53 protein-coding genes and 1 pseudogene (1 of these 54 running past the window's edge) are annotated in these 56588 nt (G+C 72.9%); 16 read left to right on the top strand and 38 right to left on the bottom strand.

Features of this window, described 5'->3' with window-relative positions:
- Positions 1–6065: non-ribosomal peptide synthetase (locus tag IE153_RS36630; protein ID WP_189594011.1), on the bottom strand; the 6065-nt coding region annotated here is incomplete at its 3' end.
- Positions 6066–6283: 218 nt separating this feature from the next.
- On the opposite strand from IE153_RS36630, the gene IE153_RS36635 reads away from it, so the two are divergent.
- Positions 6284–6757 carry a hypothetical protein gene (locus tag IE153_RS36635; protein ID WP_189594012.1) on the top strand — a complete coding sequence of 158 codons (474 nt, stop codon included), beginning with the start codon at positions 6284–6286 and terminating at the stop codon, positions 6755–6757.
- Here the strand turns inward: IE153_RS36635 and IE153_RS36640 are convergent.
- The 25 genes and pseudogenes from IE153_RS36640 to IE153_RS36760 form a co-directional block, all read right to left on the bottom strand.
- On the bottom strand, positions 6754–9486 hold the full coding sequence (locus IE153_RS36640) for a non-ribosomal peptide synthetase (protein ID WP_189594013.1): 2733 nt from the start codon (positions 9484–9486) through the stop codon (positions 6754–6756). The two genes, IE153_RS36635 and IE153_RS36640, sit on opposite strands and share 4 nt — an antisense overlap.
- Positions 9487–9554: 68 nt before the next feature.
- Complete coding sequence (locus IE153_RS36645) at positions 9555–10424, bottom strand: mycofactocin-coupled SDR family oxidoreductase (protein WP_189594014.1); 870 nt, start codon at positions 10422–10424, stop codon at positions 9555–9557.
- Positions 10421–11116, bottom strand: a complete 696-nt coding sequence (locus IE153_RS36650) for a thioesterase II family protein (RefSeq protein ID WP_435812007.1) — start codon at positions 11114–11116, stop codon at positions 10421–10423. The genes IE153_RS36645 and IE153_RS36650 overlap by 4 nt, the downstream gene beginning before the upstream one ends.
- Positions 11117–11245: 129 nt before the next feature.
- A complete protein-coding gene (locus IE153_RS36655) occupies positions 11246–11461 on the bottom strand; it encodes an MbtH family protein (RefSeq protein ID WP_189594016.1) in 216 nt (71 codons plus the stop codon).
- A gap of 47 nt (positions 11462–11508) precedes the next feature.
- Positions 11509–12129 (bottom strand): 2-hydroxychromene-2-carboxylate isomerase, encoded by a 621-nt coding sequence (locus tag IE153_RS36660; RefSeq protein WP_189594017.1) that lies wholly within the window; start codon positions 12127–12129, stop codon positions 11509–11511.
- Between the two features lie 39 nt (positions 12130–12168).
- Positions 12169–12915 (bottom strand): 3-oxoacyl-[acyl-carrier-protein] reductase, encoded by a 747-nt coding sequence (gene fabG, locus IE153_RS36665; RefSeq protein ID WP_189594018.1) that lies wholly within the window; start codon positions 12913–12915, stop codon positions 12169–12171.
- Between the two features lie 22 nt (positions 12916–12937).
- The gene (locus IE153_RS36670) at positions 12938–13417 is read right to left on the bottom strand and encodes a 3-hydroxyacyl-ACP dehydratase FabZ family protein (protein WP_189594019.1); all 480 of its coding nucleotides are present in this window, start codon (positions 13415–13417) and stop codon (positions 12938–12940) included.
- On the bottom strand, positions 13414–13815 hold the full coding sequence (locus IE153_RS36675; protein ID WP_189594020.1) for a 3-hydroxyacyl-ACP dehydratase FabZ family protein: 402 nt from the start codon (positions 13813–13815) through the stop codon (positions 13414–13416). Before IE153_RS36675 ends, IE153_RS36670 begins: the two co-directional genes overlap by 4 nt.
- On the bottom strand, positions 13815–14063 hold the full coding sequence (locus IE153_RS36680) for an acyl carrier protein (protein ID WP_189594021.1): 249 nt from the start codon (positions 14061–14063) through the stop codon (positions 13815–13817). The genes IE153_RS36675 and IE153_RS36680 overlap by 1 nt, the downstream gene beginning before the upstream one ends.
- A gap of 40 nt (positions 14064–14103) precedes the next feature.
- The gene (locus tag IE153_RS36685) at positions 14104–15213 is read right to left on the bottom strand and encodes a beta-ketoacyl synthase N-terminal-like domain-containing protein (protein WP_189594022.1); all 1110 of its coding nucleotides are present in this window, start codon (positions 15211–15213) and stop codon (positions 14104–14106) included.
- 65 nt (positions 15214–15278) lie between these two features.
- Positions 15279–15677 carry a hypothetical protein gene (locus IE153_RS36690; RefSeq protein WP_189594023.1) on the bottom strand — a complete coding sequence of 133 codons (399 nt, stop codon included), beginning with the start codon at positions 15675–15677 and terminating at the stop codon, positions 15279–15281.
- Positions 15677–16084 carry a hypothetical protein gene (locus tag IE153_RS36695; RefSeq protein ID WP_189594024.1) on the bottom strand — a complete coding sequence of 136 codons (408 nt, stop codon included), beginning with the start codon at positions 16082–16084 and terminating at the stop codon, positions 15677–15679. The genes IE153_RS36690 and IE153_RS36695 overlap by 1 nt, the downstream gene beginning before the upstream one ends.
- Positions 16085–16465 (bottom strand): hypothetical protein, encoded by a 381-nt coding sequence (locus tag IE153_RS36700; protein WP_229829346.1) that lies wholly within the window; start codon positions 16463–16465, stop codon positions 16085–16087.
- Positions 16462–17433 carry an acyl-CoA thioesterase family protein gene (locus IE153_RS36705; RefSeq protein WP_189594025.1) on the bottom strand — a complete coding sequence of 324 codons (972 nt, stop codon included), beginning with the start codon at positions 17431–17433 and terminating at the stop codon, positions 16462–16464. The genes IE153_RS36700 and IE153_RS36705 overlap by 4 nt, the downstream gene beginning before the upstream one ends.
- Complete coding sequence (locus tag IE153_RS36710) at positions 17430–18275, bottom strand: alpha/beta fold hydrolase (protein WP_189594026.1); 846 nt, start codon at positions 18273–18275, stop codon at positions 17430–17432. The genes IE153_RS36705 and IE153_RS36710 overlap by 4 nt, the downstream gene beginning before the upstream one ends.
- A gap of 22 nt (positions 18276–18297) precedes the next feature.
- Positions 18298–19170, bottom strand: coding sequence for a beta-ketoacyl synthase N-terminal-like domain-containing protein (locus IE153_RS36715; protein ID WP_189594027.1), 873 nt, complete (start codon positions 19168–19170; stop codon positions 18298–18300).
- Complete coding sequence (locus IE153_RS36720) at positions 19167–20318, bottom strand: beta-ketoacyl-[acyl-carrier-protein] synthase family protein (RefSeq protein ID WP_189594028.1); 1152 nt, start codon at positions 20316–20318, stop codon at positions 19167–19169. The genes IE153_RS36715 and IE153_RS36720 overlap by 4 nt, the downstream gene beginning before the upstream one ends.
- Positions 20315–21619: a beta-ketoacyl-[acyl-carrier-protein] synthase family protein gene (locus IE153_RS36725; protein WP_189594029.1), complete on the bottom strand. Its 1305-nt coding sequence runs from the start codon at positions 21617–21619 to the stop codon at positions 20315–20317. Before IE153_RS36725 ends, IE153_RS36720 begins: the two co-directional genes overlap by 4 nt.
- A 31-nt stretch (positions 21620–21650) precedes the next feature.
- A complete protein-coding gene (locus IE153_RS36730; protein ID WP_189594091.1) occupies positions 21651–21878 on the bottom strand; it encodes an acyl carrier protein in 228 nt (75 codons plus the stop codon).
- 158 nt (positions 21879–22036) lie between these two features.
- Positions 22037–22594, bottom strand: coding sequence for an IclR family transcriptional regulator domain-containing protein (locus IE153_RS36735; protein WP_189594030.1), 558 nt, complete (start codon positions 22592–22594; stop codon positions 22037–22039).
- A 55-nt stretch (positions 22595–22649) separates the two neighbouring features.
- Positions 22650–22778 (bottom strand): annotated as a pseudogene (locus IE153_RS36740) (IclR family transcriptional regulator); the annotation flags it as partial.
- Complete coding sequence (locus tag IE153_RS36745) at positions 22775–23527, bottom strand: thioesterase II family protein (RefSeq protein ID WP_189594031.1); 753 nt, start codon at positions 23525–23527, stop codon at positions 22775–22777. The gene IE153_RS36745 and the pseudogene IE153_RS36740, both read right to left, overlap by 4 nt.
- 392 nt (positions 23528–23919) lie before the next feature.
- The gene (locus tag IE153_RS36750; RefSeq protein ID WP_438817979.1) at positions 23920–24786 is read right to left on the bottom strand and encodes an ACP S-malonyltransferase; all 867 of its coding nucleotides are present in this window, start codon (positions 24784–24786) and stop codon (positions 23920–23922) included.
- A gap of 285 nt (positions 24787–25071) precedes the next feature.
- Positions 25072–25863 carry a LuxR family transcriptional regulator gene (locus IE153_RS36755; protein WP_189594033.1) on the bottom strand — a complete coding sequence of 264 codons (792 nt, stop codon included), beginning with the start codon at positions 25861–25863 and terminating at the stop codon, positions 25072–25074.
- Between the two features lie 212 nt (positions 25864–26075).
- Complete coding sequence (locus IE153_RS36760) at positions 26076–26864, bottom strand: helix-turn-helix transcriptional regulator (protein ID WP_189594034.1); 789 nt, start codon at positions 26862–26864, stop codon at positions 26076–26078.
- Positions 26865–27632: 768 nt separating this feature from the next.
- Here IE153_RS36760 and IE153_RS36765 point away from each other — a divergent pair.
- The 3 genes from IE153_RS36765 to IE153_RS36775 are packed head-to-tail and all read left to right on the top strand — an operon-like array spanning position 27633 to position 31889.
- A complete protein-coding gene (locus IE153_RS36765; protein WP_229829347.1) occupies positions 27633–30458 on the top strand; it encodes a non-ribosomal peptide synthetase in 2826 nt (941 codons plus the stop codon).
- Entirely contained in the window at positions 30455–31426 is a 972-nt protein-coding gene (locus tag IE153_RS36770) for an NAD-dependent epimerase/dehydratase family protein (protein WP_189594035.1), read from the top strand. Before IE153_RS36765 ends, IE153_RS36770 begins: the two co-directional genes overlap by 4 nt.
- Positions 31427–31445: 19 nt before the next feature.
- Positions 31446–31889 carry a nuclear transport factor 2 family protein gene (locus IE153_RS36775; protein ID WP_189594036.1) on the top strand — a complete coding sequence of 148 codons (444 nt, stop codon included), beginning with the start codon at positions 31446–31448 and terminating at the stop codon, positions 31887–31889.
- 64 nt (positions 31890–31953) lie between these two features.
- Here the strand turns inward: IE153_RS36775 and IE153_RS36780 are convergent, their stop codons facing one another.
- On the bottom strand, positions 31954–32112 hold the full coding sequence (locus tag IE153_RS36780; RefSeq protein ID WP_189594037.1) for a hypothetical protein: 159 nt from the start codon (positions 32110–32112) through the stop codon (positions 31954–31956).
- Positions 32113–32343: 231 nt separating this feature from the next.
- Between IE153_RS36780 and IE153_RS36785 the strand changes: the two genes are divergently transcribed.
- The 5 genes from IE153_RS36785 (at position 32344) to IE153_RS36805 (ending at position 37668) form a co-directional block, all read left to right on the top strand.
- On the top strand, positions 32344–33810 hold the full coding sequence (locus tag IE153_RS36785) for a Y4yA family PLP-dependent enzyme (protein WP_189594038.1): 1467 nt from the start codon (positions 32344–32346) through the stop codon (positions 33808–33810).
- Complete coding sequence (locus IE153_RS36790; RefSeq protein ID WP_189594039.1) at positions 33807–35126, top strand: pyridoxal-phosphate dependent enzyme; 1320 nt, start codon at positions 33807–33809, stop codon at positions 35124–35126. The genes IE153_RS36785 and IE153_RS36790 overlap by 4 nt, the downstream gene beginning before the upstream one ends.
- Before the next feature lie 5 nt (positions 35127–35131).
- Positions 35132–36328, top strand: coding sequence for an aminotransferase class V-fold PLP-dependent enzyme (locus tag IE153_RS36795; protein ID WP_189594040.1), 1197 nt, complete (start codon positions 35132–35134; stop codon positions 36326–36328).
- Between the two features lie 114 nt (positions 36329–36442).
- Positions 36443–37207 carry a class I SAM-dependent methyltransferase gene (locus IE153_RS36800; protein ID WP_189594041.1) on the top strand — a complete coding sequence of 255 codons (765 nt, stop codon included), beginning with the start codon at positions 36443–36445 and terminating at the stop codon, positions 37205–37207.
- Between the two features lie 161 nt (positions 37208–37368).
- A complete protein-coding gene (locus IE153_RS36805) occupies positions 37369–37668 on the top strand; it encodes a hypothetical protein (RefSeq protein ID WP_031110250.1) in 300 nt (99 codons plus the stop codon).
- 31 nt (positions 37669–37699) lie between these two features.
- On the opposite strand, the gene IE153_RS36810 is transcribed toward IE153_RS36805, so the two are convergent.
- The 6 genes from IE153_RS36810 to IE153_RS36835 form a co-directional block, all read right to left on the bottom strand.
- On the bottom strand, positions 37700–38353 hold the full coding sequence (locus IE153_RS36810) for an ABC transporter ATP-binding protein (RefSeq protein ID WP_189594042.1): 654 nt from the start codon (positions 38351–38353) through the stop codon (positions 37700–37702).
- The gene (locus tag IE153_RS36815; RefSeq protein ID WP_189594093.1) at positions 38346–39269 is read right to left on the bottom strand and encodes an ABC transporter ATP-binding protein; all 924 of its coding nucleotides are present in this window, start codon (positions 39267–39269) and stop codon (positions 38346–38348) included. Before IE153_RS36815 ends, IE153_RS36810 begins: the two co-directional genes overlap by 8 nt.
- 62 nt (positions 39270–39331) lie before the next feature.
- On the bottom strand, positions 39332–40231 hold the full coding sequence (locus IE153_RS36820) for an ABC transporter permease (RefSeq protein WP_189594043.1): 900 nt from the start codon (positions 40229–40231) through the stop codon (positions 39332–39334).
- The gene (locus IE153_RS36825; RefSeq protein WP_189594044.1) at positions 40221–41189 is read right to left on the bottom strand and encodes an ABC transporter permease; all 969 of its coding nucleotides are present in this window, start codon (positions 41187–41189) and stop codon (positions 40221–40223) included. The genes IE153_RS36820 and IE153_RS36825 overlap by 11 nt, the downstream gene beginning before the upstream one ends.
- Before the next feature lie 20 nt (positions 41190–41209).
- Positions 41210–42796 (bottom strand): ABC transporter substrate-binding protein, encoded by a 1587-nt coding sequence (locus IE153_RS36830; RefSeq protein ID WP_189594045.1) that lies wholly within the window; start codon positions 42794–42796, stop codon positions 41210–41212.
- Positions 42797–42920: 124 nt separating this feature from the next.
- Positions 42921–43361, bottom strand: coding sequence for a DUF6299 family protein (locus IE153_RS36835; RefSeq protein WP_189594046.1), 441 nt, complete (start codon positions 43359–43361; stop codon positions 42921–42923).
- A gap of 245 nt (positions 43362–43606) precedes the next feature.
- On the opposite strand from IE153_RS36835, the gene IE153_RS36840 reads away from it, so the two are divergent.
- Positions 43607–43801 (top strand): DUF5999 family protein, encoded by a 195-nt coding sequence (locus tag IE153_RS36840; protein WP_031112146.1) that lies wholly within the window; start codon positions 43607–43609, stop codon positions 43799–43801.
- A gap of 37 nt (positions 43802–43838) precedes the next feature.
- Here the strand turns inward: IE153_RS36840 and IE153_RS36845 are convergent, their stop codons facing one another.
- Together IE153_RS36845 and IE153_RS36850 are read right to left on the bottom strand one after the other, a co-directional pair.
- Positions 43839–44237, bottom strand: a complete 399-nt coding sequence (locus IE153_RS36845) for a RidA family protein (RefSeq protein ID WP_189594047.1) — start codon at positions 44235–44237, stop codon at positions 43839–43841.
- Positions 44234–45517, bottom strand: coding sequence for an acyl-CoA dehydrogenase family protein (locus IE153_RS36850; RefSeq protein ID WP_189594048.1), 1284 nt, complete (start codon positions 45515–45517; stop codon positions 44234–44236). The genes IE153_RS36845 and IE153_RS36850 overlap by 4 nt, the downstream gene beginning before the upstream one ends.
- Before the next feature lie 127 nt (positions 45518–45644).
- Here IE153_RS36850 and IE153_RS36855 point away from each other — a divergent pair, with 127 nt between their 5' ends.
- The 6 genes from IE153_RS36855 to IE153_RS36880 all read left to right on the top strand — a co-directional run bounded on the left by IE153_RS36855 (position 45645) and on the right by IE153_RS36880 (position 51905).
- Positions 45645–47255 (top strand): AMP-binding protein, encoded by a 1611-nt coding sequence (locus tag IE153_RS36855; RefSeq protein WP_189594049.1) that lies wholly within the window; start codon positions 45645–45647, stop codon positions 47253–47255.
- A gap of 15 nt (positions 47256–47270) precedes the next feature.
- Complete coding sequence (locus IE153_RS36860) at positions 47271–48083, top strand: PaaX family transcriptional regulator (RefSeq protein ID WP_189594050.1); 813 nt, start codon at positions 47271–47273, stop codon at positions 48081–48083.
- Between the two features lie 174 nt (positions 48084–48257).
- Positions 48258–49028 carry a ribonuclease BN gene (locus tag IE153_RS36865; RefSeq protein WP_189594051.1) on the top strand — a complete coding sequence of 257 codons (771 nt, stop codon included), beginning with the start codon at positions 48258–48260 and terminating at the stop codon, positions 49026–49028.
- 146 nt (positions 49029–49174) lie between these two features.
- On the top strand, positions 49175–49987 hold the full coding sequence (gene modA / locus IE153_RS36870) for a molybdate ABC transporter substrate-binding protein (RefSeq protein ID WP_189594052.1): 813 nt from the start codon (positions 49175–49177) through the stop codon (positions 49985–49987).
- The gene (locus IE153_RS36875) at positions 49984–50835 is read left to right on the top strand and encodes an ABC transporter permease (RefSeq protein WP_189594053.1); all 852 of its coding nucleotides are present in this window, start codon (positions 49984–49986) and stop codon (positions 50833–50835) included. Before modA ends, IE153_RS36875 begins: the two co-directional genes overlap by 4 nt.
- The gene (locus IE153_RS36880; RefSeq protein WP_189594054.1) at positions 50832–51905 is read left to right on the top strand and encodes an ABC transporter ATP-binding protein; all 1074 of its coding nucleotides are present in this window, start codon (positions 50832–50834) and stop codon (positions 51903–51905) included. Before IE153_RS36875 ends, IE153_RS36880 begins: the two co-directional genes overlap by 4 nt.
- Before the next feature lie 20 nt (positions 51906–51925).
- On the opposite strand, the gene IE153_RS36885 is transcribed toward IE153_RS36880, so the two are convergent.
- The 3 genes from IE153_RS36885 to IE153_RS36895 form a co-directional block, all read right to left on the bottom strand.
- A complete protein-coding gene (locus IE153_RS36885) occupies positions 51926–53140 on the bottom strand; it encodes an NAD(P)/FAD-dependent oxidoreductase (RefSeq protein ID WP_189594055.1) in 1215 nt (404 codons plus the stop codon).
- Between the two features lie 114 nt (positions 53141–53254).
- Positions 53255–54205: an RNA polymerase sigma factor SigJ gene (gene sigJ, locus IE153_RS36890; protein ID WP_189594056.1), complete on the bottom strand. Its 951-nt coding sequence runs from the start codon at positions 54203–54205 to the stop codon at positions 53255–53257.
- A gap of 10 nt (positions 54206–54215) precedes the next feature.
- Positions 54216–56588 carry the 3' portion of a bifunctional salicylyl-CoA 5-hydroxylase/oxidoreductase gene (locus IE153_RS36895; RefSeq protein ID WP_494402951.1) on the bottom strand. Its footprint extends 24 nt past the window's final position, so the window shows 2373 of its 2397 coding nt (coding positions 25–2397); its start codon lies off the right edge, out of view — the gene reads right to left on this strand; it ends in the stop codon at positions 54216–54218.

The following is a 56588-nucleotide window of genomic DNA, read 5'->3' on the forward strand; positions in this document are numbered from 1 at the left end:
GCCGCCAGACCCACCACCGACACCCGGTCGAACAGATCCACCGCGAACTCCACACTGCCTGCCAAGCCGTCCTCGGACTCGGCCAGCTGGAAGGAGAGGTCGAACTTCGCGGTGTCCAGGCGGACCGGCTGGTCGCTCACCTCGACGCCGGGGAGGGTGAGGTCGGCCGCGGGGAGGTTCTGGAGCTGGAAGCTGACCTGGAACAGGGGGTGGCGGGCCATGGAGCGCTCGGGGCTCAGGGCCTCCACCAGGCGCTCGAACGGCACGTCCTGGTGGGCGTAGGCCGCCAGGTCCGTCTCGCGCACCCGCTCCAGCAGCTCACGGAACGTCGGATCGCCCGACAGATCCGTCCGCAGCACCAGGGTGTTGATGAAGAAGCCGACCAGGTCGTCCAGTGCCTCGTCGGTGCGGCCGGCGACGGGGGATCCGAGGGGGATGTCATCACCGGCGCCCAGGCGGTGCAACAGGGTGGCCAGGGCGGCCTGCATCACCATGAACAGGCTCGTGCCGGTCGAGCGGGCCAAGTCGTCCAGTCGTGCGTGGAGTTCGACCGGTATGTGGAAGGGGACGGTGTCGCCGCGGTAGCTCATCCGCGCCGGACGCGGCCGGTCCGCCGGCAGCACCAGCTCCTCCGGAAGCCCCGCCAGCGCACCTCGCCAATAGTCCACCTGCCGCGAGAGCTCACTGGTGGGATCGTCCTCCTCACCCAGCACCTCACGCTGCCACAGCGTGTAATCCGCGTACTGCACCGGCAACGGCTCCCACACCGGAGCCGAGCCATCCAGCCGCGCCGCATACGCCTCCCCCAGATCACGCGCCAGCGGGCCCATCGACCACCCGTCACCCGCGATGTGATGCACCACCACCAGCAGCACGTGGTCGTCGGGTGCGAGGGTCAGCAGGTGGGCGCGGAGAGGGAGTTCGCGGGTGACGTCGAAGCCTTGGGCGGCTGAGCGGGCGAGGGTCTCGTCGAGTGCGTCGGCGGGGACGTCGATGCGGTGCAGGGGCGGGCGTGCCGCGGGGGCGTCGGCCGGCAGGACGAGCTGGCGCGGGTGGCCGTCGGTGTCGGGGAAGAGGGTGCGCAGGGATTCGTGGCGGGCCACGACGTCGGCGAGGGCGGCCTGGAGGGCGGTCCGGTCGACGGTGCCGCCCAGGCGCAGGGACAGGCCCAGGTTGTAGGTGCCGGTGGGGCCGTCGAAGTGGCTGAGGAACCACAGGCGGCGCTGGGCGTGGGAGAGGGGGATCTCCTCCGGGCGGGGGCGCGGGCGTACGGCCTGGCGTGCGCCGGTGGTGGTGTCGAGGCCGGCTGCGAGGGTGGCGACGGTGGGCGCCTCGAAGAGGGAACGCACGGTCAGTTCGGCGCCGAGTTCGGTGCGGATGCGGCTGATGAGCCGGGTGGCGAGCAGGGAGTGGCCGCCCAGGTCGAAGAACGAGTCGTCGAGCGAGACCCGCTCCAGGTCGAGGACTTCGGCGAACAGGGCGCACAGGGTGCTTTCCTGGGGGGTGCGCGGGGCGCGGCCGGTGCCGGGGGCGGCGTAGTCGGGGGCGGGGAGGGCCCTGCGGTCGAGTTTGCCGTTGGGGGTGACGGGCAGCGCGTCGAGCAGGACGACAGCGGCGGGCACCATGTAGTCGGGCAGTTCAGCGGCCGCGTGGGCGCGCAGCGCCGCCGGGCCGGCGGTGTCGCCGGCCGGGACGGCGTAGGCGACCAGTCGCTTGTCGCCGGGGCGGTCCTCGCGGGCCACGACGGCGACCTGGGCGACCGTGGTGTGACGGGCGAGCACGGACTCGATCTCGCCGAGTTCGATGCGGAAGCCGCGGATCTTCACCTGGTCGTCGACGCGGCCGAGGTAGTCGAGTTCGCCATCGGTGGTCCAGCGCACCAGGTCGCCGGTGCGGTACATGCGGGCGCCGGGCGGGCCGTAGGGGGAGGCGACGAATCGCCCGGCCGTGAGGCCGGGGCGGCCGAGGTAGCCGTGGGCGAGGCCGGAGGCGGTGAGGTAGAGCTCTCCGGGGACGCCGGGCGGGACGGGGCGCAGGGCGTCGTCGAGGACGTGCACGCGGGTGTTGGTGATGGGCCGGCCGATGGTGGGCTGGCCGGTGCCCGGGCGTAGGGGGCTGCTCATGGTGGCGCAGACGGTGGACTCGGTGGGGCCGTAGGCGTTGACCATGCGGCGGCCGTGGGACCAGCGGTCGACGAGTTCTGTGGAGAGGGCCTCGCCGGCGGTGACCAGCGTCATGTCGGCGGGGAGCGTGGCGTCGCCCATGGCGGCGAGGACGACGGGCGGCAGGGTGGCGTGGGTGACGCGCTGCTCGGCGAGGAGCGCGGCGAGCGGGGCGCCGGCGGCGAGTCGCTCGGTGGGGGCGAGGACGAGGGCCGAGCCGGTGAGCAGGGTGGTGAGGATCTCCCAGATGGACGCGTCGAAGCTGGGTGAGGAGAACTGCAGCACCCGGTGGCCGGGTCCGCCGCCGAACCATTCCTGGTGGGCGGCGGCCATGCTGGCGACGCCGGTGTGGCTGACGACGACGCCCTTGGGGCGGCCGGTGGAGCCCGAGGTGTAGATGACGTACGCGCAGTCCTGCGGGGTGAGCGCGGCGTGCGGGAGCGGTTCGTCGGGGAGGGGCACCGCGTCCAGGAGCAGCCGCTCGGGGCCGTCGTCGGGCAGGGCGTGCTGCAGGGCGGTGGTGGTGACGACGAGGGCGGGGCCGGCGTCGTCGAGCATGTAGGCGATGCGGTCGGCGGGGTAGGCCGGGTCGACGGGGACGTAGGCGGCGCCGGTCTTCATGGTGGCCAGGAGGGCGACGACGGTGTCGGTGCTGCGGCCGAGGGCGACGACGACCAGGCGTCCGCGGGCGGCGCCGCGCTCGCTCAGCAGGCGGGCGAGCCGGCCGGCCCGCTCGTCGAGTTCGCGGTAGGTGAGGGCGGTGTCCTCGTGGACGAGCGCGGTCGCGTCGGGGGTGCGGGCGGCCTGCCGGGCGAACAGCTCGGGGGTGGTCGCGTACGGGACGTCGGCGGCGGTGTCGTTCCAGTCGGTGCCGATGCGGGTGCGTTCGGCCGCGGTGAGCACGTCGACGGAGTCGACGCGGGTGCCGGGGTCGGCGGTGAGCGTGGCGACCAGGGTCCGGAAGCGGTCGGTGAGGGTGCGCACGGTGGCGTCGTCGAACAGGTCGCGGGCGAACTCGACGGTGCCCTCGATGCCGGCCGGGGCGCCGTCGTCGGTGAACCGCTCGCCGAGCCGGAAGGACAGGTCGAACTTGGCGGTGTCGGTGTGCAGGTCGCGCGCCGTGGCGGTCAGGCCGGGCAGGTCGAGGACGGGTGCGGCGTTGTCCTCGAGGGCGAGGGTGACCTGGGCGAGCGGGTGGCGGGCGAGCGAGCGCACCGGGTTGAGGATCTCCACCAGCCGTTCGAACGGCACGTCCTGGTGCGCGTAGGCCGCCAGGTCGGTCTCGCGGACCCGGTCGACGAGTTCGCGGAAGGTGGGATCACCGGAGACATCGGTGCGCAGCACCAGGGTGTTCACGAAGAAGCCGACCAGGTCGCCGAGGGCCTCGTCGGTGCGGCCCGCGACGACGGTGCCGACGGGGATGTCGTCGCCGGCGCCGAGGCGGTGCAGCAGGGCGGCGACGGCGGCCTGGACGACCATGAAGACGGTGGCGCCGCTGTCGTGGGCGACGGCGAGCAGCCGCTGGTGGACGTCGGGGGCGAGGCGGAAGCCGACCCGGCCGCCGCGGTGCCCGGCGACCGCGGGGCGCGGGCGGTCGGTGGGCAGGGCCAGTTCCTCGGGCAGGCCGGCGAGGGTGTGCTTCCAGTGGTCGATCTGCCGGGCGAGCACACTGCTGGGGTCGTTCTCGTCGCCGAGGAGGTCTCGCTGCCACAGGGTGTAGTCGGCGTACTGCACGGGCAGCGGCGTGAACTCGGGTGTCCGGCCGGCCAGCCGGGCGGTGTAGGCGTGGCTGAGGTCCCGGGTGAAGGGGGCCACGGACCAGCCGTCGCCGGCGATGTGGTGGATGACGAGGAGCAGCACGTGCCGGTCGGGAGCGAGGGTGAACAGGTGGGCACGTACGGGGATCTCGGTGGCGAGGTCGAAGCCGCGGGCTGCGGCGCCGGCCAGCAGTCCGTCGAGGGCACCGGGGTCGTCGACCTGGGTGACGGTGAGCTCGGGGCGGGCCGCCGCGGCGTCCAGGACGTGCTGCAGGGGGGTGCCGTCCTGGACGGGGAGGACGGTGCGCAGGCTCTCGTGGCGGGCGACGACGTCGGTGAGGGCGGCGTGCAGCGCGCGGGTGTCGACCGGGCCGGCGAGGTCGACGGTGAGGCCGTCGTTGTAGGCGGCGCTGCCGGTGTCCATCTGGTTGAGGAACCACAGCCGGTTCTGTGCCGCGGACAGCGGCAGCCGCTCGGGGCGTGGCCGGGCGGTGAGCGCGGGCCGGGCGCCGGCGGAGGGGTCGAGGGCGGCGGCGAGGGTGGCGGCGGTGGCGTTCTCGAAGACCGTGCGCAGGCTGATCTCGGCCTTCAGTTCCCTGCGGATGCGGCCGACGAGTCGGGTGACCTGGAGTGAACTGCCCCCGAGCAGGAAGAAGTTGTCGTCCACGGAGACGACGTCCTCGCCCAGCACCTCGGCGAAAAGCCGGCACAGGGTCTCCTCCTCGGCGGTGCGCGGGGGGCGGGAGGAGGGGATCGCGGCCGGAAGTTGCGCACCTTCGGCGCTCGGGGGGAGCGTGGCGGTCGTGGGGGCGGCGGACAGGCCGGCGGTGTCGAGTTCGAGGGCCTGGACGGGCTCGTCGAGTCCGGCGGAGCCCAGGCGGTGCAGGAAGTCGAGGAAGGACAGCTGGTAGGCGCGCAGGGCCTCGTCCTCGTACAGGTCGGGGTTGGCGTCGAAGTCGACCTGGAGTCCTGAGCCGGTGCCGCGGTCGTAGACGATGAAGGAGATGTCGTCGGCGGGGCCGATGGAGAGGTTGTGCGGGCGGGCCGGGTGACCGTCGAAGGTCATGTCGTAGTCGAACATCATGATGTTGACGTGGGGTCCGACCAGGCGGCGGTCGTCGGCCAGCATGCCGAGGTCGCGGCGCAGGTCCTCGAACTGGTAGCGCTGGTGCTTCATCGCCGCGCGCATCTCGCCGGAGACCTGGTGGAGCAGTTCGCCGACCGTGGTGCCGGGGCGGATCGCCACGCGCAGCGGCAGCACGTTGGAGACCATGCCGGGCACGCCGCGCGCCTTCTTGCCGAGCCGGGTGGAGACGGGCAGGCCGAGGACGACCTCGGGCACGCCGGTGAGCCGTTGCAGCCACAGGGCGACAGCGGCGATCAGGGCGGGCGGCCAGGTGACGCCGGCGTCGCTCGCGAGGGTGCGCAGCCGCTGTGCGTCGTTGGTGCCGAGGTGGGCGGTGCGGCGGGCCAGCGAGCGGGCCAGCGCCGGCTGTTCGCCGGAGAGGCTGACCGGCTCGGGACAGTCCTTGAGCCGGTCGATCCAGTAGGCCCGGTCGGTGCCGAACCGCTCGGAGTCGCGGTAGGCGGTCTTCTCGTCGAGGAGCTGGGCGAGCGGCGCGAAGGGGGTGGCGGGCACGGGTTCGCCGGCCACCAGCGCCGAGTACACCTCGGCGGTGCGCCGGGCCACCATGTTGACGGTGAAGCCGTCGACCAGCAGGTGGTGGTAGCGGTGCAGCCACAGGTGCCGGTCGTCCGAGAGCCTGAACAGGGCGAACAGGAACAGTGGGGCGTGTTCGGTGTCCAGGGGCCGCGCGAAGCCCTCGGCCGTCCAGGCGCGGGCGGCCGCCCAGGGGTTGGGTTCGGCGCTGACGTCCACCACATGGAGGGACCAGTCGAGGTCGCCGGCGGGCACGATCCGGGCGGCGGGCCCGTCCTCGGCGGCGACGAACCGCAGCCGCAGCGTCTCGGCCTCGGCGACCACGCGCCCGAGCGCCGCCTCGAAGAGGTCCGCGTCCACCGGGCCGCTGATCTCCAGGAACTCACCCGTGTTGAAGATCGTGTTCTGCGGATTCAGCTGCTGCGCGTACCAGACACCCGACTGGGCGGCGGTCAGCGGCAATAGGACGCCCTGGAGGTCAGACACAGCCACTCACCCTCAATACGTTTATGAAAATCGATGCGAAACGCGGAGGTACCTTTCTAACAGCGCACTTTCGGCCGGAACAACGACCGTTGCAGAAAGCTGCCAACCCGCCGCCGGGATACGCGTGCTAGCGTCGCCGCATGAGCGATGACACGGAATCCGCAGGTACTTTGATAGACCGTCACATGCCTCGATGGCATTTTCGTGAGCGTCATTGGGTGGCGGTGTCGGCACCGCGCGAGGAGGTGCTGCGGGCAGCCCGGGAGATCACCTGGCGCGAGGCGCCGGTGGCCCGTTTCCTCCTCGCGTTCACCCGTAACAAGCTGCGGCCCGAGGGCCGGGTGCTGGACGACTTCGCGATGGGCGGGGACACCGTACTGGCCTTGTCGGACGACGAGTTGCTGTACGGCGGCATCGGTTCGCAGGCCGGTCCGGTACGGCCCGAGCAGCCGATGCACGAGGCGCTGCGCGACTACGCGGAGCCCGGCTGCACGAAGGTCGTGTTCAATATGCGGTACGCCGGAGGAATTCTGTCGACGGAGACCAGGATTCTGGCCACCGACGAGCGGACCCGGCGCAGTTTCGGGCGGTACTGGAGGCTGATCCGGTTCCCGAGCGGAATCATCAGGATCGCCTTGCTGTCCGCCGTCAAGCGGCGGGTCGACATCCGGCCTGAAGGTGCGAGGAATTAACTCCGGGCATTTCTTACGAGTTCGATGAACCGGCCTGCCGTCGAATTGCGGTACAAGTCCTGGGTGGTCACCTTCGGCAGGCCCTGTTCCCGCATCTCGCGGAGCACCCGGATGACCAGCAGGGAATTGCCGCCGAGTTCGAAGAAGTTGTCCTGGGAGGTGACGTCCGCGTTCAGGGCGTGGCTCCAGAGTTTCAGGATCTGCGCGGCCAGCGGGTCGTCGTCCTCGTTGGCGGACCCGGCGGTCACCGGGGCCCCGGCGGCGGGCGCGGACCGTGCGGGGGCGCCAGGGGCGGGCAGGGCGGCGGTGTCCACCTTGCCGTTGATGGTGAGCGGCAGGGCGTCCAGCTCGGTGACGGTCGCGGGGACCATGTAGGAGGGCAGCATGCCGCGGGCGTGGGCGAGCAGTTCGGCGGTGCCGGCCGGGCCCCGCAGCGTCACATACGCGTCGATGCGGGCGGTGGCGGGGTCGCCGGGCACATCGTGGCCGAGGACCGTGGCGGCGCCGGTGACCTCGGGGTGGCTGAGCAGGACGTTGCGGATCTCGTCCAGTTCGATGCGGTGCCCGCGCACCTTGACCTGGCTGTCCAGCCGGCCCAGGTGGTCAAGGCTCCCGTCGGGGCGCAGCCGGCCCCGGTCGCCGCTGCGGTAGATGCGGCCGCCGCCGTGGGGGTCGGTGACGAAGCGTTCGGCGGTGAGTTCCGGCTGCCCCAGGTAGCGGTCGGCTACACCGGCGCCGCCGACGCAGATCTCCCCGGCGGCCCCGATCGGCAGCACCCGGCCGCGCGGGTCGCGCACCGACAGGGTCCAGCCGGGCAGCGCCGGACCGACCTGCCGTCCGGCGGCGAGCACGTCGTGCGGGGTCACCGTGTGGGCGGTGACGTGGACGGTGGTCTCGGTGATGCCGAACATGTTCACCAGCCGGCAGGCGGTGTGGGAGTGCCGGGCGAACCAGGGGACGAGCATCCGTACGTCGAGCGGCTCACCGCCGAAGATCACCAGCCGGAGGGTGAGCTCCGTGTCCGCGCGCCGGTCCGTCTCCACGAGCTGGGCGAAGGCCGACGGGGTCTGGTTGAGCACGGTGACCCGCTCGCGGGAGAGCAGGTCGTGGAACTGCTCGGTGTCCCGGGCGGTCCAGTAGTCCACGACGACCAGCCGGCCGCCGGTGAGCAGGCAGCCCCAGATCTCCCATACCGAGAAGTCGAAGGCGCTGGAGTGAAACAGCGTCCACACGTCGTCGCCGGTGAGCCGGAAGTCCTCGCGGGTGGCGTCGACGAGGGCCGCGACACTGCGGTGCGGCACCACCACTCCCTTGGGGCGGCCGGTGGAGCCGGAGGTGTAGATGACGTAGGCGGGCGCCGAGGGGTCCTCGGGGCGCGGCGGGGCGGGCGGCTCGGCGGCGCCGAGGGCGCGCAGGGCGGCGGGGGTGACCGTGCGGACGGCGGACGATCCCGGAAGGATTCCGTCGGAGGCGACGACCACCTCGGCGCCCGCGTCGTCCACGGTGTAGCGCAGCCGCTCCGGCGGGTGGCCCAGGTCCATCGGCACATACGCGCAGCCCGCCTTGAGCACGCCGAGGAGGGTGACCACGAGGTCGGCGTCCCGCTCCAGGGCGACGCCGACCATGGACCCGGGGGCTACGTCGAGGGACCTGAGCCCGGCGGCGGTCTGCTCGGCACGGGCGTCGAGTTCGGCGTAGGTGAGGCGGGTGTCCCCGGCGGTGAGCGCGATCGCGTCGGGCCGTTCGCGGGCCACGTCGGCGAACAGTCCGTCCACGGTGCGGGCGGTGGCCTCGGGCGGCCCGGCGGGCGGGGTGACGCCGAGCCGCAGCACGTGCTCGCGTTCCTCGGGCGTCAGCAGGTCAACCGTGTCGAGCGGGGCCTCGGGCCGGTCGGCCAACTGGACGGCGACGTGGGCGACATGGGCGGCGAACCGCTCGGCGACGCAGGGGTTCAGGTCTCCGTGGCCGTAGTGCAGGACGGCGGAGACCGTGCCGTCGGGGTGCCGGGTGGCGTGCAGCAGTCCGGGCAGTGCGGGGGCGAGGTACGGCAGATGCCGCTGCCCGGGGATACCGTCCTCGACGAGGACGCCGATGCCGGACGGCAGGCGGGGAGTGTCACTGCCCGGGGTGGTGCGCTGCCGCCACTCGCCGGTGAACTCCGCGGCCGTCCGCGTCTCGTCGACCTGCTCACCCTCGCCGTAGCGGGCGAGCACCAGGGCGACGGAGGCGTGCAGCAGCGCCGTGCCGGCGGTCACCGCCGGCCCGCTCAGCGGAACGGCCACCTCGCCGGCGCGGCCCGCGGCGGACGGATCGCCGAGGCCCCACTCCAGCGCGGGCCGGTCGGCATCCGCAGGACGGGGTGTGCCCGCGCCGTCGGGCCAGTGGGCGAGCACCAGGGGGTCCGGGCCGCCGAGGGCGAGGTGGCGGCGGGCCACCAGGACCAGAGTGGCGTCGGCGTCGGGGTCACCGTCGGCGGGGCGCAGCAGCACGGCCCGCAGCGGCGGCCCGCCCCGCCGCAGCGGCCGCAGGGCCTCCCGGTGAACCCGGGCTCGGACGGCGTCGTCGTCGGCTCCCCGCGGCAGGGTCTCCTCCCACAGCCGCAGCCCGTCCGGCTCCGGCAGGATTCCCGCCGCCCCGTCGCGCAGGCGCCGCCGCAGTGCGGCGGGATCGACGGGGCCCGGCATCCGGACCACCAGGCTGTGGCAGGACGCGGCCTGACTTCGGGACATGGTCGGACTCCTGGGGTACGAGGCGGAATACGGGAGGAGGGGTAGAGGGTGTGGGCCGGGCGAGGGCTTCAGCGGGCGCTGAAGCCGCCGTCGACGGTGAGGGTGGTCCCGGTGACCTGGCGGGAGTCGTCGCCGGCCAGCCAGAGGGCCGCCCCGGCGATGTCCTGCGGCTCGATGAGGGCGTTCATCGGCTGCGACTGCACGAAGATCTCCTCGTGTTCCTCGACGTCGACGTCCAGCGAGCGGGCGATCTCGGCGAGCATGCGGCCCTCGTGCAGCGGGTCGTCGCGCACGGAACCGGGGCACAGGGCGTTGACCCGCACCCGGAACGGCGCGTAGTCCAGGGCGGCGGCCTTGGTCAGCCCGATCAGGCCGTGCTTGGCGGCGACGTAGCCGGCGAAGTGCCGGTAGCCGACGAGCCCGGCGGTGGACGCCACGTTGACGACGCTGCCGGAGCGCTGCTCGATCATGGCGGGGACGACGGCCTTCGTCATCCGCCAGGCGCCGGTGAGGTCGATGCCGACCATCAGGTCCCACTCGTCCTCGGCGATCTCGTGCACGGCCTTGCCGGACGGGGCGGCGATGCCCGCGTTGTTGAGCAGCACGTCCACCGTGCCGAAGCGGTCCAGCGCCAGCCCGGCGACGCGGTCCACGGCCGCGGGGTCGCGTACGTCGGCGGTAGCGGTGACGACGGCAGCGCCGTGCGCCCGGCACAGCTCGGCGGTGTGGTCCAGCTGGCTGCCGCTGCCGAGCGGGTAGGGAACGCCGGGCAGGTCCTCGGCGACGTCGACGAGCACCAGGTCGGCACCCTCCGCGGCGAACCGTACGGCGCAGGAGCGGCCGAGGCCGCGGGCGGCGCCGGTCACCACGGCGGTCCGGCCGTGCAGTCTGCCGTCGGCCGGGGCGAGGGCGGCGGCCGGTCGGAGCGTCGTGGTCATGAGCGCGCCCCCGCGCCGATCGCGTCGATCAGGGACAGCGGGGACTCGGTGAGGTACATGTGCCCGCCGGGCAGTTCGGTGAGCCGGAAGGCGGCGGTGGTGGCCTGCCGCCACTCCTCCGCCCGGGCGCGGCTGACCAGCGCGTCGTCCGTGCCGCGCAGCGAGGTGATCGGGGTGCGCAGCGGCTCGTCGCCGGCGGGCTTGTAGTTCTCGTGCATCTCGACGTCGGCGCGCAGCACCGGCAACAACAGTTCCCGCAGGTCGGGGTCGGCGAGCGCGTCGTGCTCGTACCCGGCGAACTCGCGGACCCGGGCGAGGAACTCGTCGTCGGCGAGGCCGGTGGCGCGGTGGGTACGGCCGGTCCAGGGACCGGGTGAGCCGCTGACGTAGAGGTGGGTCAGCGTCACGGCCGGGTCGCGTTCCAGGCGCCGGGCGAGTTCGAAGGCGAGGACGGCGCCGAGGCTGTGGCCGAACAACGCGACCGGGCCGGGCCCCGCCTGCTCGGCGGCGGTGCGGGCCAGATGGTCGGCGGCGTCGGCGACGTCGCGCAGCGGCTCCTCGACGAACAGTTCTTCGCGGCCCGGGAGCTGGAGCGGGACGATGCGCGGCGCGTGGCCGGGGAGGTCTTTCCAGGCGCGGTAGAAACCGGCGCCGCCCCCCGCGAAGGGGAGGCACAACAGGGAGTGGGTCATCAGCGGCATCGCTTTCTGGGAAGCGGTTTTTCCGTGAGCAGCCGGATGTCACGCTGTCAACGGTGCGGGGCAGGGGCAATGGGCGTTGCAGATAGCTGCCACCCCACCGCCCCTGCGCGCCGGGCGTCGTCAGGCGGCGTCCATGGCGTCGGCGAGGGACTTGGGACGCATGTCGCTCCAGTGGTCGTTGATGTAGTCGAGGGCGTCCTGCCTCCCGGTCTCGCCGTGCACCACGGTCCAGCCGGCAGGGACCTCGGCGAAGGCGGGCCACAGGGAGTGCTGGTTCTCGTCGTTGACCAGCACGAGGTAGCGGGCGTCGTCGTTCTCGAAGGGGTTGGTGGCCATCGTTCGTTCCGTCCTTTGCGGTGGATGCGGTGAGCGGGCCGCGCGGGTCACGCGGTCCGGATCTTCAGGTGCTCGGCGAAGGCGGGGAGCCGGTCGACGCCCCAGAACTTGTCGAAGCCGGCGATGAAGAACGGCACGCCGAACACCCCGTCACGATGCAGAAGGTTCAGCGCCTCGAGGCCCTTCTCGCGCACGCCCGGGTCCTCGTGGGCGCGTTCCAGGACGACGGGGTCGACGCCGATGTCGCGGCCGATACGGGCCATGGTCAGCGGGTCGGAGATGTCCTCGCCCAACTCCCAGCGCGCCCGGTAGGCGGCGGCGATGAACTCGCGTCCGGCGCCGAGCGCCTCGGCGGCGAGGTAGGCGAGGTGGGAGACCTCCCAGCGCGGTGCGGGGTCCACCGGCCAGACCATCTCCAGGCCGCGGGCCCGGGCCAGCCGTCGCACGTCCTGGAGGATGTAGAGGTGCTTCTCCCTGGACATCGGGACGTACGGAAGTCTGACGTTGCCGCGCTCGAGTTCGTCCAGGGCCGGCTGGTCGGGCTCCCAGAACGGCAGCCACTCGATGCCGTCCGCCACGTCCGGGTAGCGCTCCAGCAGGTCCCGGTAGGCCATCCAGGAGTACGGGCTGCGGAAGGAGAAGTACCAGCGCGGTCCGCGTCGTGCCATCACCGCCTCCAACGGTCGTCGAATACAGGAAAAGGGGGGTCAGATGGTGATGCCGCCGTCGATCTGCAGCACGGCTCCGGTGATGTACGCGGCCCGGTCCGAGACCAGGTAGGCGACCAGGTCGGCGACCTCCTCGGCGGTGCCCATGCGGCGCAGCGGGATGGCGGCGACGGCCTCCTTGCGGGCCTTGTCGTTCATCTCGGCGACCATGTCGGTGTCGATGAAGCCGGGCGCGACCGCGTTGACGCGGATGCCGGCGCGGCCGGTCTCCTTGGCCAGGGCGCGGGAGAAGCCGATGATCCCGGCCTTGGACGCCGAGTAGTTGGCCTGGGTGGCGTGGCCGTAGACCCCGGCGACGGAGGAGATGTTGACCACGGCTCCGCTGCGACGCTTCATCATGCCGAACACCGCGGCGCGGCACACGTGGTAGACGCCGTCGAGGTTGGTGTCGATGACCTGCCGCCACTGGTCGTCGTCCATGAGGACGAGCGGGTTGTCGCGGGTGATGCCGGCGGCGGTGACGACCGCGTCGAGGGCGCCGAGCCGCTGCTCGGTCGTCTCGATCCAGGCGCGCACCGCTGCGGCGTCCGCGACGTCCACGCGGGTGCCGGTGATCGTCACGCCGAAGTCGTCGCCCTCCTTCTCCAGGGTGCGGGCGGCGGTGTCGTCCGAGCGGTAGCAGAAGGCGACGTGGAAGCCGTCGCGGGCGAGCGCCCGGACGGTGGCCCGGCCGATGCCGCGCGACCCGCCGGTGACGAGCGCCACCCGTGGGGTGCTGTCAGTCATGGGTATCTCTCCTGATGGTTTGTCAGGTTTTGTCGGGGCGCAGGGCGGAGGCGGGGCGGAAGGCCATGACGATGCGCTCCACGGTCATCACCGGTTCGCCGGCCGAGCGGCACTCGCCCTCGAACAGCACGGTGTCGTCGACCCGCCGGTCGAGCCGGACCCGGTGTTCCAGGACCTCCCCCGGCAGCACGGGCCGGTGGAAGGCGACGCCGGTCATCCCGCCGAACAGCATCACCTGCCCCTGAAGCACGTCCGGGTTGGGGTCGTCCCAGGTGGCGAGGACCCCGGCGGCCTGGCACCAGGACTCCACCAGCAGCGTGGGCGGGTAGGCGAAGTCCTCCTCGGGGGTGTCCGGGCCGAGCTTCTCGTACCAGGGCTCGTTGCACGTCACCGCCTTCAGCGCGGTCAGCCGCTCGCCGGGTACGACGTCGACGAGCCGGTCCACCAGCAGCATCGGGAAGCGGTGCGGCAGCCTGGCCCGGATCTCGCGCTGGCCCGTCATGCCGCCGCCTCCCCGGCCGTCCGGCGGGTGTAGCGCAGCCGGACAGTGGCGGCCGGTCCGCGCCCGGTGCTGAGCCGGGCGCGGCACTGCCAGTCGCCGGCCGGGGTCTGCTTCCAGGTCATGTCGATGTCCACCACGTCGCCGGGGAAGACGGGCCCGGTGAACCGGGTCGACTCCACGGCGGCCAGCGCGGCCCCCTTGGCCTCGTCGGGCGCGGTCGCCAGGACGCCCTGGTGGGTGCACTCCACGAGACAGACGCCGGGGAAGATCGGGAAGCCCGGGTAGTGGCCGGGGAGCACGGTCTCCGCGGCGTCCACCGTGAAGCGGGCCGCGGTGCCGGACTCCCCCGACGGGGGCAGGACCTCGACCTGCCCGGCGAGCGGACTGGCGGCGTTCATCAGGCGACCCGTGCCGTGTCGAGTTTGCCGAGGAGCAGGTCGTAGGCGCTCCGCAGGGTGACGATCTGCTTGAGGTCGGACTCCGGCAGCTTGATGCCGTACGTCTTCTCCAGGATGACGACGACCTCCAGGGCCATCAGGGAGTCGACCTCGAGGTCGTCGACCAAGCGGGCGTCGTCGGTCACCTCGGCGACGTCGACGTCGAGCACCTGGGCCACGAGGGCGCGCAGTTCTTCCTTGTCCAGCATGGTGGGTCCTTGGGGTCGAGGGCGGGTCGCGGTGGGGTGATCAGCGCAGGCCGAGCAGGGCGCAGCCGACGGTGCCGGTGCGGTCCACGGAGGTGATCAGGCCGATCCGGCCGGCGCTCTCGCCGGGCCGGTCCGCGGCGTACGACAGGAGGGCGGCGGCCTGGAAGGCGGCCGCGGCGGCCCCGGTGTCGCCGATCAGTCCGGTGGGCGTGAGGTCGGCGGGCCCCGCGCCGCGGAGCACCTCGCGCACGGCGTCGGCCTCGGCGGCGCCGTGCGGGCCGGGGGCGCCCGAGCGGGCGACGGCGGCCACCCGGTCCGGCTCGACGCCGGTGCGGCGCAGCGCCGAGCGCAGGCAGGTGACGAGGGCGGGGCGGGGGTCGCCGTCGAGGACCACGCCGAGTTCCACGGCGAGGATCTCGGCGAGCACGGGCTGGGCGGGGTCGTCGGGCGTGTGTGGTTCCACCAGGAGCATGGCGCAGCCCTCGCCGAGCGGCGGGGTGGTCCCCCGTGTGCCGTCGCCGCTGTGGTGCTCCAGCCAGGCGCGGGCCGGGGAGAACTCCTCCGCGGCGCCGCACAGGACGGTGCGGGCCCGGCCGGAGGCGAGCAGCCGGCGGGCGTAGTTGAGGGCGTGCAGTCCGGCGGTGCGGCCGCCGGCGATGGTGGCGTTGGGGCCCTTGAGCTGGTACCAGATGGCGCTCTGCCCGGCGGCGCAGTTCATCACGGTGTTGGGGAAGCGTGCCGGATCCACGAAGAAGGGCTGCTCGCCGGTGAGCGAGTCGCGGGTGAAGTCCATCATCGACTGGGCGCTGCCGGTGGTGGTGCCGAGCGCGAACGCGGCGCCCTCGCCGGTGCCGACGGCCCGGTTGCGTTCGGCGTCGTCCAGCAGCGCCCCGGCCGCGGTGACGGCCAGGCCGGTGACCCGGTCCATGGAGCGGGTGCCCTTCTTGCCGAGCACCGCGCGCACGTCGAAGGCGGGCACGAGGCAGCCGACGCCGTCGGGGGTGGTGCCGTGCTCGGCGCCGAGTCCGGTGACGGTGCCGCGCCGCTCCCGCAGGCCCGCGGCGTACGCGTCCCTGCCGATGCCGTACGGCGACACGGCCGACCATGCGGTGATCACCGGGTGGCCGGTGCCCGTGGTGAGGGTGGTCATGACCGTCACGTGGTCCTTCCGTTCAGGGGATGGGGCTTGGGAGGTGGGGAGGGGCGCCGGGTGGCTCAGAGGAAGAAGACCATCCGGTAGTCCTTCCAGCGCGCGGCCACTTCGCCCTCCCGGGCCAACCGGACGCCGGGCAGGGGCGGGCGGGGCGAGCCGAGCACCGCGAGTGCGGGCTCCTCGACCCAGACGCCGACGTCCGCGTCCAGCAGGGTGCGCAGGCCCGCGCGCGGATCGGTGACCGTGTCGACGACCCGGTCGCCGATGCGCAGGGCAGGGGGCGGGGGCGCGTCGAGGGCGTAGGTGACGGCCGTGCCGCGCAGCAGGACGTCCAGTCCGCCGAGCTGGCGGTGCAGTTCGGTGGCGAGGTACAGCTCGTCGAAGAACTGCTTGTCCAGGGCGCCCCGGTAGCCGCGCTCCACGACGGCCAGGACCCGCCGCCCGGGCATGCGACCGTCCATCAGATCACCCCGATCAGCAGGGTCTTGTCGGCGGCGGCGACGTTGGCGGCGTATCCGGCGGGCGGCCGGAGCATCACCTGCGGCAGGTGCTCCGTGACCCCGCGGTCGTCGCTGCAGAAGCGGCAGCCGTACCAGTGCAACCGGTCCGGGAAGGCCCCGAGCAGTTCCTCGGCCAGGCCCGGCAGGGACGGGTGGCTCCGGTTCCAGTCCGCGAGGTTGCGCGGCTTGTCCGGGCCCTGTCCGCGCCGGGTCAGCAGGGTGGCGTAGCCGCACGTCCACACCTGGACGGCGGCGCCGCGCTCCAGCAGGGCCTGGGTGAGCCGCAGCGCGCTGGTGACCTGGTCGCCGGCGTGCGGCGCGCCCATGAGGGTGAGGAGGACGTCGGTGTGCGGAATCTGCCTGGCCACCTAATGCCACACCACCCGGACCGCCGGGTCGAGGATCCAGCCCGCCACCACGTCCATGCCGACGACGCGCAGTTCGGGCCGCAGTCCGGCGGTGTCCAGTCCGTGCTGGGCGAGCGAGAAGCTGTCCGCCGCGAGGACGCCGCCCTCCTTCTGGAACCGGTCCAGGTCGGCGTCGCTGCCCGGCACCGCGAGCACGACCCCGTCCTGGACCAGGAACAGCAGGGCCGACTCCCCGGTGATCACCTGGGTCACCGCGTCGCGCCGGAAGCCGGTGTCCGCGGCGCGCCCCTGGCTCTCGATGAGCAGCAGGCGCGGGGCGGTGCTCTCCCAGTCGGCCGCGTTCACCGCCTGTCCGGCCGCGTTCACCGCCTGTTCGGTCACGCCTGCGCAGCCTTGCCGTGCAGGGCGTCCAGGACGCGCTGGTCGAAGGTGACCAGCTTCCAGTCGCGGCGGTTCTCGATGAGCGCGTAGCCGTGGACGATGCGCCCGGTGGCGGTCTTCACCAGCTTGCCCTCGCGCAGCACGTACCAGTCCATGCGGGAGGTGTAGGTGAAGTCCTTGAAGACCTCCTCCACCGTGTAGACGGTGTACAGGTCCTCCTCCATCAGCGCCTCGTCGAGGATGCGGATGTCGGAGCGGGGGACGACGGGGATCCATCGGCGGTCGTCGAGCAGGGTCCTGATGGAGATGCCGCGGTCGGCGACGAAGCGGTCCTTGCCCTCCTCCATCAGGCGGAGGTAGCCGGACATCTGGATGCGCTCGGTGAAGTGGCAGTAGGGGTAGGGGATGTTCCACTTCCAGGCGTAGGCGTTCTGCCCGGCGGTCAGGGAGGCGAGGATCTCCTCCTCGGACGGGGCGGCGGTGCCCGGCTCGCGCTCCAGGTCGTCGCCGAGCCGTGCGACGGCGAACCGGGCGAGCCGGCCGGGCACCTCGCCGGCCGCCTCCAGGTAGGTGTCGCTGCGCAGCGAGACGCGGACCTTGGAGGTGACGGCCTTGTGGATCTCGCCGTCGCGTTCGAACCGGATGGTGACCTTGAACCCGATCGTGTTGTCGTCGTCCTTGGTCCAAGGGGTGACCTCGGCCTCGGCGACGTCGTCCATGTGGAAGGCGTGCAGGATGCGGGTGTCGATCGACACCAGGTCAAGGCCCAGCCCGTGCTCCTCGTACAGGGCGCGGGCGGGCAGCCGGACCTGCCGGAAGTGGTCCAGGACGGCTTCCTCGACCAGGTAGTTGACGTGTTTGAAGCCGATCCAGGTGCAGATGTTGGAGCCCTCGTAGCGTGGGCGCACCTGCGTGGTGGTGGCGGTGGTGAGCAGGGCCTTGACTGCGGTGTCGGTGACGAGGGTCATCGTTGGGGCTCCAGGGCGTCGTGAGGGGCGGCTCCCCGCTGGAGGGGGAGGCCCAGGGTGGCGTGGACGAAGCTGCTCACCTCGGCGGCGAACTCGTCGGCCGCCTCGAGCATCGGGAAGTGGCCGCAGGGCAGGACGCGGACCGTGGCGTCGGACAGGGCTCCGGCGAGGGCCCGGCTCTCCTCGGCGCGGGCGGCGAAGTCGGTCTCGCCGCCAATGACGAGGGTGGGCACGGTGATCCGGCCGGTGTCCAGGGCGGGGGTGCGCAGATACAGCTCGAAGAACCGCAGCCAGCCGTGGGGGCCGACCCGGTCGCGCACCCGGGTGCCCATGGCCCGCTGGACGTCGGCGGGGAGCCTGCCGCCCGAGTGGACGCGGATCCCCTCCTCCATGATCAGGTGGAAGTCGTTGAGGTAGTAGCTGATGGTGTTCCAGTCGAACTCGTCGGCGCCGGCCCGGTAGAAGGGCGAGACGAGGACGAGAGCCCGGATGCCGAGGCGGCGCGGCGCGTCGACGCCGCCCCGCTGCTTCTGGTCGAGCAGGTCCAGCAGGACGTTGGCCGCCATGGAGTGGGCGACCACCACCTCGGGGCCGCCGGGGACCGCCGACAGGGCCTGGGCGAGCCGGCCGCGCAGGTTGGGTTCGTGGCCCCAGTCGGCGATGGTCTCGGTGCGCCAGGGCAGCCGGGCGGTCCACACCTGGCAGGCGTCCGGCAGCAGCTGCAGGGCGCGCTCCCAGACGCTGTCGTTGGCCGCGAGTCCGTGCAGCAGCAGGACGCGGGGTCCGGGGCCGTCGGTGCGTTGTTCTACGGCGACGGGCCGCAGGTCGATATGGGTGTTCACCGGGATCGTCTCCTCGTCGCCGTCAGGCAGCTTCGGGCGCGAGCAGCAGCAGGTCCGCACCGGCGTCGTGGTCGGCGCCGCCCGCCACGGCCCGCACCGGCTCGCGCCGGCCGGCGTCGAACCAGCCGACGGCGGCGGCCACCTGCAGCACCCCGAAGGCTCCGGAGGCGCTGCCGAGGTGTGCGGGCAGCTCCCAGTGGCCGGGCTCGCGCGGCGCGTCGGCCGCCCTGCGGTAGGGGCCGAGCACGGCGCGGACGGTGGCGTCGCGCGCGGTGGCGGCGACGCGGGCCTCCAGGACGAGCGCGGCTCCCCCGTCGACGGCCCGGCCGCCGCCGAGGAGTCGGCGTACGACCTCGTTGTCGGGTTCGACGCCGAGCACCAGGAACCGCTCGGCGCGGCCGGCCGCGATCATGGTGGCCGCCCAGTGCACGGCGTCCAGGCCGGACGTCTCGCCGTTGCAGACCATCAGGTTGGGGCCGCGCAGCCCGTAGCGGATGGCCGCGGAGGAGGCGATGACGTTGCTGGAGGCGTTGGGCAGGTCCATGGGGCTGGTGCCGGTGACGGTCTCCTCGCGGAGGGTGTCCAGCGCCCGGGCCACCGTGTCGAGATTGCCGAAGTTGGAGCTGGCGACGATGCCGGTGGTCGCGGCCGGCACGGTCAGGCCGTCCTCACCGAGCAGTCCGGCGTCACGCAGGGCGGCGGCGGTCAGCGCGTAGCCGAGCTGGGTGGCCCGGTCCTTGTAGCGCAGTCCCTTGCGGCCCACGTGGTCGGCCGGTTCGACGGGGGTGCCGCCGGGCAGCGGGCCGCCGGCCAGGGCCGCCACGGTGTCGGCGCCTGGCAGCAGGACGGCGGCGCCGGAGACCACCACAGTGGTCTCGGTGGTCGCTTCGTTCATCGGGTCCCCTCCACAAGGGCCACGGCGTTGATGCCGCCGAAGCCGAAGGCGTTGAGCTGTGCCACGCCCAGGTCGCGGCCGGTGGCGGCCTCGCCGGTGACGAAGCGGAACGGCGCGGCCTCCTCGACCGGGTCGTCGAGGCCCACCGTCGGGGGCACCCGGCCCTCCTGCAGGGCGCGGACGCCGATGATCAGGTTGATCAGCCCGGAGGCGCCGGAGGTGTGGCCCGTCATGGACTTGACGGCGGTCATCAGCGGGGCGGAGGCGTCCTCGCCGAGGACGTCGCGCAGGGCGGTGGCCTCGGCCTCGTCGTTGAGCAGGGTGCCGGTGCCGTGCAGCATCACCAGGTCGATGTCGGACGGCTTGACGCCGGCGATCCGGTGGGCGGTGCGCATCGCCTCGGCGATGCCCCCCGGGGAGGGCGCGGTGACGTGGTAGGCGTCGCAGTTGACGGCGACGCCGCGCAGCCGTCCGTGGACCCGGCGGGTGCCGTCGTCGGTGCGGCGCAGCACGATCGCGGCGGCGCCGTCGCCCATCAGCACGCCGGTGCGGTTGCGGTCGAAGGGCCGTACCCGGTCCGGGGGCTGGGGGTGGACGCGCTCCAGCAGCCCGTACATGGACTCGGTCAGCACGTCGACACCGGCGACGATCACGGTGTCGGGGGCGCCGTCGCCCTCCTGGTCGAGCAGGTCGGAGGCGAGCGCCAGCGCGTACAGCGAGGCCGAGCAGGCGTTGGAGAAGGTGTGGGTGACGTCGGCGTTGAAGCGTTCGCGCAGCCCGGTGCCGAAGTGCAGCCCGGAGTCGGCGAACGGGGAACCGTCGCGCCACCACAGCTCCAGCGAGCGGAGCTCCCGCAGGCCGGTGCCGACGAGGACGGGGATGCCGCTGAGGTCCTCGCCGAGCCCGGCGTCGGCGACGGCCTGGCCGACCGCGTCGAGCAGCAGCCGCGTCGCCCGGCCGGGGACGTCCTGGCCGGCCGCCGGCCGGTCGTCGACCTCGTAGGCGTGCTGGGCGCGGAATCTGCTGCGGTCGAAGCCGCGCAGTTCGGCCCGGCCGCTGACGCCCCGGCACAGGGCGTCGAACAGCTCGTCGACGCCGGAGCCGGTGGCGGCGACTGCGCCCATGCCGACGATGGGACGGTACGTCATGACGCCTCCCTGATCGCGTCGCTCACGTCGTGGGGGCCCGTGCGGTGATCGCCGCTGTCGTAACGGCCGAGCAGGACCGCCGCGTTGTTCCCGCCGAACGCCAGGCCGTTGTTCTGCACGATCCGCAGGTCGGCGTCGACGGCCTGGTTGGGCACGCAGTCGACGTCGCACTCGGGGTCGGTGGTGACGTGGTTGATGGTGGGCGGGATGAAACGGTTCTGGATGGCCAGGGCGCAACCGATGGCGCCCAGCGCGCTGGCCGCGCCCATGGTGTGCCCGAGCATCGACTTCATGGAGACGGTGCGCGGCGGGGTGTCCCCGAAGACCTGCCGGATGGCGCCCGCCTCGGTGATGTCGTTCGCCTTGGTGCCCGTGCCGTGCGCCGAGATGAGGTCCACCTCGTGCGGGGCGACACCGGCGTTGTCGAGGGCGAGGCGCATCAAGCCGGCGACGCTGTCCTGGTCGGGGGCCACCTGGTGGTGGGCGTCGCAGTTCAGGCCGTAGCCGAGCACCTCGGCGTAGATGGTGGCGCCGCGCTCCAGGGCGGTCTCGAGCGGCTCCAGGACGAGGATCCCGGCGCCCTCGCCGGTGAGGATGCCCTTGCGGTCGACGTCGAAGGGCTGGCACCGGTCCGGGGCGATGGTGCCGAGCCGGTAGAAGCCGGTGAACGTCTTGCGGCACATGGCGTCGGCGCCGCCGCAGAAGGCGAAGTCCGCTTCGCCGGAGCTGACGGCGTCGAAGCCGTAGCCGATGGCGTAGTTCCCCGCCGAGCAGGCGGTGGGGACGGTGAGCGCCTCCACGTCGCTCAGACCCAGTTCCTGGGCGATGGCCACCGACAGCCGCCCGGCCGGCACCCGCCGGGCGGCCGCGGGGTCGAAGGCGCCTGTTCCGTGGGCGAGTTCGCTCCCGACCAGTTGGTCGAGGTCGTAGCTCTCGCCGTCGGTGGTGCCGATGGAGATCAGCCCGCGCCGGGCGCGCAGCCAGGCCGGGTCGAGTCCGGAGTCCTCCAGGGCCATCCGGGCAGCCGCCGTCGAGAACTGCGCGGCCCGGCCGAGCTGTTCCACCTCCAGCGTGCTGATCCAGTCCCGCGGGTCGAAGTCCGTGATCTCGCACCCGTTCGCGTGGGCGAAGCCCTCGGTGCCGAACACGGTGATGGGCCGGGCACCGCTGCGGCCCTCGCGGAGTCCCTGGAGGAACTCCTTCGCGCCCAGTCCGATGCTGGAGACCACTCCGAGTCCGGTGAGGACCACCCGACGCCGCTCCGGTCGTCTCCGGCCGGTGCCGCTCACTGCCGTCGTCATGCCAACCTCCCAGTCCGCGCGAGCGGTTCGACTACCAGCCGGCCGGCTCCGCGACGACCTCGTAGACGCCCTTGAGGTTCACCATGCGCGGCAGTTCGCTCTGGTTGATGACGACGCCGAACTCCTTCTCCAGGGCGGCGAGAATCTCGATGGCGCGGAGCGAGTCGGCGTTGTGGTCCTCCTTGAAAAGGGCGACCTCGGTGACCTCGTCCTCCTCTATCTCGAGAATGTCGCAGACGATTTCCTTGATGGTTTCCATACGCTCGTCGCGCGTGGCAGTGGTCACACCATTACCTCTTTCCGAAGTGGCCGCGATCGGGTTTTTCACGGCACGTTTCCATCGCTTCTGAATGGTGCGAGGGGACCCGCTTCCCTCACAACAGCGGCTGCAACAAGCTGCCACCGCCGCAAGGGAATTCAGGGGAGAGAATGACCGGGCAGGCGCAGCAGGGAGTCGGCGAGGCCGGTCACCGCGTCGAACAGGACACGGCCGAGCCTGCGGTCGGGGGTCTGGGGCATGCGGGAGGCCGGCCCGGTCACGGCCAGGGCGGAGGCCACCCCGTCGTCGGGGGCGCGCACGGGCACGGCGTACGTGACGCCGCCCGGGCGCAGCGGGTCGGGTCCGTAGGCCCAGCCCCTGCGGCGTACGGCGGCGAGCTGTGTGGCGGTGAACCGGGCGCAGCTCAGCGCCTCGTACAGCTCGTCGGGCGGCTGCCAGGCGAGCAGGACGCCGGCGACGGGGCCGGCGGAGGCGGGGCGGGTGGCGCCGATGGGCGGGGAGCCGGTGGTGACGGAGGCGGCGACACAGATCTGCAGGCCGTTGCGGCGCCGGTGCAGCAGGGCGTCGAGGCCGGTCTGCGCACGCAGTTCGGTGAGAACCGGTCCGGCGGCGCCGGCCAGCCAGCCGGTCGTGGCGTACGCCGAGGGCCGCGGCGTCGAGCCGGGGTCCGTGGACGAACCGGCCGTGCAGGTCACGGGTGAGCAGCCCGAGACGTTCCAGGGCGACGGCGATGCGGTGGACGGTCGGCCTGGGGAGTCCGCTGTACATCACGAGGTCGCCGAGGGTGGCGGGGCCGCCCTCCACGGTCTCCAGCAGCACGGCCGCCTTGTCGAGTACGCCGACACCGGTCGCGGTCCGGGGTGGGGTCGCGGTGCTCATCGCTTCGGCGCCAGCCGCGCACGGATGTCCCGGACGAGGTCGTCGCGGCGGTCCCTCAGGTAGAAGTGGCCGCCGGGCAGCACCGTCAGGCCGAATCCCTTGGGTGCGACGCCGGCCCAGGCGGCGACCTCGTCGGCGCGGATGTCGGGGTCGTCGGCGCCGACGAAGCCGGCCACCGGGCAGCCCAGAGGGACGCCGGGCCGTGCGGGGTAGCGGGCGACGGCGGCGAAGTCGGCCCGGATGGCGGGCAGGACGAGCTCGCGCAGGTCCTCGTCGTCGAGCAGCGCGGCGTCGGTGCCGCCCAGCCGCCTGACCTCGTCCAGCAGGGCCGTGTCGCCGCCGAGGGCGGCGGTGCGCGGGGTGAGCAGGTGCGGGGCCTTGCGGCAGGAGACCATCAGCAGGTCCAGCGTGGTGTGGTGGTGTGCCTCCAGGCGCAGGGCGAGCTCGTATCCGACGGAGGCGCCCATGCTGTGGCCGAACACGGCCAGCGGGGTGCCGAGGTAGGGCACCAGTTCGTCGGCGAGGGCGTCGGTGAGTTCCTCGATGCTGGTGAGCGGTTCTTCCGCGATGCGCTCCTGCCGGCCGGGGTAGCGGGCGGCGAGGACCTCCACGTCGTCGCCGAAGGCGTGCCCCCAGTCGTGGAAGAAGCCGGCCGAGCCGCCCGCGTGCGGCAGGCACAGCAGCCGCAGCCGGGGCGGGGCGGCGGTGGCGTAGCGCCGCAGCCAGATGCTTGTCGTGCCGAGTGCCATGGCAGATGGCCTCCTTGTGGCGTGGGGTGATCGGTCCAGGCGCCCGGGGCCTCCGGGGTGGCGTGCGGGGGTGCGGTCCGGCGCACCGGGGCTTCCGACCGGGTGGGATCTTCGGTCCGGCGGGGCGTGGGGTGGTCGTCCAGCGCGCTCGGCGCATCCTGCGGGGCGCGGGCTCGTCGGTCCGGCGGGCCCGGGCGTCCGACGGGGCGTGGGGTGGTCGTCCGGCGGGGCGTGGGGTGGTCGTCCGGCGGGGCGTGGGGTGGTCGTCCAGCGGGGTGTGGGGTGGTCGCCCAGGGGGGCATGAGGTGGTCGTCCAGCGCGCTCGGCGCATCCTGCGGGTGTGGGCTCGTCGGTCCGGCGGGCCCGGGCGGCCGGCGGGGTGTGGGGGTCCCTCAGTCCAGGGCGTTCGGGGTGTCCAGTGACACGGCCTCGGTGTCCGGGGTGATCCGGCGGGCCAGGCCGGCGAGGGTGCGGCCCGGGCCGATCTCGACGAGACGTCGGCAGCCGAGCGGGCCGGTGAGGATGTCCACGCTCTGCTCCCACAGCACCGGTGAGGTGAGCTGGCGGGTGCCGAGGGCGGGCCAGTCGCAGTCGCCGGAGTGGGCCTCGGCGTCCACGTTGGCCACGACGGGCAGATGGGAGGGGGCGAAGGCGGTGTTCTTCAGCGCCGCACGCAGGGTGTCGGCGGCGGGTTCCATGTACGGGCTGTGGAAGGCGCCGCCGACCTGGAGCCGGATCAGTTTGGCGCCGATGGAGGGCGCCTCGCCGGCGAGGCGGTCGATGCCCTCGGCGGAGCCGGAGACAACGGTCTGGCCGGGGGCGTTGACGTTGGCGACCCAGACGTCCAGGCCCTCCTCGCGCATCCGCGCGGTGAGCGCGGACACCTCGGTGAGGGGCGCGGCGACGAGGACGCCCATGGTGCCCTCGACGGCCTCGGCGGCCTTCCGCATGGCCCGGCCCCGGGCGGCGACCAGTCCGGCCGCGGCGGGCAGGGCGAGCGCGCCGGCGGCGACGAGGGCGGCGTACTCGCCGAGGCTGTGGCCCGCGCAGGCGACGACGGTGCCGCCGAGGGCGTCCCGGCGCGTGGCCTCGGCGTGGGCGATCACCGAGACGCTGAACACGGCGAGCTGGGCGAGATCGGTGCGGCGCAACCGCTCGCCGGGCGTGCGCAGCAGGAGCTCGGGGATGTCCTCCCCGGTGACCTCGGAGATCTGGCGGGTGAGTTCCCAGGACGGAGTTTCTTTCCAGGGTTCTCCCATGGCCTCTTTCTGTGTTCCCTGTCCTGGAAACAGCAGGGCGACCGGCATACGACTCATGGACCCGCCTTCCGCGTGAATGCACCGGGGAGGGCGGGGACCCGTCCGGGGAATGGGAGCCGACGGGTCCCCGCAGGCCGGCGGACGGGAGCGGGGGATTCTCGACGCCGCCGGGCGAAGGAATTCACGCACACTCCCGCGAGGGGTGAATTCCTTTCTCACGCTCCATAAGACTGCCGGTGCGCGGCGGACGGCAACACCGCTTTCAGGAAGCTGCCAGCCGGGAGGTCACGGCCGGTCGCCGGGGCGTGTCCGGTGCGGTGCTGCCGGGGGCAGCAGACCGAGCTCGGCCGCCCGTACGCCGGCCTGGAAACGGGAGTTTGCCCCGAGCAGCGCCATGATCTCGGCGACGTGGCGCCGGTAGGTGCGCACCGAGACGGCGAGGTCGCGGGCGGCCACCTCGTCGGTGACGCCGGCCCACAGGGCGGCGAGGATCTGCCGGGCGAGGGCGCCGCGGTCGCGGTTGCCGAAGACGACGCGCTCCCCGGCGGGCACGGCGTCGCGCCAGACGTTCTCGAAGAGAGTGGCGAGGGTGTGCAGCAGTTCCGGTGCCCGGATCATCGACGCCCGGCGGCCGACGGCGGACTCGGCGACGACGAGCGCGACGGTGCCGTCGATCATGAGCGCCTGGAGCGGGGGCACTCGGGCGATGCGGATGGCCACCGGTCTCTCCTTGCCGAGCTGTTCGCGGACGAAGTCCTCGTCGACCAGGGCGGGGCTGCTGAGCAGCCGGACCACGACGGCGTCGGAGGCCTCGTAGATCAGCTGCCGCTCGACTCCCTCACCCCGACCGGGCTCCTCCCGGTCGCCGGGCATGCGGGCGTGCACGATGTCGATGGTGCGCGTCGCGCCCGCTATGAGATCCCGCGCCTGTCCGAGCACCGCGGGGTAGCCGCCTTCGACGACGGTGATCCGTTGTTCCTGGAGGCTGCGGTCGCGATGGATGGCGACCGTCGACTCGATCAGGGTCTGCACCTTGAGGAGCGCCTGCTCAAGGTCGTCCTCAGCGCTGTCCGACACGTCCTGTTCCCCGTTCCCCGTTTGTTCCCCGCCGAGCGAAACGGTTGTGCTCCTGGCGCGCCTCGCCCTTGGCGGCCCGTGGTCGGGCCGGGGGCGGGCGGCTTGCGGGCGCTCCGGTCGGCGGGGTGGTGCCGGGTGCGCCACGGGAACCCGGTTGTGCGAGGGGCGCCGTGCACCCGGAGTGCGGACGGTGTGGACGGCGCGGCTCACGGCTACTCCTGCTGCATCAGCCCCAGTTCGACGGCACGTGCTCCGGCCTGGAAGCGGGAGCTGGCGCCCAGTTCCCGCATGATCTCGGCGACATTGCGGCGGTAGGTGCGCAGGGAGACGTTGAGTTCGCGGGCGGCGACGTCGTCGGTCTGGCCGGACCGCAGCCGTTCCAGGATCCTGCGGCTGAGGTCGCTGCGCAGCCGCGGGCCGAGGGCGAGGTGGTCGTCGAGCCGCCGGCAGCGGGACCAGGTTCCGGCGAAGAGCAGTTCCAGTGCGCGCACGGCGGCGGTGTCGGTCACCAGGGTGGCCTGGGCGCCGCTGTCGACGCCGGGCACCGCGCGGATCAGGGCACGGGCGCCGTCGACCACGACGGTGTCCCGTAACTGGCCCTCGGAGCACCGCACTTCGAAGCGGCTGCCCCCGGCCGCGCTGAGCCGGGCGAGGGAGCCGTCCGCGACCGCGGTGGCGCACAGGACCCGCACATGCGGTCCGGGCGGGACCTCGGTGAGCAGTTCCTTCACGGTGGCGCTGAACTCGTCGGCTGAGGTCAGGGCGACGCACACGGTGTGACGCGCCTCCCCCAGCAGCTCGTTCAGCGTCCCGCGCAACACCGCGACGCTGGTGTGTGTCCCCTCGGGGCCGCCGGCGGGGCGCTTGCGGTAGAGGGAGACGGTGGACTCGATGAGTGCTCGGGCCTGCAGCAGGGTCTGTTCGACATGGGCCGCATGGTCCCCGCGGGCGGTGTCCTGCGCCCGGTCCGTTCCTGGTGAGTCGATGACAGCACCGGTCACTGGTGTCCCCCTTGGTCACCCAGCCCTGCTCGTGGCTCGTGCGTGCCTCTTGCCGAGGTTCAACGGCTCACCGCTTCACCGCCGAGATCCGTGAACGCCGAACTATTCAATCCCGAATCTTTTTGGCGGATGCGTGGCCTGCCTCGACTCAGACAATAGTTCGCTGACTCAGAACCAGTCAACAAGATCCAGCCTGCCGACGCCCGCCGGCCAGAAGCCCATATCCGCTTTCCACCTTTCCGGCCGGCCGGGGATTACTTCCAGGAGCCCTGACAGCAAGCTGCACCTCAACCCCCGAACCTGATTCTCCACTTCCGGTTGCGCCACCGAATGCACCGCTCCCCTCACCCGGCGTCGTACATCTGTCCACTTCCGGCCAACTGCCCCCTGTTGCAGCTCCGATCGAGCCTTCGCCAAGCCTACGGTGACCGGGTCACGCCAAGCCACACCGGCCCCTCATTACCAACCGGACGGTACGGCCGGCGTGATCGAGAATTCCCACGGGAGAAAAGGCACCGGCACGGAGGCGGCAAAAGGCATTCCGTCCGCTCTCCCGGCGCGAGTGCGCCGCCCGCCGTGACACACAGGCGAGCCAAGGTTTCACGGTATTCCACATGCTGCCCGGGGGAATTGCGGACGACCAAAGAGCACAAGGCGCGGTGATGTCCGGGCCGTCACATCGAGTCCCGTCAGTTCCTTCACGTCCTTCACGTTCCGGCGCAGAGCGGCCCGTGCCGCCCGCCATCGCAGACAGGGAGAGACACGATCGTGAACCGCCCACCCTCCACCCCGCGTTCCCTCACCGACCTGCTGCTGTCCGCCGCCGACCGGCACCCCGGCACCGGAGTCCGCTACTGCCTCGGCCCCGCCGACGCGGACTACCAGGACCTGCCCCATCCCGAGCTGCTGGCCGAATCCGCCCGCCTGCTGGCCTCGTTGCGCGCCCGGGGCCTGCGGCCGGGCGACCGGGTCGTGCCCGTCCTGGAGCGACCACAGGACTTCCTGCCCGTGTTCTGGGCCGCGGTGCTCGGCGGCTTCGTCCCTTGCCCCATGGCACCGCTGCGCGGCGACCGGGAGCGCTGGGCCGCCCAGCTGGAGCACGTCAACACCCTGCTCGACGGCCCCCTGGTGGTGACCGGCGAGGCCCTGGCCGCCGAACTGCCCGGCGTGGACGGACTGTCGGTGGCGTCCCTGGAGGAACTGCGCGCCGCCGGCCCGATGCCCGCCGGGGACTTCCACCGCGCGGCGCCCGGGGACACCGCGGTCCTCGTGCTGACCTCCGGCTCCACCGGCCACTCCAAGGCGGTCGTGCTCACCCACGCCAACCTGCTGGCCTCCATGACGGCCAAGAACGGCCACCACCGACTCTCCGCCGACGACACCACCCTCAACTGGGTGTCCTTCGACCATGTGGCCGCCCTGCTGGAGTGCCATCTGCTGCCGCTGTCCACGGGCAGTCGGCAACTGCACGTCGAGGCGCGGGTCGTCCTCGACGAGCCGCTGGAGTTCCTCCGGCTGGTCTCGCGGCACGGCGTCACGATGACCTTCACCCCGAACTTCCTGCTCGGTCTGATCAACGCGGCCGGCGACCGGCTGCGCGAGAGCGCAGAGCGGCTGGACCTGTCCCGGGTGCGGCACGTCGTCAGCGGCGGTGAGGCCGTGGTCGTCGCCACCGGGGAGAGGTTCCTCGACCTGCTCGCGCCCTATGGACTGGCCCGCGACGCGCTGTGGCCGGCCTTCGGCATGACCGAGACCTGCGCGGGAAGCGTGTACTCCCGCAAGGCGTTCCCCGACGCCGACCGCGGCGCCGAGTTCGCCAACCTCGGCACCCCGGTACGGGACCTGCACATCCGCATCGCCGACCCGGAGGACCGCCCGCTGCCCGAGGGCCAGGTGGGTGAGCTGCAGCTGCGCGGCCCGATGATCACGCCGGGGTACTACAACAACGAGACGGCCACACGCGAGGCGTTCACCTCGGACGGCTGGTTCCGCAGCGGTGACCTGGGCCGGCTCGACGGGGAGCGGCTGACCCTGGCCGGACGCAGCAAGGACAGCATCATCGTCAACGGCGTCAACTACTTCGCTCACGACATCGAGTCCGTCCTCGAACAACTCGACGGCGTCGCCCGTTCCTACGTCGCGGCCTTCCCCGTCCGCCCGGCCGGCAGCGACACCGAGCAGCTGGTGATCGCCTTCACCCCTGAGGCCGCCACGGCCGGCGGGGCCGAGGGCACCGAGGAGGCCGCCCTGCACCGGGTGCTCATGACCGTCCGCAGCACCGTGGTGATGCACTGGGGCTTCCGTCCGGCGCTGATCCTGCCGCTGCCGGCCGAGGCCTTCCCCAAGACCAGCCTCGGCAAGATCCAGCGCTCGCTGATGCGCCGGCGACTGGAGCATGGGGCGTATGACACCGCGCGCCGGGCCGTCGACGAGCTGACGCTGCGCATGCTGGGCGGCTACACCGCCCCCGAGGGCGCGACCGAGCGGGTGCTCGCGGAGATCTACGCCGAACTGTTCGACACCGACCCCGCCGCGATCAGCGCCACCGCCAACTTCTTCGACCTGGGCGGCACGTCGATGGACATCCTCCGGCTGCGCGGGAGGGTCGCCGAGCGGCTGGGGGTGAGCGGTCTGGAGGTGATCACGGTCCTCAGGGCACCGACGGTCCGCGCCCTGGCCGCCCGGCTCCAAGAGGGTGCCGCGACCGGCACGCGCGCATACGACCCCCTGGTGCCGATGCAGACCGGCGGGGACAAGACGCCCCTGTTCTGCGTCCACCCCGGCGTGGGCGAGGTGCTGGTGTTCGTCAACCTCGCCAAGTACTTCGCGGGCGACCGGCCGTTCCACGCCCTGCGGGCCCGCGGCTTCGACGAGGGCGAGAAGCCGTTCGCGACGTTCGAGCAGATGGTGGACTGCTACGCCGACGCCATCCAGCGCAAGCAGCCGCACGGCCCGTACGCGGTGGCCGGGTACTCCTTCGGCGGCGTGGTCGCCTTCGAGATCGCCAAGGTGCTGCGCGACCGCGGGGAACGCGTCGACTTCGTCGGCAGCCTCAACCTCCCGCCGCACATCAAGTACCGCATGGAGGAACTGGACTTCGCCGAGACCGCGACGAACCTGGCCTTCTTCCTGGCGCTGATCGACAAGAAGCGGAGCACCGAACTGCCGGCCCGGCTGCGCCCGCTCCCCCGCGAGGGGCAGATCGCCCGGCTCATGGACCAGGCACCGCCCGGCCGGCTGGCCGAACTCGACCTGGACGCCGACCGGTTCGCCACCTGGGCGGAGCTCGCCGACGCACTCACCGACCTCGGCCGCGACTACCGGCCCAGCGGCTCGGTGCCGTCGGTCAGCGTCTTCCACGCCACCCCGCTGCGCGGCACCCGCCGGGACTGGCTGGAGAACGAGCTGCGCCGCTGGGACGACTTCACCGACGGGCCCAACCGCTACATCGAGGTGCCCGGCGAGCACTACACCATGCTGTCGCCGCAGCACGTGGCCGAGTTCCAGGCGATCCTGCGCCAGGAACTGGACGCGCGGCTCGCGGAGGCCGACGAGATCGCGATCCGACGGGGAAACAGGGGAGACGACCGATGACGCCCGGCACCGAAACCGGCACCGGCTCTGCTGCGGCGACCGCGCCGCGCGGCGCGAAGATCCTGATCACCGGCGGCACCGGGCAGGTCGCCCGCCCGGTCGCCGAGGCGCTGGCCGAGCACAACGACGTGTGGTGCCTGGGCCGCTTTGCCGACGCAGGCGTCGAGCGCTCGCTGAACGGGCACGGCATCACCACCTGGCGGTGGGACATGGACGACCCGTCCGCGCACGCCCTCAAGCGGCTCCCGCAGGACTTCACGCACGTGCTCCACTCGGCGGTGCGCCGCGGCGAGGACGGCGACTTCAACGCCACCGCGGAGATCAACGCGGTCGCCACCGGCCGCCTGATGCAGCACTGCCGCACCGCCTCGTCGTTCCTGTACGTCTCCACCGGCGCCCTGTACAAGCGGCAGACCCTGGACCACCGGTACACCGAGGACGACCCGGTCGACGGCGCCGCGGACTGGCTGCCCGCCTACCCGATGGGCAAGCTCGCCACCGAGGGCGCGGTGCGCGCCTTCGCGCAGGTCCTGGAGCTGCCCACGACCATCGCACGGCTCAACATCGCCTACGGGCCCGGCACGTACGGCGGGGTCCCGATGCTCTACTTCACGCAGATGCTCGCCGGCGCCCCGATCGCCGTACCGCTGGAGGGCCAGAACTGGTGCTCGCTGCTGTACACCGACGACCTCGTCGCCCAGGTCCCGCACCTGTGGCGGGCCGCGTCGGTGCCGGCGACGCTGGTGAACTGGGGCGGTGACGAGCCGGTCGGCGTCACGGACTGCATCCGTCACATCGAGGCCCTGACCGGAGTAGCGGCCCGGCTGGTGCCGAGCGAAGTGACGCGTGAGACCTATCAGTTCGATCCGACGCTGCGCCGCCGGCTGACCGGCCCCTGCCGGGTCGGCTGGCGGGACGGCATCGAGCGCACCCTGCGCGCCCTGCACCCCGACCGTTTCGGCGTCTGACCGAGGGAGAGACGGCACGATGACGACGGCACTGGCGACCGCGACGGAAGCGGCGACCGCGACGGACACGAGCGAGAACCTGCGGCTGATCCGGCAGGCCTACGAGGCGTTCCACGCCCGGGACGTGGGCGCGCTGCTGGCGACGCTGGACCCCGAGGTGGAGTGGGTGCACCCCGACGGGATGGCCGGGTACGACCTCGGCGGCACCAAGCGCGGTCACGCGGGCGTCCGGGCGTTCCTGGCCCATGTCCCCACCGTGCTCGGCGGAATGCGCCTGGAGCCACGGGAGTTCCTGGCGGACGGGGACCGGGTTGTGGTGTTCGGGGAGCGCGAGGTGACCTCGGCGCGCGGCCGCACCGCGCGGCTGTCCTTCGTCCACTCCTGGACGCTGCGCGGCGGCAGGGCGGTCCGCATGGAGGACATCTTCGACACGGTCGAGTTCCACCGGCTGATCGAGAGCTGAGAGCCGCCCGCAGCACGGCGCCGCGCCCTGTCTCCCCCCGCACGGGGAGACAGGGCGCGGCCGTTCACGGCGGAATCCCGACGGCTGCCTGGAGCCGCCCGCACGCCCACGACGGCCGTGAGAACTCCGTCCAGTACTCCCGGTGCGAGGTGATGATGGACGGCAGCGCGGCCACGGCGGTACGGATGCCTCGGGTGCGGACGGCTCGGGTGCGGTTCTGCATGGTCTCCCCCATTGGTCCTCTGGTCTTCCTCGATCGGGTTCCCCGGTCGCTGTGCGCCCGGCGCGCGCCGCACCTCGGGGCCGTGATCCGCTTCACGCCGACAACCGGACAGGTCGGGGCCTTACAGGGCGTAAAGCGACCGAAGAATGGATATGGGCTATACGGCGAAACGCGGGGAGTGTCCGACGTGCCCGGATGCCGGGCGCAGCGGCTTCAGGAGGGGGAGCGCGCATGGACGGCCGGCCCTTATATCTCGAACCGCGGCTGGAGCCACGGCTGAGATCGCTCGTGGCGGCGCACGGCACGCTGCACTCGATCGTCGACGCACTCGGCTCACCCCTGCACGTCGTGGTGCCGGACCAGATCGCCGAGAACCTGGAGCGCTTCCGGTCGGTGTACCGGGCGCACCACCTGTCGGGGCAGGTCTTCTACGCCCACAAGGCCAACCGCTCCAGTGCGCTGCTGCGGCGGCTCGCGGCGACCGACGCGGGCGTGGACGTCGCGTCGCTGGGCGAGTTGCAGCACGCCCTGGGTGCCGGTTTCAGCGCCGACCGGATCACGGCCACCGGGCCGAAGAACCCCGAGTTCCTGTGGCTGGCGGCGCGCACGGGTGTCACGGTCAACGTCGACGGCGTCGCCGAGCTGGACCGGCTCGCCGCCCTGGTGCGCAAGCACGGGCTCGCCCCGGCGCGGGTGCTGCTGCGACTGTCGGGCTTCGAGACGTCGGGCGTGAAGGTGCTGAGCCGGCGCAGCCGTTTCGGTACGCCGGTACGGGAGTTGGAGCCGCTGCTGGAGGCGGTCGAGCGGCACGGTGACGCGGTCGATCCGACGGGGGTGGCCTTCCATCTGGACACGACGAGCGTCGCGGAAAAGGCGACGGCCCTCGAAGGGTGCCTGGCCGCCCTGGAGTTGTGCCGGAGCCGGGGTCTGCGGCCCCGGGCCGTGGACGTCGGCGGCGGGTTCGGCATCAGCTACCTCGCCGAGCGGGAGCAGTGGGAGGCGTACACGAGCGGGCTCACCGCGGCCGTCCTCGGCCGGCGTCCGCCCCTGACGTGGGGCGGGCACGGCTACGGGCTGCGCAACGAGTCCGGCACCCTGCGCGGCACGCTGGGCCTCTACCCCGCTCACCGCTCCGTCGCCGGCGCCGCCTACCTGGACGAGCTGCTGGCCCAGCCCGCCGGCTCGCTGGGCGGACGCCCGCTGGCCGCGCTGCTGCTGGAGCACCTGTACGACCTGCACACCGAGCCCGGCCGGGCCCTGCTGGACCAGTGCGGACTCACCCTGGCGCGGGTCCTGGAGGTCCGCGGCCCGGAACCCGGTGGGGAACTGCTCGTACGGCTGGCCGCGAAGGCGGACGACATCGCCCTGGAGGACCACGGAGTGCTGATGGACCCGGTCGTCGTTCCCAGAAGCGGAGCCGGGGCGGGTGAGGGGCCCGTCGCCGTGCACCTCTTCGGCAGCCTCTGCCTGGAGACCGACCTCATCACCCGGCGCACGGTGTTCCTGCCGCGCCGCCCGGAAGCCGGTGACCTGCTCGCCTTCGCCAACACCGCGGGCTACGCCATGGACTTCCACGCCACGCGCGCCCAGCACCAGCCCGCCGCCCGCAAGGTCGCCGCCTGGCAGGACGGCGACGCGTGGCGCTGGTGCCTCGACGACCAGTTCTGGCCGATCACGCCCTCGGGGGGAGTCCAGTGAGGTACGACAGCATCACCGAGGCGATAGGCAACACCCCGCTGGTGCGGATCGACCCGGCCGTGCACGGCCTGCGGAACATCGACCTGTACGCCAAGCTGGAGATGCTCAACCCGTTCGGCTCGGTCAAGGACCGGGCCTCCTGGAGCATGGCGCGGCCCCTGCTGGACGAGGCGGTCGAGCACGGCAGCCAGGTGGTGGAGTTGTCCAGCGGCAACACGGCCAAGGCCCTCGCGGTCATCGCGGGCATGCACGGCCTGGGCTTCAAGAGCGTCACCAACCGGATGCGAGTCCCGGAGATCAAGGATCTCCTGCTGCTGCTCGGCGCGGAGATCGAGGAGTTGCCGGGGCAGAGCGAGTGTCTGGACCCGACCGCCACGGACGATCCGCTGACCCTGTTCCACCGGACGCTGTCGGCCTCCGGCAGTGCCTATCTGCACACCGACCAGTACTTCAACCCGCGCAACACCGAGGCCCATCTCACCGGCACCGGGCCGGAGATCGTCAAGGACCTGGACGGCCGGGTCCCGGACTGGTTCGTCGCCTGCGTGGGCACCGCCGGTTCCTCCACGGGTGTCGCCCGCGCCCTGCGCGAGGAGGACCCGTCCGTGCGGGTGCTCGGGCTGGTCGGGGCCAAGTCCGACTTCATCCCGGGGATCCGCACCATCGACGAGGTGCAGGAGGTCGGCCTGTTCGATCCGGAGACGTACGACTCGGTGGAGTCGGTGAGCGCCGACGAGGCGATCGAGGGCATGCTCACCCTGAACCGCCGCTGCGGCATCCTCGGCGGCCCCACCGGAGGGGCGGCCTACTTCGGAGCGATCCGCCATCTGCGCTCTGCGGACGAGGAGTTGACCGAGCGCCGGACTGCGGTGTTCATCGTCTGCGACCGCGTGGAGAGCTATCTGAGCTACGTCCGGCAGCGGCGCCCCGATCTGCTGGGCCGGCCGGCCCGGAAGAACTCGCCGGCCGACCTGTCGGACGCCGAGGTCGGCGCGGCGCCGTCGATCGGCGTGGCCGACGCCCGGCGCTGGATCGACTCCGACCGGCCGCTCGTGGTCGACCTGCGCAGCCCGTTCGCGTACGCGGCGCTGCACATCGACGGGTCGGTCAACATCGTCGACGAGCTGTTCGCCGAACTCCTGCGGGGCGGGCTGCCGTTCAGCCGGCGTCAACCGGTGCTGCTGGCCTGCCCGGTCGGTGAGCAGTCCGCGCGGTACGCGGCGCTGCTGACCCGGATGGGCCACCCGGACGTGCGCAGCCTGGCGGGCGGCATCATCGCCTGGCGGGACGCGGGCGCCCCCCTGGTGCGGGACTGACCGGCATGACCGCGCCGATCACCCGCGAGGATCTGCGCCCGTGGCAGCGGGCGCTGCGCGAAGAGTTCCCCATCGTCACCGGGCACCCCGAGCTGGCCTATCTGGACAGTGCGGCCACGGCGCAGAAGCCGCGGGCCGTGCTGGACACGGTGCAGAGGTATCTGACCACGTCCAACGCCAACGCCGCGCGCGGCACCTACACCTGGGCCAACCGGACGACGGAGCTGGTGGAGCGCACCCGCGAGCGCGTCGCCCGGTTCCTCGGGGACTCCCGGCCGGAGCGCTCCGCCGTCCACTTCACGAGCGGCACCACCGAGGGGCTGCGGACCGTCGCCCGCGACTGGCTGCCGGGATTCCTGCGCGACGGCGACGAGATCGTCGTGCCGGACGCCGACCACCAGGCCAACATCGTGCCCTGGCTGGAGGCCAGGGAGTCGCTCGCGCGCGAGGGCGTGCACGTCCGGGTGGTGCCGATGCCGTACCAGAGCGGCTCCGGGGACTACGACCACCGGGCGCTGGCCGAACGGGCGGGCCCGCGCACGCGGTTCGTGGCCACCACCCATGTGCACCACGTGTACGGCGGCGACATGAACGTGCGGCGCATCCGCGAGGCCGTCGGCCCCGACGCGGTCATCTGCCTGGACGCCGCGCAGAGCGTGGGGCATCTGCCGCTGTCCGTGGCCGAGTTGGACGTGGACTTCGTTGTGTTCTCCGGGCACAAGGCGCTGGCCCTGCCCGGTTCCGGGGCGGTGTGGGCCCGGCAGGCACGCGGGCCCGTCTTCATGCCCGGCGGCTGGAGCGGCACCCCGAACACCGTGGGCATCGCCTCGCTCGAAGCGGCCCTGGACTGGCTGGACGCGGCCGGTGTCGACCGGATCGAGCGCTGGACGGCCGATCTGGCGGCCCGGCTCACCGAGGGGCTGCGCCGGCTGGACGCCTACGAGGTCCTCGGCTGCCCGCTCAGTCTGGCCGCCGACTCGGACGTACAGCGGCGGCAGGGCATCGTGACCCTGCGGCACCGTGCCATCGACTCGGGCGACCTGGGATTCATCCTGTTCAGCCACGGTTTCATGGTCCGTTCCGACCATCACTGCCAGGGCGACGCGGGCGAGAAGACCGGTTCGGTGCGGGTGAGTCTGCATGTGTACAACACGGGTGAGGAGATCGACCGGCTGTTGTCCGTTCTCGCCTCACTCCAGTGACATCACCCGGCCAGGTGCCGAGCGATGGGCCCGTTAGGCGTAATGGGAACCGTTTCCACCTGTAGGCTCGGGCCGGCAGGAGTCAGGTGCGAGACGGCGAGGTGGCGCGACCGGATGGGGCTGAGTCTGGCGACGGCGGAGCGATGGGTGGAGCGCTGGGAGCTCCAGCAACAGCGGTACGCCGTCGACCGCGAGGAGCGGTTCACGGTGATCGCCGACGTCGTCGAGCACGTCACGGCGGGGCGCGCGGCCCCGCCCCTCGTCGTGGACCTGGGCTGCGGTCCCGGCTCCCTCGCGGCCCGGCTGGTCCGGCGGCTGCCGGAGGCCGAGGTCGTGGCCGTGGACCGGGACCCCGTCCTGCTGGAACTGGGCCGCACCCACCACCCGGACGCGGCCCGCTACGTCGACGCCGAGATCGGCGCGCCCGGCTGGACGTGGGCGCTGGACCTGGACCGGCCCCTGGACGCGGCGGTCTCCACGACGGCCCTGCACTACCTCGACCGCGACACCCTGCTCGCCACCTACCGGCAGCTCGCCACGCTGATGCGCCCCGGGGGCGTCCTCGTCAACGGCGACCACCTCCCCCAGGGCGAGACGGGCCCGGCCGGGATCGCGGCCCACGTCGGGCGGTGCCGGGCCGACCGGCAGCGCGTGTTCGCCCACGAGGACTGGGGCTCCTGGTGGGCCGCCGTCGGCGAGGACCCGGAGCTGGCCGACCTCCTCGCGGAGCGCCGACGGCGTGAGGCCCTCCTCGGCACCGGCCGCCCCGCCGAACTCCCCCTCTGCGCCCATCTGGAGCTGCTCCGGCAGGCGGGCTTCGACACGGCCGGACCGGTGTGGCAGTACGGCGACAGCTGCGTGGTCGTGGCGGTGCGCTGAGCCGCGTCCGCACCGTCCCGCGCGTCACCCGGGCGGCCTGCGCCGGATGGCGGGCAGGGGCTGACATTCCGACCATGCATGCAGATGTCGCCTTATGGTGATGTCGACGGCCGCCCCCGGCGGAAGCGCCCCGAGCGGCACCCCCCACGCGAGGAGCACCCATGACCACCGCCGAGCACACCACCCACGAGAACCACGCGCACGCCCACGGCGACGACTGCGGCCACCTCGCCTTCACCCACGGCGACCACACCGACTACGCCCACGACGGCCACATCCACCGGATGCACGACGGCCACGCCGACGAGTGCGCGGACGGCCGCCACACGGTGCACCGGAACCACGACCACGAGCACGGCGACGACTGCGGCCACCTGGCCGTACGGCACGGTGACCACACGGACTACGTGCACGACGGCCACCGCCACGCCGCCCACGAGGGTCACTGGGACGACCACTGACGCAGCTCGTGCCGGACGCCGTCCGGCCTGCTCAGGCCAGGACGTCCCAGTGGACGGTGCGGTCGCACCAGCGCTCCAGCAGGGTGCGGTCGTGGCCGACGGCCAGCAGGGCGGCTCCGGTCGAGGCCCGGTAGCTCTCGACGGCCGCGACCAGGGCGGCCGCGGTGGAGGCGTCGAGCATCGCGGTCATCTCGTCGCACACCAGCAGGCGTGGGCGCAGCACCAGAGCCCGGGCGAGGCAGGCGCGTTGCAGCTGGCCGTCGCTGACCTCGTGCGGCCGCCTGGTGAGCAGGTCGGGGGTGAGGCCGACGATGGGGGCCAACTCGGCTGTCCGGTCGTCGGCTTCCCTGCCGCGGCCGGTGGCCCGCAGGGGCTCGGCGATCAGGTCGGTGAGCGGCAGCCGGGGGTCCGCGGAGAGCCTGGCCTGCTGGAAGACGACCCCGAAGGCGGTGCGCAGGGCGCGTGGGGCGCGGTGCCGCCAGTGCCGTACGGGCTCGCCGTCGAGGAGCAGGGTGCCGGAGTCGGGGCGGTGCAGCAGGGCCGCGACCCGCGCGAGGGTGGACTTGCCGCAGCCGCTCGGACCGAGCAGGCCGACGGACTCGCCCGCGGCGACGGTGAGGGAGACGTCCCGGACCACCGGCGCGTTCCTGGTGTATCCGGCGGTGATGGAGCGCAGTTCAAGCACGGACGTCCTCCGGCACGTGCGGGTGGTGGCAGGCGACCTGGCCGGCGGGCGGCGGGGCGGCGCAGGTGCCGGTGGCCCGGTCGCAGCGGGCGGCGAAGGCGCAGCCGGCCGGGAGGTCGCCCAGTTCGGGCGGCATGCCCGGGACGGGTGTGAAGGCGCGGTCGGGCAGGGCTTGGAGCAGGGCGCGGCTGTAGGGGTGGCGGGGGCCGGGCGCACCGAAGAAGGCTTTGGCATCGGCGAGTTCGACGATCCGCCCCGCGTACATGACCGCGACCCGGTCGGCGATGCGCTCGGCGGCCGCCAGGTCGTGGGTGATCATCAGCAGGGCCCGTCCGCCGCCGTGGTCGCCCGGGTCGTCGACGTGCCGCCGCAGTTCGTCGACCGTGCGGTCGACGAGGTCGCGGTCGAGCCCGGTGGTCGGTTCGTCGGCGAGCAGCAGGGGCGCGTCGCCGACCAGGGCGAGGGCGGTGGCGGCTCGCTGGGCGAGGCCGCCGGACAGCTGGTGGGGGTGGCGGTCGAGGTGGTCGGCGGGGAACGCGGTCCGTTCGGCGGCGGCCTCGGCGGCGGCACGCAGGGCGGCGCGGCCCCGGGTCGCGGTCAACGCGGCGACCGTCTCCTCCAGTTGGGAGCGGACGGTGCGGACCGGGGTGAGGTGGGCGGCCGGGCTCTGCGGTACGAGGCCGATGAGCCGTCCTCGTACGGTGCGGGCGAGGGTCCGCTCGCCGGCCGTGAGCAGATCCAGGTCGCCGAGCAGGGCCGAGCCGGCGGTCCGGGCGTTGCCGGGGAGCAGTCCGAGCAGGGCGGAGGCCAGCACGGACTTGCCGCAGCCGCTCTCCCCGATCAGGGTCAGGCACTCGCCGGGCGCCACGTCGAAGCGTGCGTCGGTGACGGCGGCGACGCGGCGCCCGCCGGGCATCAGGAACCGCACGGACAGGCCGCGCACGGACAGCACGGGGGTCGTGGACCGCGTACCGGCGCTCACAGCATCAGCTCCGATCGGTGACGTGGGTTGATCCGCTCCCGCCAGGCGCCGGCGAGTCCGGCGATGGCGAGGGTGGGGACGATGAGGAAGAGGCCGGGAAAGAGGGTGGGCCACCACTGGCCGGCGAGGAGGGAGCCGCGGGCGCCCTGGATCAGGGTGCCGAGGCTCGCCGTGTGGGTGGGCAGCCCGAGGCCGAGGAAGGACAGGGCCGACTCGTGCCACATGGCGTGCGGCACCATCAGCACGGCGGCGAGCGCGGCCTGGGGCAGGACGGCGGGCAGCAGGTGCCGTACGGCCACTCGCCACCGGGACGCCCCGCCGGAGACGGCCGCGTCGATGTACGGCCGCGACCGCAGCGACAGCACCTCGGCGCGCACGATCCGGGCCGTCGACAGCCAGTGGGTCAGCGCGACCGAGATCACCACCGGCCACACCCCGGGGCGGAACATGGCGACGATGAAGATGCCGAGCAGCAGGTGCGGCACGGACGAGAACGTGTCGACCACCCGCATCAGGGCCCGGTCGGCCCAGCCGCCCAGCGCACCGGCCGCGGCGCCCACGGCCGTGCCGACCACGGTCGCGGTCAGCGCCGCCGCCACTCCGACGAGCAGCGAGACGCGCAGGCCGTAGACGCAGCGCAGCAGCAGGTCGCGGCCGACGTCGTCGGTGCCGAACGGGTGCGCCCAGGAGGGTGGTTGCAGCTTGGCGGCGAGGTCGACGGCCTGCTGGTCGAGCTGGACCAGCGGCGGCACGAGCAGCACGGCGAGGACGGTCGCGGCCACGAGCGCGGCGGAGGTGCGCACGCGCAGGGCGCGGGTGGAGCGGCGCTTCGGGCCGTGCGCGCGCCACTCGGGCTCGGCCGGGGCGCCGGCGGGCACCGGTGCGTCACATGTCACTGAGCTTCACCCTCGGGTCGAACAGTCCGTAGAGCAGGTCGGCGAGCAGGTTCCCGGCGAGCACCGCGGCGGTGGCCAGCGTCGTCAGGGCGGCGAGCAGCGGGAAGTCGACGGCGGTGGCCGCCTCGACGGTGGCGGCGGCGATGCCCGGCCAGCTGAAGACGCTCTCCACCAGCAGGGCCCCGGTGATGAGTTCGGGGACGCGGGAGCCGATGAGCGTGAGCACCGGCAGCAGCCCGGAGCGCAGGGCGTGGCCGAGCAGGACGGTGCGTTCGCTCAGCCCCCGGGCCCGCGCGCCGCGCACGGGGTCCTCCGCCAGCGCGTCGCCGACGCCCTGGCGGACGTACAGGGTGAACCACGGCAGTTGGGACACGGCGAGGACACCGGCGGGCAGGACGAGGTGGCTCGTGACCTGGCCGGGCGTGACCTGGGCGCTGCCGGTGTCGGTCAGGCCGCCCGCCGGCAGGACGTCCCACTGGAGGGCGAACAGCCAGATGGCGAGCAGCGCGATCCAGAAGACCGGTGCCGCCTCCAGGGTGTAGGCGAGGGAGGTGACGGTCCGGTCGACGAGCGAGCCGGGGCGGCGGGCGGCGAGCACGCCGAGCAGGGTGCCCGCCAGGACGGCGGCGGCGAAGGCGACGGCGCACAGGAGCGCGGACCACACGAGCCGTTCGCCGATGACCTGGGCGACCGGCTGCCGCATGACGCCGGAGTGGCCGAGGTCGCCGGTGAGCGCGGAGGTCAGCCAGTGCCACCAGCGGGCGGCGAAGGGCTGGTCCACGCCGAGGTTCTCGCGCAGCCGGTCCAGGGTCTGCTGGTCGGCGCCGAGCGCGGCGGTGCCGGCGTAGGCCTTGACGGGGTCGAACGGGGAGGCGGCGGCGATGGCGAACACGCCGAAGGTGACGACGAGCAGCACGGGGACGGCGAACAGGGCCCGCCGTCCCGCCAGTCGTGCCATCGCTCCCCAGGGGAGTCGGGTCACTTCTTCGGCTGCCAGTCCTCGATGTTCCACCAGGGGCCGCTGGCGAAGCCGTGTTCGTGCGGCTCGAGTTGGGTGTTCAGGCCGTCCCAGCGGTCGGCCAGCACGTAGAGGTGGTCGATGTGGGTGAGGAAGGTGTAGCCGGGGTCCTGCACCAGAGCGCGCTGCAGTGTGTCGTAGGCGGATGTGCGCTCGGCCGGGTCCTGGCTGCGGCGGCCCTTGTCCAGGGCCCGGTCCACGGCCGGGTTGTCGTAGCGGGCCATGTTGTTGAAGCCGTCGCCGGCGAGGGAGGAGTGCAGCAGGGTGTAGAGGCCGAAGTCGGGGTCGCCGGTGCTGCCGAAGCCCGCGAGGACGGCGGTGTCCTTCATGCGCGGCTCGATGACCTCCCAGGTGGCGCTCTCCGCCTTCACGTCGATGCCGGCCTTCTTGGCGTCGGAGGCGTACGCGAGGGCGTGGTCCTGGCGGACCTTGTCACCGGAGGGGTAGAGCAGGCCGAAGGACGCCCGCTGTCCGTCCCGGCTGCGGATGCCGTCCTTGCCGGGCTTCCAGCCGGCCTCGTCCAGGATCTTCCCGGCCTTGCCGAGGTCCCGGGCGCGCTCGATGTCCTTGCTGAAGGCGGGGTCGTCGACGGGCAGCGGCCCGTAGGCGGGGCGGCCCGCGCCGTCGAGGATCTTGGCGGTCATGGCCTCGCGGTCCACGGCCGCGTCGAGGGCCCGCCGGATCGCGCGGTCGCCGGTGACCTTGTTCGCGGTGGGGAGCGTGACGGCCCGGAAGTCGTAGGAGCGGGCCTCGTAGGTGCGTGTGGCGTCGTCGCCCTTGAACGTGGCGGCGAGGTTGGGCGGGAGGACCGCGCCGTCGAGGTCGCCGGAGCGCAGGCGGGTGGCGCGTACGTCGTCGTCGGCGATGACCGCCATGGTGAAGGTCTTCACCGCGGGCTTGCCGCCCCAGTAGCGGGGGTTGGCCTCGAAGGAGAGCTTCTCTCCCTTGCTCCAGCCGATGAGGACGTACGGACCGGTGCCGACCGGCTCGGTGTTGAAGGAGCCGGTGTTGGGGTCCTGCTTCCCCGCGATGTGCTCGGGGACGATGGGCAGGACCGTGCGGGCGGCGAAGGGCGCGTAGGGGTACTTCAGGGTGAAGACGACCTTGTCGTCGCCGCTCGCCTTGACCTCCTTCACCGCGTCCAGCTCGCTCTTGAAGGTGTTGTTGGTCTTCGGGTCGAGGGCGGTCCGGTACGTGTAGACGACGTCGGCTGATGTCAGCGGTTCGCCGTCGCTGAACTCGACCCCGTCGCGCAGGGTGTAGGTGTAGGTGCGGCCGCCGTCGGTGATCTTCGGCAGTCCGGATGCCAGCGCGGGCTTCAGCTTCAGGTCGGCGTCGCGGGCGAGGAGCCCGTCGAAGATCTTGGAGTTGCCGTCCTTGCCGTAGCCGAGGAGGGGGCTGAGGGTGTCCGGCTCGGAGGCCACCCCGAGGACGACGGAGTCTCCGGCCTTGCCGTCGCCCGAGCCGCCGCTGGGGGCCGAGCAGGCGGTGACCGCCGCGGCCAGCGCCGCCATGACGGCGGCCCCTCGTATCCGACGGGTCGACATGTGACCTCACACTCTTGTTGCTCTAGTCAGGTTGTTGCAAAGTAATCGCAATAGACAGGGCAATTAAACAGGATCGGCGGACGGCCCGAACCCGGGTCGCCCGCCGTTTCCTTCAGCCTGGTGCTCAGGCCCGGGTCAGGGTGACGTCCTGTCCCTGGACCGCGTGGAAGCTGGGCAGCGGCAAGCCGCTGAAGGTGCGCAGCTCCATCACGGTGGCCTCGACGTGAGCCGTCCCGGCAACCAGCGCGCCGGGGGTGACCTGGCCGGTGTTCACCCAGCGGTGCTTCGCGCCGTCGCACACGGCCCGGGTGCCACCGATGCCGTGACGGGTCGCGGAGACGCCCTGGCTGATGGAGGAGCTGACGAAGACCGGGCCGCTGGAGCTGGCGCAGCGGTAGGTGCCGGACAGGGTGATGGTGCCGTCGGTGGTGATCCGGCCGACGGCGTCGACCGTCACGGAGCCGGTCGGGGCGAGGGCGGACGCGGTGGCGGGCGCCGCGCCGGCGCCGGTGAGCAGGAGCAGCGCGGCACCGGCCGCCGCGCCGAGAAGGGGGCGTACACGCATGGGGGAAACCTCCCGAAAGGAGTGGAATTGCGACTTCCACTCGTACCGGCCCTCCGGGCCGGCTCCCGTGATCCTCACCCCTTCGGTGGCGAGTCCGCGTCGGCCGTCGTGGAACCGTCCTGGGAATGTCCTGGGCGTGTCACGCTTCCCGCCGGGCCGTTCCGATGAGTTCGGTACGGGAGGATGGTCTGTCTGTACGAGTCGTCCGAACCCTTCGGGCGGCCCTACCGACGTGGAGGTGCGCCATGTGTGCCCACCAGCCCCAGTGCCCCGCGACCGACTCCCCCGCCGCGCACGTCGTGGCGGCCCGCCCCGAGCAGGGCTGGAGCCTGCTGTGCGACGGGACGGTGGTCTTCGACGACACCGGCGAACTGCTGCCGGACGGGCGCGTGGTGCAGCCGCGCCGGGTGACCGCCGGAGGGCTGGCCGTCGCGGCGTGACCCGAGGACTCCGCTTCACAGCGGCACGACAACGCCGCTACGGCAGGACCGCGAAGCCGTCCAGTTCCACCATCGCCTCCGCGTCCCACAGCCGGACGACCTCGACGACCGCCATGGCGGGATAGTCGCGACCGGCCAACTCGCGCCAGATGCGGCCCAGTTCGGGTGCGTGCGTACGGTACGCCTCGACATCCGTGGCATAGACGGTGACGCGGGCCAGGTCAAAGGGCGTGCCACCGGCCGCCGCGAGGGCGGTCAGCAGATTGGTGAGGGCCCGCTCGAACTGCTCGGGCAGGGTACGGCCGACCACCTTGCCGTCGGCGTCCAGGGCGGTCTGCCCCGCGAGGAACACCACCCGCGACCCGGACGCCACGACGGCGTGGGAGAAGCCGGTCGGCGGGGACAGCTCGGACGGGTTGACGCGCTCGGTGCTCACCGGGCCTCCTGACGGGCGTACAACTCCTTGGCGATGATGCCGCGCTGCACCTCGCTGGCCCCCTCGTAGATGCGCGGGGCGCGCACCTCGCGATAGAGGTGTTCGAGCAGATGGCCGCGTTGCAGCGCCCGGGCGCCGTGCAGCTGGACGGCCGTGTCGACGACGTACTGCGCGGTCTCGGTGGCGAGCAGTTTCGCCATGGCGGAGCGCCGGGGCACGTCCGGGTCGTCCGCGTCGTACGCCGCCGCGTGCACCATCAGCCGGGCCGCCTCGGTGCGCAGGGCCATCTCGGCGACTTGGTGCGAGACGGCTTGCAGGTCCCGCAGCTTGCCCCCGAAGGCGTCGCGCCCGGCGGTGTAGGCGAGGGTGGCGTCGAGGGCCGCCTGCGCCATGCCGACGGCGAACGCGCCGACGCTGGGCCGGAACAGGTTGAGCGTCCCCATGGCGACCCGGAAGCCTCGGTCCGCCTCGCCGAGCACGTCGTCGGCCGTCACCGGCACGGCGTCGAAGTCGAGGGCGCCGATGGGGTGCGGCGAGAGCATGTCGAGTCCGCGGCCGGTCAGGCCCGGCCGGTCGGCGGGCACGAGGAAGGCGGTGACGCCACGCGCCCCGGCACCCGGGGTGGTGCGGGCGAAGACGGTGTAGAAGTCGGCCTCGGGGGCGTTGGAGATCCAGCACTTCTCCCCGGTGAGCCGCCAGCGGGCGGGCCCGTCGGGGGCGGCGGCGAGCACCGGCGCGTCCGAGGACCGGCCGACCTGCGCGGCGCCTGACGACCGGCCGACCTGCGCGGCGTCCGAAGACCCGCCGACCTGCGCGGCGCCTGAAGACCCGCCGACCTGCGCGGCGTCCGAAGACCGGCCGGCCTGCGACGCGTCCGCCTCCGCCCGGAGCTCCAGTGCCGCCGCGTCCGATCCCGCCCCGGGCTCGCTCAGCGCGAAGGCCGCGATCGCCGTACCGGCGGTGACCCGGGGGATCCAGCGGGCGCGTTGCGCCTCGGTTCCGTACGCGTGCACCGGATGGGCGCCGAGGCCCTGGAGGGCCAGGGCCGTCTCCGCTTCCGTGCAGGCGTAGGCCAGGGACTCGCGCATCAGGCACAGGTCGAGCGCGCCCGAGGTGAACAGGCGGCCGAGCAGGCCGAGGCGGCCGAGCTCGGCGACCAGGGCGCGGTTCACATGCCCCGGTTCACCCTTGTCGGCCAGCGGGTGGAGCCGTTCCGCCGCCAGGGTGCGCAGTTCCGCGCACCAGGCGAGTTGTGCGGGTTCGAGTGAGAATGCGGTCATCGCCGGTCCCTTCTCCGCCACCCTGCGTTCCGGCTGGGCCACTCCGAGGCTATCGCGGACCGTTGACTGTCGTCACCAACACGATACGCTCCAGGTGCGAGCCCACCACGCCAAGGGGGCGAACCGTATGACCGCACGGCGCACGGCCCACGTCGACACCTTCGCCCGGGACCATCTGCCACCCCCGGACCAATGGCCCGAGCTCCGCTTCGATCTGCCGGAGCTGCACTACCCCGAACGGCTCAACTGCGCCGCCGAACTGCTGACCGGCCCGCCCGACGACCGCCCGGCCTTCCTCACCGCCACCGACGAGCCGTGGACGTACGGCGATCTGCGGGCCCGCGTGGACCGCGTCGCCCATGTGCTCACCGGCGAGCTCGGTGTCGTCCCGGGCAACCGGGTGCTGCTGCGCGGCCCCACCACCCCCTGGCTCGCGGCGTGCTGGCTGGCGGTGCTGAAGGCGGGGGCGGTGGCGGTCACGGTGCTCGCCCAGCAGCGCCCGCACGAGCTGAGCACGATGTGCGCGATCGCGCGGGTGGAGCACGCCCTGTGCGACATCCGGGCCGTCGACGACCTCGCCAAGGCCGAGATCCCGGGCCTGCGGATCACGACCTACGGCGGTGACGCCCCCGACGACCTGCTCAACCGCCCGGCGCCCACGACCCCGTACGAGGCGGTCGCGACAGCGGCCGACGACGTGGCACTGATCGCCTTCACCTCCGGCACCACCGGCCGCCCGAAGGGCTGCATGCACCTGCACCGGGACGTGCTGGCGATCGCCGACACGTTCTCCCGTCACGTCCTGAAGCCGGGCCCGGACGACGTGTTCACCGGCAGTCCCCCGCTGGGCTTCACCTTCGGTCTCGGCGGGCTCGTGGTCTTCCCGCTGCGGGCGGGTGCGAGTGCGCTGCTGCTCGAACAGGCCGGGCCCCGGCAGCTGCTGCCCGCCATCGCCCGGCACCGGGTCTCCGTGCTGTTCACCGCTCCGACGGCCTACCGCGCGATGCTCGACGAGCTCGACGGGCACGACGTCTCCTCCCTGCGCCGCTGCGTCTCGGCCGGCGAGAACCTCCCTGCGGCCACCTGGCGGGCCTGGCACGAGCGCACGGGCCTGCGCGTCATCAACGGCATCGGCGCCACCGAGCTGCTGCACATCTTCATCTCCGCGGCGGACGAGCGGATCCGGCCCGGAACCACGGGCGTTCCGGTGCCGGGCTGGCAGGCGCGCGTGCAGGACGCGGACGGCGAGCCCGTACCCGACGGTCAGCCGGGCCTGCTCGCCGTGCGGGGGCCGGTCGGCTGCCGGTACCTGGCCGACCCGCGGCAGCGGGACTACGTGCGCGGCGGCTGGAACGTCACCGGCGACACCTACGTCCGCGACCCCGACGGCTACTTCCGCTACGTCGCCCGCGCCGACGACATGATCATCTCGGCCGGGTACAACATCGCCGGACCCGAGGTGGAGGACGCGCTGCTGCGGCACCCGGACGTGGTGGAGGCGGCGGTCGTGGGGCGGCCCGACGAGGCCCGCGGGCAGGTCGTGCTGGCCTTCGCCGTCCTCAAGGAAGGCGCGCGACGAGACGCCGAGGCGCTGCGCGCCTTCGTGAAGAGCGAGCTGGCGCCGTACAAGTGCCCGCGCGAGATCGTCTTCCTGGACGCACTGCCCCGCACGGCCACCGGCAAGCTCCAGCGGTTCAGACTGCGTGCCCCGGGGGTACCGGAAGGCGACCGGGAATGATCCGTACGACCTAAGATGATCAACGTGTCCGACCACCATGCACCACGGTCTCTCATCGTCACGCTCTACGGCGCGTACGGCCGCTTCGTGCCGGGCCCCGTGCCGGTAGCCGAACTGATCCGGCTGCTGGCCGCGGCCGGCGTGGACGCCCCGTCCGTACGCTCCTCGGTGTCACGGCTCAAGAGACGCGGCCTGCTCGTGCCGGCCCGCACCGCACAGGGCGCGGCCGGTTACGAACTGTCCCCGGACGCCCGTCAGTTGCTCGACGACGGCGACCGGCGCATCTACGCCTCCGCTCCGCCCGAGGACGAGGGCTGGGTGCTCGCGGTGTTCTCCGTGCCGGAGTCGGAGCGGCAGAAGCGGCACGTGCTGCGCTCCCGGCTGGCCGGGCTCGGTTTCGGCACGGCCGCTCCGGGCGTGTGGATCGCGCCCGCACGGCTGTACGAGGAGACCCGGCACACGCTCCAGCGGCTGCGGCTCGACGCGTACGTCGACTTCTTCCGCGGTGACCACCTCGGCTTCGCCCCGACCGCGGAGGCCGTCGCCCGGTGGTGGGATCTGGCGGCCATCGCCAAGGAGCACGAGGAGTTCCTCGACCGCCACGCGCGTGTGCTGCGCGACTGGGAGAAGCGCGAGGAGACCCCGCCGGAGGAGGCCTACCGGGACTACCTCCTCGCCCTGGACTCCTGGCGCCACCTGCCCTACACCGACCCGGGCCTGCCGTCCGAGCTGCTTCCCGCGGACTGGCCGGGGGTCCGCTCCTCGGCGGTGTTCCGGGGGCTGCACGAGCGGCTACGGGACGCGGGGGCGGCGTTCGTGGGGCTCTGACCCACCCGGACGCCGCCCGGTTTGCGGCGTTTGCTCCGCCGTGGAACGGTCAACGATGTCCGCGACTGGACGGAGCGTGCACCGGGAGGCGGACCGAGGGATGACCGTCACCACACCAGCGAGGACGACAGGCGCCCGCGTGGACCGGCTCCCGTGAGGGGGTGGGGGCGATCGGTGCACGGCGGGTGGCACCGGGCCGGTGCGCACACCCTCGTCCGGCAGGGCCGCGACCTGGAGTTGCTGCACCGGGCCACGGGGTTCGCCACGCTCGCCCTGGTCACCCTGGCGCCGCTGCTCATCGTGGTCGCCGCCGCCGACCCCCTGGAACGGGGCGGATTCGCCCTGTGGCTCGCCGACGGCATGGGGCTGTCCGGGCGGTCCGCGCGGGTGCTCACGGACATCATCAGCCCGCCGCGCAAGGTCATCGGCACCACGAGCGTGCTCGGCGGGGTCGCCCTCGCGGTCTTCGGTGTGGCGTTCGGCGGGAGCGTGCAGAACGGCTACGAGCGGATCTGGGGCCTGCCCTCGGGTCCGTGGCACCGCGTCTGGCGGCAGGCGGTGTGGATGATCGCGATGACCGCGTACCTGTACCAGGAGGTGCAGACGCACAGCATCGTCTCGGGGCCGCAGCGGATCGCGCTGAGCTCGGCGTCCGGTGTGCTGTTCTTCTGGTGGGGGCAGCGCTTCCTGCTGGGCGGACAGGTCCGCTGGAGCGATCTGCTCCCCGGGGCACTGGCCACCATGGCCGGCCTGGTCGGCCTGCGCATGTTCTCCTACTTCGTCTTCACCCCGCTCATCGTCACCAACGCCATCAGCTACGGAGCGATGGGCGTCGTCCTCGTCGTGGAGTCCTGGCTCATCGGCGTGGGCTACGTCGTCTACGGCGGCGCGCTCGTCGGCCGCTGGGTGCTGGAGCATCACGGTCCCCGGGACCACGCCGAGTAGATCCGACCCCGGCCGGCGTTGCCGTACGAACGCACATGCCACCCCCAGGGATCCCTGCCCATGCTCATGCGAATCCACAGGGGCCTTTCCCCTCGCATCTGCGGCATTATCATCGGCGCAGACCGAACCGAGGGAGTAGCTCCGTGATGACCCGTACCGCGCGCCGGCCCCGTCGCCCGCTCCAGGTGGCCGCGGGAGGGGCCGCAGCCCTGCTGGCCCTGAGTGCCTGCTCGTCCGGCTCGGATTCCTCGGCGAAGCCGGACTCCCCCGGGTCGGGCAAGCCCTCCGGCGAGGTGACCGTGTTCGCCGCGGCCTCGCTGAAGGAGAGCTTCACGACGCTGGGCGAGCAGTTCGAGAAGGAGCACCCCGGTACGAAGGTCACCTTCAGCTTCGGCGGCAGCGACTCGCTGGCCGCGAGCATCACCGGCGGCGCCCCGGCGGACGTCTTCGCCTCGGCCAGCCCCAAGACGATGAAGATCGTCACGGACGCCGGGGACGCCTCGGGCACCCCCGCGACCTTCGTCCGCAACGAACTGGAGATCGCCACCCTGCCCGGCAACCCCGGGAAGATCGCCTCGCTCGAGGACCTCACCGAGGCGGGCCGGAAGGTCGTGCTCTGCGACAAGGAGGTGCCGTGCGGCGCCGCCGCGCAGAAGGCCCTGGACGCGAGCAAGCTGAAGCTCACCCCCGTCTCCTACGAGCAGGACGTGAAGGCCGCGCTCACCAAGGTCGAGCTGAAGGAGGCCGACGCCGCCGTCGTCTACAAGACGGACGTGCGCGCGGCGGGTGACAAGGTGGAGGGCGTGGAGTTCCCCGAGTCCGCCGACGCCGTCAACGACTACCCGATCGCCCTGCTCAAGGGCGCGCGGAACACCGAGACCGCCAAGGCGTTCATCGCGCTGGTGCGGTCGGCCGAGGGCCAGAAGGTCCTGACCGGGGCCGGGTTCCTCAAGCCGTGACGTTCCCGACCGACAAGCCTCGCGCCGCGGCCGACACCCTCCGGGGCGGTCCGCGGCGCCGGCGCGTCCGGACGGGCGTCCCGCTGCCCCTGCTCGTCCCCGCGCTGATCGGCCTGGCCTTCCTGACGGTGCCGCTGATCGCCCTGCTCGTGCGGACCCCGTGGCGGAGCCTGCCCACGCAGCTGACCAGCCCGGACGTGTGGCAGGCTCTCCAGCTCTCCCTGATCTGCGCGACCCTCGCCACCGGCGTGAGCCTGGTCATCGGCGTGCCGCTGGCCTGGCTGCTGGCCCGCGTCGACTTCCCCGGCCGCGGCCTCGTACGCGCCCTCGTCACCCTGCCCCTCGTCCTGCCTCCGGTCGTGGGCGGTGTGGCGCTGCTGATGGCGCTCGGCCGCAACGGCATCGTCGGGCAGTGGCTCGACGCGTGGTTCGGCATCACGCTGCCCTTCACCACCGCCGGGGTCGTGATCGCGGAGGCGTTCGTGGCGATGCCCTTCCTCGTGATCAGCGTCGAGGGCACCCTGCGGGCCGCCGATCCGCGCTACGAGGAGGCCGCCGCCACCCTGGGCGCGTCCCGCTTCACCGCGTTCCGCCGGGTGACGCTGCCGCTGATCGCGCCGGGCATCGCGGCGGGCGCGGTCCTCGCCTGGGCGCGGGCGCTCGGCGAGTTCGGCGCGACGATCACCTTCGCCGGCAACTTCCCCGGCCGCACCCAGACCATGCCCCTGGCCGTCTACCTGGCCCTGCAGAGCGACCCGGAGGCCGCGATCGCCCTCAGCCTGGTGCTGCTGGCGGTGTCGATCGCGGTGCTCGCCGGGTTGCGTGACCGATGGATGAGCGCCGGATGACCCAGACCCACGCCGCCACCGGCACCTCCATGGAAGGACTCGACGCCCGTCTCGTCGTGGACCGGGGCGGCTTCCGCCTCGACGTGGCGCTGACCGTCGCACCCGGCGAGGTCGTCGCCCTGCTCGGGCCGAACGGCGCCGGCAAGACCACCGCGCTGCGCGCCCTCGCCGGTCTGACCCAGCTGTCCTGCGGCCATCTGCGGCTGGACGGCGCCGAGCTGGACCGTACGCCGCCGGAGGCCCGTCCGGTCGGTGTCGTCTTCCAGGACTACCTGCTCTTCCCCCACCTCACGGCCCTCGACAACGTCGCCTTCGGCCCCCGCTGCCAGGGCGCGACCAAGGCCGAGGCCCGTGCGCAGGCCGCCGAGTGGCTCGACCGCCTCGGCCTCGCCGCGCACACCGGCGCCAAGCCGCGCAGGCTCTCCGGCGGCCAGGCCCAGCGCGTCGCCCTCGCCCGTGCCCTGGCGACCCGCCCCCGGCTGCTGCTCCTGGACGAGCCGCTGGCGGCCCTGGACGCCCGGACCCGGCTGGAGGTCCGTGCCCGGCTCCGGCGCCATCTGGCCGACTTCGAGGCGGTCGCCGTGCTCGTCACCCACGATCCGCTCGACGCCATGGTGCTGGCCGACCGGCTGGTGGTCGTGGAGCACGGCCGGGTGGTCCAGGAGGGCACCCCGGGCGACATCGCCCGCCATCCCCGTACGGACTACATCGCACAGCTGGTCGGCCTGAACCTCTACCGGGGCGAGGCCGACGGCCACACCGTGCGGCTCGCCGACGGCCCGCACCTGACGACCACGGAGATCCTGTCCGGCCCGGTCTTCGTGGCGTTCCCGCCCGGTGCGGTCACATTGCACCGGGAGCGGCCCACGGGCTCCAGCGCCCGCAACCTGTGGCGCTGCGAGGTGGCGGGCCTGGAGACCCACGGCGACCAGATCCGCGCCGACCTCACCGGTGAACTCCCCCTCGCCGCCGACCTCACGACGGTCGCCGCGGCCGAACTCGATCTCCACCCGGGGGCGGAGGTCTGGGCGACGGTGAAGGCGACGCAGACCCACGCCTACCCGGTCTGAGGCGGTCGGCATCCCGCGGCTCAGGCCGCTGTCCGGACCGGGGAGTTCTCCGGGACGGCGACGGCCTCCCGCACGACGCGGCGGCGCCGGGCCGGCACGAGCAGCGGGTGGGCGACGCCCCAGGCCGCGCCCTTGCAGATGATCTCCTTGTAGAGCGCGGCGAGCCGGCCGGTCAGGGCCGCGGACTTCGCCCTGTCGTCGGCGGTGACGTACTGGATCAGTCCGTCCTTGCGGCCCAGGGAGATGCACTGGTTGAAGTAGCGCACCGGCACGTTCGGGACCTTCCCGCCGGTCAGGCGGGCCGCGATGGCGTCGGCGGCCTGCCAGGCGGTGGGGACGCCCGAGGCGCACGACATCCGCAGCGGCTTGTCCCCGGGGCCCATCGCCAGGGCCGCGTCGCCGACGGCGTACACGTCCGGGTGCGACACCGAGCGCATGGTCCGGTCGACCACGATCTGGCCGGTGCCGGAGACCTCCAGGGTGGTGGCCTGTGCGATGGGGTGAACGGCGAAGCCCGTGGTCCACACGGTGACCGCCGCCGGGAGGGTCGTGCCGTCGGCGGTGGTGACGCGGTCGGCGTCGACGGCGGTGACGGCGGTGTGCTCGTGGACGGTGATGCCGAGCCGGTCGAAGGTCTTCCGCAGGTGCCCGCCCCCCTTGGGCGAGAGCCAGTCGCCGAATCCGCCGCGGACGGCCAGGGCGACGTCGAGGTCCGGCCGGGCCTCGGCGATCTCGGTCGCCGCCTCCACCCCGGTGAGGCCGCCACCGACCACGACCACGGACTGCCCGGCGGGCAGGCCGGCCAGGCGCTCGCGCAGCCGGAGCGCTCCGGGGCGGCTTGCGATCTCGTGGGCGTGCTCGGCGGTGCCGGGCACCCCCTGGTCGTTCCAGCCGCTGCCGAGGGCGTAGACGAGGGTGTCGTACTCCAACTCCTCGCCCTTCGCCTCTCCGGTCGCGTCGAGGGCGGCGACGGTGACGGTCTTGCGGTCGGCGTCGAGGGCGGTGACCTTCCCCTGCTTCAGCGCGACGCCGGTGCCCTGGAACATCTCGTCGAAGGGCCGGGGCGCGAGGTCCTGGCCGGTTGCGAGCTGGTGCATCCGGACGCGCTCGACGAAGTCGGGCTCGGCGTTGACGAGGGTGATGGCGACGTCCTCGCGGTGCAGTCGCTTGGCGAGGCGCCCGGCGGCGGTTGCTCCGGTGTAGCCGGCTCCGAGGACGACGATGCGGTGCTGCATGGCGTAGCTCCTGTCATGACGGCTGTCTGTTGCGGATTCACCCCTTGAACCGGGGGGCCCGCCGTTTCCTGACAGGAACGCAATGTGAAGCACGTCACACTGCTGTAGGTCGGGTCAGAAGACCGTGAGCAGGGGGTCTCCGTGGTCGCCGTCGGCCCACAGCCGGGTCGCGCGTTCGAGCTTGTCGGGGTTGACCTGGTTGCGGAACGCGACGATGCCGTCGGCGGCGACCTCCAAACACATGACGCCGATGACCCGGCCGTCGAGGACCACCACGAGGGCGGGGTCGCCGTTGGCGGTCCAGGCGTAGACGTCCGGCGAGCCGCCGACCAGGGCGCGCTTGGCCGCGCTGGGCTTGAACAGGCCCCGCATGAACTTGGCGACCGCGAGGGCGCCCTCGAACGCCCTGGCGCGCGCCGGGACCTTCCCGCCGCCGTCCCCGACCGCGACGGCGTCCCCGGTGAGCAGCTGCACGAGCGGCTCGGTCCGGCCGCTGGCGGCGGCCGCGAGGAACTCGTCGATGATCCGCCGGGCCGCGGTCTCGTCGATCTCGGTGCGGGTGCGGGCCCTGCCGTCCGCGACGCGCTTCTTCGCGCGGTGGAAGATCTGCTGGCTGGAGGCCTCGGTGATGTCGAGGATCTCGGCGATCTCCCGGTGCGGATAGTCGAAGGCCTCCCGCAGGACGTACACCGCCCGTTCGTTCGGGGACAGGCGCTCCAGCAGGACGAGTACCGCGTACGAGACCGATTCCCGCTGCTCGGCGGTGTCGGCGGGCCCGAGCATCCGGTCCCCGGCGAGCAGCGGCTCGGGCAGCCACTGCCCCACGTAGGTCTCACGCCGCGCACGCGCCGAGGTGAGCTGGTTGAGGCACAGGTTGGCGAGCACCTTCGTCAGCCAGGCCTCGGGGACCTCGATGCGCTCGATGTCGGCGCCCTGCCAGCGCAGGAACGTCTCCTGCACGGCGTCCTCGGCCTCGCTCGCCGACCCGAGCATCCGATAGGCCACCGCCTCAAGGCGCGGCCTGAAGGCTTCGAACCGGTCCACGTCGTCCAGGGTCAGGGCCATGCCACGGATCTTAGCCGCCGTCGGCGGCGCCGCCTCCCAGACTCAGTCGCGGTTTCGGGGCGTCCGTACGGCCCGTCTGGGGGCGGCGGCTTCCCGCGCGGTACGGGGCCGGCCAGGGCGCGCCCGGGCCGGTGTAGCCCTGCTCGGCCGCCGCGTGCAGGGTCCAGTGGGGGTCGTAGAGGTGGGGGCGGGCCAGGGCGCAGAGGTCGGTGCGGCCCGCGAGGATCAGGGAGTTGACGTCGTCCCAGGAGGAGATCGCGCCGACCGCGATCACCGGGATGCCGGTGCTGTGGCGGATCCGGTCCGCGAACGGCGTCTGGTACGACCGCCCGAACTCCGGCCGCTCGTCGGCCACGACCTGGCCCGTCGACACGTCGATCGCGTCGGCGCCGTGCGCGGCGAAGGCCCGCGCGATCTCGACGGCGTCCTCGGCGGTCGTGCCGCCCTCGGCCCAGTCGGTGGCGGAGACGCGGACGGTCATGGGCCGCTCCCCCGGCCATACGTTCCGTACGGCGTCGAAGACCTCCAGCGGGAAGCGCAGCCGCTTCTCCAGGGAGCCGCCGTAGGCGTCCGTGCGCCGGTTGGTCAGCGGGGAGAGGAACCCGGACAGCAGGTAGCCGTGCGCGCAGTGCAGTTCGAGCAGGTCGAAACCGGCCCGGGCGGCGCGCACCGCGGACGCTGTGAACTGCTCCCGGATGTCGGTGAGTTGAGCGCGGGACAACTCACGCGGCGTCTGGCTGAATTCCTTGTACGGCAGCGCCGAGGGGGCGACGAGCGGCCAGTTGCCCTCGTCCAGCGGCTCGTCCATGCCCTCCCACATCAGCCGCGTGGAGCCCTTGCGGCCGCTGTGGCCGAGCTGCACGCCGATCGCGGTGCCGGGGGCCCGGTCGTGCACGAAGTTGGTGATCCGCTTCCACGCCTCGGCCTGCCGACCGGTGTAGAGGCCGGCGCAGCCGGGCGTGATCCGGCCCTCCTCGCTGACGCACACCATCTCCGTCATCACCAGCCCGGCCCCGCCCAGCGCCCGCGCGCCCAGGTGGACGAGGTGGAAGTCGCCGGGGACGCCGTCGACGGCCGAGTACATGTCCATGGGCGAGACGACGACCCGGTTGCGCAGGGTCAGGCCGCGCAGCCGGAACGGCGTGAACATCGGGGGCGTGCCGGGCGGGCAGCCGAACTCGCGCTCGACCGTCTCCGTGAAGCGGGCGTCGCGCAGCCGCAGGTTGTCGTGCGTGACGCGGCGGCTGCGGGTGAGCAGGTTGAAGGCGAACTGACGGGGCGGCTGGTCCAGGTACAGGGCGATGTTCTCGAACCACTCCAGGCTGGCCCGGGCCGCGCGCTGCGTGGAGGCGACGACGGGGCGCCGCTCCTCCTCGTAGGCGGTCAGGGCCTCGGGCAGCGAGTCCCGCTCCTCCAGACAGGCGGCGAGGGCCAGCGCGTCCTCGACGGCGAGCTTGGTGCCGGAGCCGATGGAGAAGTGGGCGGTGTGGGCGGCGTCCCCGAGGAGCACGATGTTGCCGTGCGACCAGCGGTCGTTGACGACCGTGCGGAACGTCGTCCACGTGGAGTGGTTCGACTTCAGCGGGCGGCCGCGCAGCGCCTCCGCGAAGATCTTGCCGCAGCGCTCGATCGACTCCGCTTCACCGAGCTCGTCGAAACCGGCCGCGTGCCAGACCTCTTCGCGCATCTCGATGATCACGGTCGAGGCGTCGGGGGCGTAGGGGTAGCCGTGGAGCTGCATCACGCCGTGTTCGGTCTCGGCGATCTCGAAGCGGAAGGAGTCGAAGGGGAAGTCGGCGGCGAGCCAGATGTAGCGGCAGCGGTGGGTGGTCACGCGGGGGCGGAAGACGTCCGCGTGGGTCTCGCGGGTGGCGCTGTGGATGCCGTCCGCGGCGATGACCAGGTCGTGGGTGTGCGCGAGGTCGTGCGGGGCCTCGGTGCGGAAGCGGAGGTCGACGCCGAGTTCGCGGCAGCGGGTGTGCAGGATCTCGAGCAGCCGCTTGCGGCCCAGAGCCGCGAATCCGTGTCCGCCGGAGGTGTGGCGGTGGGTGCGGTGGACGATGTCTATGTCGTCCCAGCGGGTGAAGTGGCGCTGGAGGGCCTCATAGACCTGGGGGTCGGCGTGTTCGATGCCGCCGAGGGTCTCGTCGGAGAGGACCACGCCGAAGCCGAAGGTGTCGTCGGGGGCATTGCGTTCCCAGACGGTGATCTCGCGGGCGGGGTCGAGGCGTTTGAGGAGGGCGGCGGCGTAGAGGCCGCCGGGGCCGCCACCGATGATCGCCACGCGCAGGGGGTGGCTGGTGTCGTGGTGCGGCTGCGTCGGGGCTTGTCGCGCCCACGCGGCGGTAGCCGCAGATTCGGCACCGCCCCGCGCCCCTGGAGG

It is taken from the genome of Streptomyces massasporeus, assembly GCF_014648995.1.
GTDB classification, from domain to species: domain Bacteria; phylum Actinomycetota; class Actinomycetes; order Streptomycetales; family Streptomycetaceae; genus Streptomyces; species Streptomyces massasporeus.

Bases quoted from the DNA above. Each gene is read 5' to 3' on its own strand.
- IE153_RS36640 (WP_189594013.1), bottom strand. From the start codon at position 9,486: ATGTCCCGAAGTCAGGCCGCGTCCTGCCACAGCCTGGTGGTCCGGATG.
- IE153_RS36645 (WP_189594014.1), bottom strand. From the start codon at position 10,424: ATGACCACGACGCTCCGACCGGCCGCCGCCCTCGCCCCGGCCGACGGC.
- IE153_RS36650 (WP_435812007.1), bottom strand. From the start codon at position 11,116: ATGACCCACTCCCTGTTGTGCCTCCCCTTCGCGGGGGGCGGCGCCGGT.
- IE153_RS36655 (WP_189594016.1), bottom strand. From the start codon at position 11,461: ATGGCCACCAACCCCTTCGAGAACGACGACGCCCGCTACCTCGTGCTG.
- IE153_RS36660 (WP_189594017.1), bottom strand. From the start codon at position 12,129: ATGGCACGACGCGGACCGCGCTGGTACTTCTCCTTCCGCAGCCCGTAC.
- fabG (WP_189594018.1), bottom strand. From the start codon at position 12,915: ATGACTGACAGCACCCCACGGGTGGCGCTCGTCACCGGCGGGTCGCGC.
- IE153_RS36670 (WP_189594019.1), bottom strand. From the start codon at position 13,417: ATGACGGGCCAGCGCGAGATCCGGGCCAGGCTGCCGCACCGCTTCCCG.
- IE153_RS36675 (WP_189594020.1), bottom strand. From the start codon at position 13,815: ATGAACGCCGCCAGTCCGCTCGCCGGGCAGGTCGAGGTCCTGCCCCCG.
- IE153_RS36680 (WP_189594021.1), bottom strand. From the start codon at position 14,063: ATGCTGGACAAGGAAGAACTGCGCGCCCTCGTGGCCCAGGTGCTCGAC.
- IE153_RS36685 (WP_189594022.1), bottom strand. From the start codon at position 15,213: ATGACCACCCTCACCACGGGCACCGGCCACCCGGTGATCACCGCATGG.
- IE153_RS36690 (WP_189594023.1), bottom strand. From the start codon at position 15,677: ATGGACGGTCGCATGCCCGGGCGGCGGGTCCTGGCCGTCGTGGAGCGC.
- IE153_RS36705 (WP_189594025.1), bottom strand. From the start codon at position 17,433: ATGACCCTCGTCACCGACACCGCAGTCAAGGCCCTGCTCACCACCGCC.
- IE153_RS36715 (WP_189594027.1), bottom strand. From the start codon at position 19,170: ATGAACGAAGCGACCACCGAGACCACTGTGGTGGTCTCCGGCGCCGCC.
- IE153_RS36720 (WP_189594028.1), bottom strand. From the start codon at position 20,318: ATGACGTACCGTCCCATCGTCGGCATGGGCGCAGTCGCCGCCACCGGC.
- IE153_RS36725 (WP_189594029.1), bottom strand. From the start codon at position 21,619: ATGACGACGGCAGTGAGCGGCACCGGCCGGAGACGACCGGAGCGGCGT.
- IE153_RS36730 (WP_189594091.1), bottom strand. From the start codon at position 21,878: ATGGAAACCATCAAGGAAATCGTCTGCGACATTCTCGAGATAGAGGAG.
- IE153_RS36745 (WP_189594031.1), bottom strand. From the start codon at position 23,527: ATGGCACTCGGCACGACAAGCATCTGGCTGCGGCGCTACGCCACCGCC.
- IE153_RS36750 (WP_438817979.1), bottom strand. From the start codon at position 24,786: ATGGGAGAACCCTGGAAAGAAACTCCGTCCTGGGAACTCACCCGCCAG.
- IE153_RS36770 (WP_189594035.1), top strand. From the start codon at position 30,455: ATGACGCCCGGCACCGAAACCGGCACCGGCTCTGCTGCGGCGACCGCG.
- IE153_RS36775 (WP_189594036.1), top strand. From the start codon at position 31,446: ATGACGACGGCACTGGCGACCGCGACGGAAGCGGCGACCGCGACGGAC.
- IE153_RS36780 (WP_189594037.1), bottom strand. From the start codon at position 32,112: ATGCAGAACCGCACCCGAGCCGTCCGCACCCGAGGCATCCGTACCGCC.
- IE153_RS36785 (WP_189594038.1), top strand. From the start codon at position 32,344: ATGGACGGCCGGCCCTTATATCTCGAACCGCGGCTGGAGCCACGGCTG.
- IE153_RS36795 (WP_189594040.1), top strand. From the start codon at position 35,132: ATGACCGCGCCGATCACCCGCGAGGATCTGCGCCCGTGGCAGCGGGCG.
- IE153_RS36800 (WP_189594041.1), top strand. From the start codon at position 36,443: ATGGGGCTGAGTCTGGCGACGGCGGAGCGATGGGTGGAGCGCTGGGAG.
- IE153_RS36805 (WP_031110250.1), top strand. From the start codon at position 37,369: ATGACCACCGCCGAGCACACCACCCACGAGAACCACGCGCACGCCCAC.
- IE153_RS36815 (WP_189594093.1), bottom strand. From the start codon at position 39,269: ATGCCCGGCGGGCGCCGCGTCGCCGCCGTCACCGACGCACGCTTCGAC.
- IE153_RS36825 (WP_189594044.1), bottom strand. From the start codon at position 41,189: ATGGCACGACTGGCGGGACGGCGGGCCCTGTTCGCCGTCCCCGTGCTG.
- IE153_RS36830 (WP_189594045.1), bottom strand. From the start codon at position 42,796: ATGTCGACCCGTCGGATACGAGGGGCCGCCGTCATGGCGGCGCTGGCC.
- IE153_RS36835 (WP_189594046.1), bottom strand. From the start codon at position 43,361: ATGCGTGTACGCCCCCTTCTCGGCGCGGCGGCCGGTGCCGCGCTGCTC.
- IE153_RS36840 (WP_031112146.1), top strand. From the start codon at position 43,607: ATGTGTGCCCACCAGCCCCAGTGCCCCGCGACCGACTCCCCCGCCGCG.
- IE153_RS36850 (WP_189594048.1), bottom strand. From the start codon at position 45,517: ATGACCGCATTCTCACTCGAACCCGCACAACTCGCCTGGTGCGCGGAA.
- IE153_RS36855 (WP_189594049.1), top strand. From the start codon at position 45,645: ATGACCGCACGGCGCACGGCCCACGTCGACACCTTCGCCCGGGACCAT.
- IE153_RS36860 (WP_189594050.1), top strand. From the start codon at position 47,271: ATGATCAACGTGTCCGACCACCATGCACCACGGTCTCTCATCGTCACG.
- modA (WP_189594052.1), top strand. From the start codon at position 49,175: ATGACCCGTACCGCGCGCCGGCCCCGTCGCCCGCTCCAGGTGGCCGCG.
- IE153_RS36880 (WP_189594054.1), top strand. From the start codon at position 50,832: ATGACCCAGACCCACGCCGCCACCGGCACCTCCATGGAAGGACTCGAC.
- IE153_RS36885 (WP_189594055.1), bottom strand. From the start codon at position 53,140: ATGCAGCACCGCATCGTCGTCCTCGGAGCCGGCTACACCGGAGCAACC.
- sigJ (WP_189594056.1), bottom strand. From the start codon at position 54,205: ATGGCCCTGACCCTGGACGACGTGGACCGGTTCGAAGCCTTCAGGCCG.